The 57,083-nt window shown below is 61.4% G+C and carries 52 protein-coding genes, 3 tRNA genes and 2 pseudogenes (1 of these 57 running past the window's edge); 8 read left to right on the forward strand and 49 right to left on the reverse strand.

From position 1 onward, the window contains the following. Positions 1-133 (forward strand): annotated as a pseudogene (locus ACYAR8_RS03305) (threonine dehydratase); the annotation flags it as partial. Positions 134-319: 186 nt separating this feature from the next. Here the strand turns inward: ACYAR8_RS03305 and ACYAR8_RS03310 are convergent. The 31 genes and pseudogenes from ACYAR8_RS03310 to ACYAR8_RS03460 all read right to left on the reverse strand — a co-directional run bounded on the left by ACYAR8_RS03310 (position 320) and on the right by ACYAR8_RS03460 (position 28,928). Beyond that, the gene (locus ACYAR8_RS03310; RefSeq protein WP_074888077.1) at positions 320-1,207 is read right to left on the reverse strand and encodes a DUF2242 domain-containing protein; all 888 of its coding nucleotides are present in this window, start codon (positions 1,205-1,207) and stop codon (positions 320-322) included. Between the two features lie 261 nt (positions 1,208-1,468). Further along, a complete protein-coding gene (gene aroA, locus ACYAR8_RS03315) occupies positions 1,469-2,734 on the reverse strand; it encodes a 3-phosphoshikimate 1-carboxyvinyltransferase (RefSeq protein WP_463579076.1) in 1,266 nt (421 codons plus the stop codon). 196 nt (positions 2,735-2,930) lie between these two features. Further along, positions 2,931-3,007 (reverse strand) — tRNA-Asp (locus ACYAR8_RS03320). Positions 3,008-3,129: 122 nt separating this feature from the next. Next, positions 3,130-3,206, reverse strand: a tRNA-Asp gene (locus tag ACYAR8_RS03325). An 83-nt stretch (positions 3,207-3,289) separates the two neighbouring features. Next, a tRNA-Val gene (locus ACYAR8_RS03330) sits at positions 3,290-3,365 on the reverse strand. A 161-nt stretch (positions 3,366-3,526) separates the two neighbouring features. After that, positions 3,527-4,738 (reverse strand): O-succinylhomoserine sulfhydrylase, encoded by a 1,212-nt coding sequence (locus ACYAR8_RS03335; protein ID WP_074888083.1) that lies wholly within the window; start codon positions 4,736-4,738, stop codon positions 3,527-3,529. A gap of 21 nt (positions 4,739-4,759) precedes the next feature. Continuing rightward, a complete protein-coding gene (purF, locus tag ACYAR8_RS03340) occupies positions 4,760-6,268 on the reverse strand; it encodes an amidophosphoribosyltransferase (RefSeq protein WP_065986403.1) in 1,509 nt (502 codons plus the stop codon). A 12-nt stretch (positions 6,269-6,280) separates the two neighbouring features. Then, positions 6,281-6,868: a CvpA family protein gene (locus tag ACYAR8_RS03345; protein WP_037011737.1), complete on the reverse strand. Its 588-nt coding sequence runs from the start codon at positions 6,866-6,868 to the stop codon at positions 6,281-6,283. Positions 6,869-7,194: 326 nt separating this feature from the next. Beyond that, positions 7,195-7,893: an SPOR domain-containing protein gene (locus ACYAR8_RS03350; RefSeq protein ID WP_108120298.1), complete on the reverse strand. Its 699-nt coding sequence runs from the start codon at positions 7,891-7,893 to the stop codon at positions 7,195-7,197. Beyond that, positions 7,877-9,183, reverse strand: a pseudogene (gene folC, locus ACYAR8_RS03355) (bifunctional tetrahydrofolate synthase/dihydrofolate synthase). The gene ACYAR8_RS03350 and the pseudogene folC overlap by 17 nt, the downstream one beginning before the upstream one ends. Then, positions 9,180-10,100 carry an acetyl-CoA carboxylase, carboxyltransferase subunit beta gene (gene accD / locus ACYAR8_RS03360; RefSeq protein ID WP_463579159.1) on the reverse strand — a complete coding sequence of 307 codons (921 nt, stop codon included), beginning with the start codon at positions 10,098-10,100 and terminating at the stop codon, positions 9,180-9,182. Before accD ends, folC begins: the two are co-directional and overlap by 4 nt. 326 nt (positions 10,101-10,426) lie before the next feature. Then, positions 10,427-11,047: a phosphoribosylanthranilate isomerase gene (locus tag ACYAR8_RS03365; RefSeq protein WP_463579077.1), complete on the reverse strand. Its 621-nt coding sequence runs from the start codon at positions 11,045-11,047 to the stop codon at positions 10,427-10,429. Between the two features lie 59 nt (positions 11,048-11,106). Next, positions 11,107-11,931 carry a tRNA pseudouridine(38-40) synthase TruA gene (gene truA / locus ACYAR8_RS03370; protein WP_463579160.1) on the reverse strand — a complete coding sequence of 275 codons (825 nt, stop codon included), beginning with the start codon at positions 11,929-11,931 and terminating at the stop codon, positions 11,107-11,109. Positions 11,932-12,143: 212 nt separating this feature from the next. Then, positions 12,144-14,957 (reverse strand): motility hub landmark protein FimV, encoded by a 2,814-nt coding sequence (locus ACYAR8_RS03375; RefSeq protein ID WP_463579078.1) that lies wholly within the window; start codon positions 14,955-14,957, stop codon positions 12,144-12,146. 116 nt (positions 14,958-15,073) lie between these two features. After that, the gene (locus ACYAR8_RS03380) at positions 15,074-16,084 is read right to left on the reverse strand and encodes an aspartate-semialdehyde dehydrogenase (protein ID WP_463579079.1); all 1,011 of its coding nucleotides are present in this window, start codon (positions 16,082-16,084) and stop codon (positions 15,074-15,076) included. 97 nt (positions 16,085-16,181) lie between these two features. Further along, positions 16,182-16,745 (reverse strand): DUF1285 domain-containing protein, encoded by a 564-nt coding sequence (locus ACYAR8_RS03385; protein WP_463579080.1) that lies wholly within the window; start codon positions 16,743-16,745, stop codon positions 16,182-16,184. Positions 16,746-16,755: 10 nt separating this feature from the next. Further along, positions 16,756-17,361 (reverse strand): DUF4823 domain-containing protein, encoded by a 606-nt coding sequence (locus ACYAR8_RS03390; protein ID WP_074888102.1) that lies wholly within the window; start codon positions 17,359-17,361, stop codon positions 16,756-16,758. A 116-nt stretch (positions 17,362-17,477) separates the two neighbouring features. After that, entirely contained in the window at positions 17,478-18,152 is a 675-nt protein-coding gene (locus tag ACYAR8_RS03395) for a TetR/AcrR family transcriptional regulator (protein ID WP_074888105.1), read from the reverse strand. 483 nt (positions 18,153-18,635) lie between these two features. Next, a complete protein-coding gene (locus ACYAR8_RS03400) occupies positions 18,636-19,421 on the reverse strand; it encodes a TatD family hydrolase (RefSeq protein WP_074888107.1) in 786 nt (261 codons plus the stop codon). A gap of 15 nt (positions 19,422-19,436) precedes the next feature. After that, positions 19,437-19,793, reverse strand: coding sequence for a PilZ domain-containing protein (locus ACYAR8_RS03405; RefSeq protein ID WP_037011754.1), 357 nt, complete (start codon positions 19,791-19,793; stop codon positions 19,437-19,439). Between the two features lie 43 nt (positions 19,794-19,836). After that, positions 19,837-20,823: a DNA polymerase III subunit delta' gene (locus ACYAR8_RS03410; RefSeq protein ID WP_463579081.1), complete on the reverse strand. Its 987-nt coding sequence runs from the start codon at positions 20,821-20,823 to the stop codon at positions 19,837-19,839. Continuing rightward, the gene (gene tmk, locus ACYAR8_RS03415) at positions 20,816-21,460 is read right to left on the reverse strand and encodes a dTMP kinase (protein WP_074888113.1); all 645 of its coding nucleotides are present in this window, start codon (positions 21,458-21,460) and stop codon (positions 20,816-20,818) included. The genes ACYAR8_RS03410 and tmk overlap by 8 nt, the downstream gene beginning before the upstream one ends. 43 nt (positions 21,461-21,503) lie before the next feature. Then, positions 21,504-22,769 (reverse strand): endolytic transglycosylase MltG, encoded by a 1,266-nt coding sequence (gene mltG, locus ACYAR8_RS03420; protein WP_463579082.1) that lies wholly within the window; start codon positions 22,767-22,769, stop codon positions 21,504-21,506. A 3-nt stretch (positions 22,770-22,772) separates the two neighbouring features. Beyond that, entirely contained in the window at positions 22,773-23,591 is an 819-nt protein-coding gene (gene pabC / locus ACYAR8_RS03425; protein WP_463579083.1) for an aminodeoxychorismate lyase, read from the reverse strand. Then, positions 23,588-24,832 (reverse strand): beta-ketoacyl-ACP synthase II, encoded by a 1,245-nt coding sequence (gene fabF / locus ACYAR8_RS03430; protein WP_074888124.1) that lies wholly within the window; start codon positions 24,830-24,832, stop codon positions 23,588-23,590. The genes pabC and fabF overlap by 4 nt, the downstream gene beginning before the upstream one ends. Positions 24,833-24,939: 107 nt before the next feature. Further along, complete coding sequence (gene acpP, locus ACYAR8_RS03435; protein WP_016973676.1) at positions 24,940-25,176, reverse strand: acyl carrier protein; 237 nt, start codon at positions 25,174-25,176, stop codon at positions 24,940-24,942. Between the two features lie 186 nt (positions 25,177-25,362). Further along, positions 25,363-26,100 (reverse strand): 3-oxoacyl-ACP reductase FabG, encoded by a 738-nt coding sequence (gene fabG, locus ACYAR8_RS03440; RefSeq protein WP_074888127.1) that lies wholly within the window; start codon positions 26,098-26,100, stop codon positions 25,363-25,365. A gap of 15 nt (positions 26,101-26,115) precedes the next feature. After that, positions 26,116-27,054, reverse strand: coding sequence for an ACP S-malonyltransferase (gene fabD, locus ACYAR8_RS03445; RefSeq protein ID WP_108120320.1), 939 nt, complete (start codon positions 27,052-27,054; stop codon positions 26,116-26,118). A gap of 138 nt (positions 27,055-27,192) precedes the next feature. After that, positions 27,193-28,200: a phosphate acyltransferase PlsX gene (gene plsX / locus ACYAR8_RS03450; RefSeq protein ID WP_074888133.1), complete on the reverse strand. Its 1,008-nt coding sequence runs from the start codon at positions 28,198-28,200 to the stop codon at positions 27,193-27,195. Positions 28,201-28,204: 4 nt separating this feature from the next. Beyond that, a complete protein-coding gene (gene rpmF / locus ACYAR8_RS03455; RefSeq protein WP_003179396.1) occupies positions 28,205-28,387 on the reverse strand; it encodes a 50S ribosomal protein L32 in 183 nt (60 codons plus the stop codon). Between the two features lie 13 nt (positions 28,388-28,400). Beyond that, entirely contained in the window at positions 28,401-28,928 is a 528-nt protein-coding gene (locus ACYAR8_RS03460) for a YceD family protein (protein ID WP_074888135.1), read from the reverse strand. Between the two features lie 106 nt (positions 28,929-29,034). On the opposite strand from ACYAR8_RS03460, the gene ACYAR8_RS03465 reads away from it, so the two are divergent. Further along, positions 29,035-29,613, forward strand: coding sequence for a Maf-like protein (locus ACYAR8_RS03465; RefSeq protein WP_178086316.1), 579 nt, complete (start codon positions 29,035-29,037; stop codon positions 29,611-29,613). Positions 29,614-29,674: 61 nt separating this feature from the next. On the opposite strand, the gene sppA is transcribed toward ACYAR8_RS03465, so the two are convergent. From sppA to rluC, 3 genes are read right to left on the reverse strand one after another with little or no spacing between them, the layout of a single operon-like run. Continuing rightward, positions 29,675-30,667 (reverse strand): signal peptide peptidase SppA, encoded by a 993-nt coding sequence (sppA, locus tag ACYAR8_RS03470; protein WP_463579084.1) that lies wholly within the window; start codon positions 30,665-30,667, stop codon positions 29,675-29,677. A 7-nt stretch (positions 30,668-30,674) separates the two neighbouring features. Next, entirely contained in the window at positions 30,675-31,355 is a 681-nt protein-coding gene (locus ACYAR8_RS03475) for an HAD-IA family hydrolase (protein ID WP_463579085.1), read from the reverse strand. Further along, positions 31,345-32,304 carry a 23S rRNA pseudouridine(955/2504/2580) synthase RluC gene (gene rluC, locus ACYAR8_RS03480; protein WP_463579086.1) on the reverse strand — a complete coding sequence of 320 codons (960 nt, stop codon included), beginning with the start codon at positions 32,302-32,304 and terminating at the stop codon, positions 31,345-31,347. The genes ACYAR8_RS03475 and rluC overlap by 11 nt, the downstream gene beginning before the upstream one ends. 713 nt (positions 32,305-33,017) lie before the next feature. Here rluC and rne point away from each other — a divergent pair. Then, positions 33,018-36,326 (forward strand): ribonuclease E, encoded by a 3,309-nt coding sequence (gene rne, locus ACYAR8_RS03485; RefSeq protein ID WP_463579087.1) that lies wholly within the window; start codon positions 33,018-33,020, stop codon positions 36,324-36,326. A gap of 100 nt (positions 36,327-36,426) precedes the next feature. Here the strand turns inward: rne and ACYAR8_RS03490 are convergent, their stop codons facing one another. The 8 genes from ACYAR8_RS03490 to ACYAR8_RS03525 all read right to left on the reverse strand — a co-directional run bounded on the left by ACYAR8_RS03490 (position 36,427) and on the right by ACYAR8_RS03525 (position 43,518). Continuing rightward, a complete protein-coding gene (locus ACYAR8_RS03490; RefSeq protein WP_463579088.1) occupies positions 36,427-37,023 on the reverse strand; it encodes a nucleotidyltransferase family protein in 597 nt (198 codons plus the stop codon). Positions 37,024-37,089: 66 nt separating this feature from the next. Further along, entirely contained in the window at positions 37,090-38,109 is a 1,020-nt protein-coding gene (gene murB, locus ACYAR8_RS03495) for a UDP-N-acetylmuramate dehydrogenase (protein WP_108120332.1), read from the reverse strand. 46 nt (positions 38,110-38,155) lie between these two features. Next, on the reverse strand, positions 38,156-38,920 hold the full coding sequence (kdsB, locus tag ACYAR8_RS03500; RefSeq protein ID WP_074888161.1) for a 3-deoxy-manno-octulosonate cytidylyltransferase: 765 nt from the start codon (positions 38,918-38,920) through the stop codon (positions 38,156-38,158). After that, positions 38,917-39,102 carry a Trm112 family protein gene (locus tag ACYAR8_RS03505; protein WP_003174668.1) on the reverse strand — a complete coding sequence of 62 codons (186 nt, stop codon included), beginning with the start codon at positions 39,100-39,102 and terminating at the stop codon, positions 38,917-38,919. The genes kdsB and ACYAR8_RS03505 overlap by 4 nt, the downstream gene beginning before the upstream one ends. 17 nt (positions 39,103-39,119) lie before the next feature. Further along, on the reverse strand, positions 39,120-40,115 hold the full coding sequence (gene lpxK, locus ACYAR8_RS03510; RefSeq protein ID WP_463579089.1) for a tetraacyldisaccharide 4'-kinase: 996 nt from the start codon (positions 40,113-40,115) through the stop codon (positions 39,120-39,122). Then, positions 40,115-40,546, reverse strand: coding sequence for an ExbD/TolR family protein (locus ACYAR8_RS03515; protein WP_065993112.1), 432 nt, complete (start codon positions 40,544-40,546; stop codon positions 40,115-40,117). Before ACYAR8_RS03515 ends, lpxK begins: the two co-directional genes overlap by 1 nt. Further along, positions 40,543-41,217, reverse strand: a complete 675-nt coding sequence (locus ACYAR8_RS03520) for a MotA/TolQ/ExbB proton channel family protein (RefSeq protein ID WP_074888166.1) — start codon at positions 41,215-41,217, stop codon at positions 40,543-40,545. Before ACYAR8_RS03520 ends, ACYAR8_RS03515 begins: the two co-directional genes overlap by 4 nt. Before the next feature lie 84 nt (positions 41,218-41,301). Continuing rightward, the gene (locus ACYAR8_RS03525) at positions 41,302-43,518 is read right to left on the reverse strand and encodes a DNA internalization-related competence protein ComEC/Rec2 (protein WP_463579090.1); all 2,217 of its coding nucleotides are present in this window, start codon (positions 43,516-43,518) and stop codon (positions 41,302-41,304) included. 153 nt (positions 43,519-43,671) lie between these two features. Between ACYAR8_RS03525 and ACYAR8_RS03530 the strand changes: the two genes are divergently transcribed. After that, positions 43,672-44,187 carry a DUF2062 domain-containing protein gene (locus ACYAR8_RS03530; protein WP_074888169.1) on the forward strand — a complete coding sequence of 172 codons (516 nt, stop codon included), beginning with the start codon at positions 43,672-43,674 and terminating at the stop codon, positions 44,185-44,187. Positions 44,188-44,321: 134 nt separating this feature from the next. On the opposite strand, the gene ACYAR8_RS03535 is transcribed toward ACYAR8_RS03530, so the two are convergent. The 3 genes from ACYAR8_RS03535 to ACYAR8_RS03545 all read right to left on the reverse strand — a co-directional run bounded on the left by ACYAR8_RS03535 (position 44,322) and on the right by ACYAR8_RS03545 (position 46,872). After that, positions 44,322-45,101, reverse strand: a complete 780-nt coding sequence (locus tag ACYAR8_RS03535; RefSeq protein WP_065993104.1) for an ABC transporter permease — start codon at positions 45,099-45,101, stop codon at positions 44,322-44,324. Further along, positions 45,098-46,030, reverse strand: a complete 933-nt coding sequence (locus ACYAR8_RS03540; protein WP_074888172.1) for an ABC transporter ATP-binding protein — start codon at positions 46,028-46,030, stop codon at positions 45,098-45,100. Before ACYAR8_RS03540 ends, ACYAR8_RS03535 begins: the two co-directional genes overlap by 4 nt. A gap of 218 nt (positions 46,031-46,248) precedes the next feature. Beyond that, complete coding sequence (locus ACYAR8_RS03545) at positions 46,249-46,872, reverse strand: glutathione S-transferase family protein (protein WP_074888320.1); 624 nt, start codon at positions 46,870-46,872, stop codon at positions 46,249-46,251. Positions 46,873-47,085: 213 nt separating this feature from the next. Between ACYAR8_RS03545 and ACYAR8_RS03550 the strand changes: the two genes are divergently transcribed. From ACYAR8_RS03550 to ACYAR8_RS03565, 4 genes are all read left to right on the forward strand, one after another. Further along, positions 47,086-49,530: an acyl-CoA dehydrogenase gene (locus ACYAR8_RS03550; protein ID WP_463579091.1), complete on the forward strand. Its 2,445-nt coding sequence runs from the start codon at positions 47,086-47,088 to the stop codon at positions 49,528-49,530. A gap of 199 nt (positions 49,531-49,729) precedes the next feature. Beyond that, positions 49,730-49,933, forward strand: coding sequence for a helix-turn-helix domain-containing protein (locus ACYAR8_RS03555; protein WP_074888180.1), 204 nt, complete (start codon positions 49,730-49,732; stop codon positions 49,931-49,933). A 64-nt stretch (positions 49,934-49,997) separates the two neighbouring features. Continuing rightward, entirely contained in the window at positions 49,998-50,408 is a 411-nt protein-coding gene (locus tag ACYAR8_RS03560; protein ID WP_463579092.1) for a PA2817 family protein, read from the forward strand. Positions 50,409-51,065: 657 nt separating this feature from the next. Continuing rightward, positions 51,066-52,154, forward strand: a complete 1,089-nt coding sequence (locus ACYAR8_RS03565) for an LLM class flavin-dependent oxidoreductase (RefSeq protein WP_108120340.1) — start codon at positions 51,066-51,068, stop codon at positions 52,152-52,154. 152 nt (positions 52,155-52,306) lie between these two features. On the opposite strand, the gene ACYAR8_RS03570 is transcribed toward ACYAR8_RS03565, so the two are convergent. The 4 genes from ACYAR8_RS03570 to ACYAR8_RS03585 all read right to left on the reverse strand — a co-directional run. Next, a complete protein-coding gene (locus tag ACYAR8_RS03570; RefSeq protein WP_463579093.1) occupies positions 52,307-53,764 on the reverse strand; it encodes a M10 family metallopeptidase C-terminal domain-containing protein in 1,458 nt (485 codons plus the stop codon). Between the two features lie 200 nt (positions 53,765-53,964). Next, positions 53,965-54,939, reverse strand: coding sequence for a 5-oxoprolinase subunit C family protein (locus ACYAR8_RS03575; RefSeq protein WP_463579094.1), 975 nt, complete (start codon positions 54,937-54,939; stop codon positions 53,965-53,967). Continuing rightward, complete coding sequence (locus ACYAR8_RS03580; RefSeq protein ID WP_463579095.1) at positions 54,936-55,808, reverse strand: 5-oxoprolinase subunit B family protein; 873 nt, start codon at positions 55,806-55,808, stop codon at positions 54,936-54,938. Before ACYAR8_RS03580 ends, ACYAR8_RS03575 begins: the two co-directional genes overlap by 4 nt. Continuing rightward, positions 55,805-57,083: the 3' portion of an acetyl-CoA carboxylase biotin carboxylase subunit gene (locus ACYAR8_RS03585; RefSeq protein ID WP_463579096.1), read on the reverse strand. 95 nt of this gene lie beyond the right edge of the window; the window shows 1,279 of its 1,374 coding nt (coding positions 96-1,374); its start codon lies beyond the right edge, outside the window; the stop codon is at positions 55,805-55,807. The genes ACYAR8_RS03580 and ACYAR8_RS03585 overlap by 4 nt, the downstream gene beginning before the upstream one ends.

The raw sequence follows: 57,083 nt of genomic DNA on the forward strand, positions 1-57,083 counted from the left end.
GGATGGCCGAGTGGTGGCGGGGTTGGTGGTGCCGGAAGATGAGCGGCATCTAGTGCCGCAGGCGCTGGCAGAGATTGGTTACCCGTATTGGGACGAGACCAAGAACCCGGCGTACAAGCTGTTTCTGGGGTGAGCTCCGAAGACTGACACTGCTGACTTCAGCGGTTCATGCCCGGGACTGTAGGAGCGAGGCTTGTCCCGCGATCTGCCGGGAACCGGCAGCAATACGGTGCATGCGGTCTCCGGACTGAAGAAGCAAGGTCGCTCATGGGCTGCCGCTTCGCGCCAGATCGCGGGACAACCCACGCTCCTACAGGGTTCACTGCGCTGGCGTTGACTCAGCCGCTGGCGCAGCGCTCGGCTCGGTGGTGGTTGCTGGCGCAGGCGTTGTGGCTGGCGCAGCCTCGGCAGGCGTCGCCGTTTCGGCCTTCAACGGCTCCGGTTCGGCAGGTGCAGGCATCGGTTCGCTGCCTTGCTCGGCGGCGGCCGCAGGCTGAGTCGCAGGGGTCGCCAATGGCGCTGGTGCCACGGGCGTAGCGGCTGCAGGCGTGGCAGGTGCAACTGCAGCAGGTGCAGCGGCCGGCGTTTGCTCCGTCAACGCCACCGGTTTGCCCGGTACCGGCTCGGGCATGCCCAGGTCGGTTTTGGGCTTTTCTTCAATGTGCGCGGCCTTCTTCAGTTCGGGCGGCAGGAAGTTTTCCACCAGCGCGAAGAACCGGTCATAGAACTTGGGCGACGCCACTGTTTCACTGGCGACCTTGACCATCGAGTCGTCGGTCGAACCAATCGGCATCGACAACGAACCCAGCACGCCTACCCCCAGGCTCGCGGAGTTGTTGACCTTCTTCAACGCATAGCGGTCCTGCAGCGCGTTGGCGAACATCGTGGTCCGCTTGTCGGCACTGCCGTCCGGCGCGCACACCACGTTGAAGCTGATCTCCATGTGGGTTTCGCCGGTCTGCTGAAAGCTTTTATGGCCGCTGATCACTTTAGGATCGCTGCTGGTAATGATGTAGCCCTGACTCAGCAGCGCCCGCCGGGCCGCTTCGCAGGTGGCTGCATCCGAGACCGGATAGTTGCGGGAGAACGTCCCGGCATCGTCGAAATTCTCATGCTCATAGACCGTCGGTTTCTTCGACGAGCAGCCCGCGGCAGCCAGCAGGGTGATCACCCAGCATGCGGTACGAAAGCTCAGTAATTTAGGCATCAAACATCCTGGGGCAATTGGTCGACTGAAAGTGGACCGGAGAAAACGCCGGTAAGTCTGCAACAAGCCTGCCATGGGATCAACGCAGAGTTTGCAACCGTGTGGATACATCGAGAGGGTAACGGTGCACGGGGCCTGCTCCATTGGGCCTCTCAGGGAGGCGCAGGTTGCGCTGATCAGACAGCAACAGGATTGGAAAAGTCGGCACGCCGGGCCTGGCGTCGATCAGTCGACGGCTCGCGGCCCGGCATGCCCTGTGCCTCAGACCTCGCCGTGCACCAGTTTTACGCCGAGGAATTCCAGCGCCCGCCAGTAGCCGGGGTAGGTTTTGCCGACGCATTCCGGATCCTGAATCCGCACGCCTGCCACCTTCAGACCCGCCAGCGCGAAACACATGGCGATGCGGTGGTCGGAGTGGGTGTTGATCAGGGCGTGGCTGCTGGTGCCCGCCAGACTCGGATCAGCGGCAACCAGCAGATCATCCCCTTCTACCGAGGCCAGCCCGGCCCGGACCTGATTCAGGCCATCGTGCAACGCCTTAACACGGTCGCACTCCTTGACCCGCAGGTTGGCCAGATCGACGAAGCGCACAGGCGTCTCGTTGAAGGCCGCCAGCACCGCCAGCGTGGGAATCGCGTCCTGCATCTGTGAGCCATTGATGACCGCAGGCATCTTCGGAAACTGCGCAATCACTTCCATGGCCTTGGCGTCTGGCTGCGTGAACGCCTCCCCCGCTACGCCCAGGTCGATCTTGCCCCCGGTCAGCGCCTCGGCGGCCCACAGATAGGTCGCAGCCGAAGCATCGGGCTCGATCTGATAATCGCAAGCGGTGTAACCCGTCGGCGCAACGCGCCACAGCGCGTCATCCAGCACCTCGACCTCGGCACCGAACGCGCGCATACAGGCGATGGTCAGGTCGATGTAGCCGCGCGCGCCGATTTCCTTGCCGGTCAGCGCCACCTCAATCGGCGCATCACCACAGGCCGCCACCATCAACAGCGCAGAGACGTACTGACTCGACAGGCCACCGTCGATTTCGAAGCGTGTGGCGGTGATCGAACCCGTCCCGTGCACCAAGACCGGAGGGCAACCGGTGGCGCTTTCAGCGTTCAGGCCGCCTTTGCGCAATGCCTCCAGCAACGGGCCGATCGGGCGTTTCTGCATGTAGTGATCGCCGTCCAGCGTTACGCTGCCATTCACCGTGCAGACCGCCGCTGTGAGGAACCGCACCGCCGTCCCGGCATTGCCGAGGAACAACGCGTCCTGGAGCGCCTCAAGGTGCCCGCTGCTGGTGACGACGAAGCTGGTGTCGTCTGGCTCGTCGATGGTCACACCCATCTGCCGCAAAGCGTTGGACATGTGCCGGGTGTCGTCGCTTTTAAGCGCGCCACGCAGGTGGCTGGTGCCCTTGGCGAGTGCAGCCAGGAGCAGCACGCGGTTGGTGATGGACTTCGAGCCGGGCGGCGACACATGGCCCGTCAGCGGTACGCCCGGCGGGATGACAGTGATGGTTTGGTTCATGCCCATGGTCCAGCTCTCCAAATTCGAAATCAGGCACCGCACAGCGCCGTGTTAACAGCCGGCGATCATGGCATTTATCGCCGAGCTCTGCAGCATCCAGCGCGACAGGCGACGCTTTCACCAAATCGCAGGCACAAAAAAAGCGATCCTGGGATCGCTTTCTCTGTTGCTTCAAGGAGTTCAAGGGCCTCGAAGCTATGTATGGCGCAGCGGACGGGACTCGAACCCGCGACCCCCGGCGTGACAGGCCGGTATTCTAACCGACTGAACTACCGCTGCTTGTCGCACAGACTTTCATCTGCTTAACGCTGTTGAAACCGACCCTTGGGCCTGCTTCGTGAAACACTGACTGAAAACTCTGGTTTTCAATCTCAAACCGGGAAAACCCGATTCGGAAAATATGGCGCAGCGGACGGGACTCGAACCCGCGACCCCCGGCGTGACAGGCCGGTATTCTAACCGACTGAACTACCGCTGCGCATTGCGTGGACTTTCGTCCTGCTGAATCTCAGTAACATTCAACACGTACAGCGTCTGTTGCAGCTTTGAAGCACTCAACGATGGTGGGTGATGACGGGATCGAACCGCCGACCCTCTGCTTGTAAGGCAGATGCTCTCCCGGCTGAGCTAATCACCCTTGCTTCGCTGAGGCCGCGAAATTTACGCAGGTGACGAACCTAAGTCAATAGCCTGCTTGAAGTTTTTTTCAAAAGCGCCATTTTTTGCAGCAAGCACGAAGCTGCACATCAAAAACAAAAAAGCGAGCCCCAAGGCTCGCTTTCGTGTCAAACACCTTTCCTACAAGGCAGCCAGACCCCGCGCGAGATCCGCCTGCAGGTCAGCGACGTCTTCCAGACCTACCGCCACGCGAATCAGGCTGTCACGAATGCCGGCCGCCTCACGCTCTTGCGGAGACAGCCGACCGTGGGACGTGGTGCTCGGATGGGTAATGGTGGTCTTGGTGTCGCCCAGGTTCGCGGTGATCGAGATCAATCGCGTGGCATCGATGAAGCGCCATGCGCCGTCCTTCCCGCCCTTCACTTCAAAGCTCACCACCGCGCCAAACGCTTTCTGCTGACGCTTGGCCAGTCCATGCTGCGGATGGCTCTCGAGACCGGAGTAATGCACCTTCTCGATGCCCTCCTGCTGCTCAAGCCACTGCGCCAGTTCAAGGGCGCTCTGGCAATGGGCACGCATGCGGATGTTCAGCGTCTCGAGCCCCTTGAGGAACAGCCAGGCGTTGAACGGGCTCAGGCTCGGGCCCGCGGTGCGCAGGAAGCCGACGACTTCTTTCATCAGCTCGCTACGACCGACCACCACGCCACCCATGGCGCGGCCTTGTCCGTCGATGAACTTGGTCGCCGAGTGCACGACTACGTCCGCACCCATGCGCAGCGGTTGCTGCAGCGCCGGTGTGCAGAAGCAGTTGTCGACCACCAGCAGCACGCCCTTGGCGTGGGCGATTTCCGCCAGCCCGCTGATGTCGACCAACTCCGCCAACGGATTGGAAGGCGATTCGACGAACAGCATTTTGGTGTTCGGCTTGATCGCCGCGTCCCAGCCGGACAATTCGGCAAGGGGGACGTAATCGACCTCGACCCCGAAGCGCTTGAAGTACTTTTCAAACAGGCTGATGGTCGAACCGAATACGCTTTTCGACACCAGCACATGGTCGCCGGCGCTGCAGAAGCTCATCACCGTGGCGAGGATGGCGGACATCCCGGTGGACGTCGCGACCGCCTGCTCGCCGCCTTCCAGCGCAGCCATGCGCTCTTCGAACGAAGCGACGGTCGGGTTGGTGTAGCGCGAATAGACGTTGCCGGGGATCTCACCGGCAAAGGTCGCGGCCGCCTCGGCTGCCGTGCGGAACACGTAGCTGGACGTGAAAAACAGTGGATCGCTGTGCTCGCGTTCCGGCGTGCGGTGCTGACCGGCACGAACCGCGAGGGTGTCAAAACCGACGCCCTCGAGATCGCTGTCCAGTCGACCGGCATCCCATTCCTGAGTCATGCCGCCTGCTCCTTGTCTGGATTAGTTGTTGTACAGATCGATGATCGCGCTGACCGCCTGAGTCTTGACCTTGGAGGCGTCATTGCGCGCCTGCTCGATCTTGTTCAGGTAATGCTCGTCGATATCACCGGTCACGTACTTGCCGTCGAAGACCGAACAGTCGAAATTGTCGATCTTGATCTTTTTGCTGCCACTCACCGCCTCGATCAGGTCATTCAAGTCCTGATAGACCAGCCAGTCGGCACCGATGAGGTCGGCCACGTCCTGGGTGGAACGGTTGTGAGCGATCAGCTCGTGGGCACTCGGCATGTCGATGCCGTAGACGTTGGGGAAGCGCACGGCCGGGGCCGCGGAACAGAAATACACGTTCTTGGCGCCGGCTTCGCGGGCCATCTGGATGATCTGCTTGCACGTGGTGCCGCGAACGATGGAGTCGTCCACCAGCATCACGTTCTTGCCACGGAATTCCAGCTCGATCGCATTGAGCTTCTGGCGCACGGATTTTTTCCGCGCAGCCTGACCCGGCATGATGAAGGTGCGACCGATGTAGCGGTTCTTGACGAAGCCTTCGCGGAATTTCACGCCCAGATGGTTCGCCAGTTCCAGCGCCGCCGTACGGCTGGTGTCCGGGATCGGGATGACCACGTCGATGTCATGATCAGGACGCTCGCGCAGGATCTTGTCGGCCAGCTTCTCGCCCATGCGCAGACGCGCCTTGTAGACCGAGATGCCGTCGATGATCGAATCCGGACGCGCCAGATAGACGTGTTCGAAGATGCACGGGGCATATTTCGGGTTGGTGGCGCACTGACGGGTGTGCAGCTTGCCGTCTTCGGTGATGTACACCGCTTCGCCCGGGGCGAGGTCACGAATCAGGGTGAAACCGAGCACGTCCAGGGAAACGCTTTCGGACGCGATCATGTACTCGACGCCTTCGTCGGTATGACGCTGGCCGAAGACGATCGGGCGGATGGCATCCGGGTCGCGGAAGCCGACGATGCCGTAACCGGTGATCATGGCCACGACCGCGTAACCGCCACGGCAGCGCTTATGCACGTCAGTGACGGCAGCGAAGATGTCTTCTTCAGTAGGCTGCAGCTTGCCGCGCACGGCCAGCTCGTGGGCGAACACGTTGAGCAGGACTTCGGAGTCGGAATTGGTGTTGACGTGGCGCAGGTCGGATTCGTAAATCTCCTTGGCCAGCTGCTCGACGTTGGTCAGGTTGCCGTTGTGCGCCAGGGTGATGCCGTAAGGCGAGTTGACGTAGAACGGCTGGGCTTCGGCTGATGTGGAGCTGCCCGCCGTTGGATAACGTACGTGACCAATGCCCATGTGCCCGACCAGACGCTGCATATGGCGTTGGTGGAACACATCACGCACCAGCCCGTTGTCCTTGCGCAGAAACAACCGGCCGTCATGGCTGGTCACGATACCGGCAGCGTCCTGGCCGCGGTGCTGGAGGACGGTGAGCGCGTCATAAAGCGCCTGATTGACGTTCGACTTGCCGACGATACCGACGATGCCACACATGCGACACAACCCCTACTTAGTGGAACTGGATTTACCGAACACTTCCGGCGGCGTTGTAGGCGGCAGGAGGTGATCCTTGAACGGGATGTCAACAGGTACGCTGACTCCGCTGGCTAGCCACTTGCTGGACATCCCGAGAATCAGGTTTTTCGACCAGTCAGCGACCATGACAAATTGCGGGAGCAGCCTTGACTGCTGCCACCATTGATCCTGTTGCACCGGGCCCAGGCTCAACAGCCCGACCGCGACCACAACCAGCAAGGCTCCGCGCGCCGCGCCGAAGACCATACCCAGAAAACGATCGGTCCCGGACAGCCCGGTGACGCGAATCAGTTCTCCAATCAGAAAGTTGACCATGGCGCCGACCAGCAGTGTGGCGACGAAAAGAATGGTGCAGCCCGCAATCACGCGCGCCGAAGGTGCTTCGATGTAGTTGACCAGATACTGGGCCAGCGATCCGCCAAACATCCAGGCGACGGCACCTGCGATGATCCACGTCAGCAAGGACAATGCTTCTTTGACGAAGCCGCGCTTGAGACTGATCAAAGCGGAGATGGCGACAATTGCAATGATCGCCCAGTCAACCGGAGTAAATGACACGTCGCAGCCTACAGACTGATAAGGCGGCGGATTTTAGCAGAGCACTCGCCTGCCGGTAAGCAGCGATTGCGGATGAAGGGCAATTAAGGCGAACTATTGGACTTTGTTTAAGGTCGGGATGGGTTAATCCCGAAATCAAGCGTGTCAGACCAGGCCCCTTCCCTGGCAGGACCGGCTTTAGCCGGCAAGGCGGCAGTTGCCACACCGCGAAATCGAGGGTGGCTGATCCGGCCCCTTCCCGGCTGAAGCCGGTCCCACTAAGACAACGCGTGCATTGCGTGGGACCGGCTTTAGCCGGGAAGACGTCCTGGCAGACGAAAGAGGGCTTACTTACGCTCCGGCTGAAAACGCACGACGATGCCTTTGATCTTCTGCTGCTTTTCCAACGTGTCACGCAGGCGATCGGCTTCGACTCGTTCGATCACCGGGCCGACGAAGACGCGGTTCACGCCATCGGAGGTGCGGATGTAGGCGTTGTAGCCCTGAGTGCGCAGCGTCTTTTGCAGATTGTCGGCATTGGCGCGGTTGGACAGGCTCGCCAGTTGCACCGCCCAGGTGACGGACAGACCATTCGCATCGACCCGGCTGGTGTCAGCCGCAGGTGTGACAGGCGCTGTCGCCTGAGCGGGCGCGGGTGCCGGAGCAGGTTTCGCAGGCGCGGTCTGAACGGGTTTCGTCGCCGCAGCCACAGGTTTGGAAGGCGCAGGCGCAATCGGCATGGCAGGCGGCTGTTGACTGGTGCGCTGTTGGACAGGCTGAGCAGGATGGGCGGACTGAGCAGGCTGCGTCAGCTCGTCATCGGTCGGCACCGGTTCCTGCGGCAATGGCTGCTGCTCAGGCACGCTGACGGGCTCTACCTTGATCTGCGAGGTGGCCGGCGCTTGCGGAGCAGCAGGCGCATCGACCTGCACACGGCGGGCTTCGTCCTGACGCGAGAACAGCATCGGCAGAAAAATCACCGCGATGGCAATCAGCACCAACGCTCCAACCATGCGCTGTTTGTACGCTTTATCCAGCAAAGCCATGTGTCACTTCCTCCGTGACGCGCCAGCAAGCCATTCCAGGGCCTCGGCTACGCAGTAAAAAGACCCGAACAGAACAATCTCGTCGTCGGCTGTCGCGTGGTCGCATTGAGCTTCAAGTGCCAGCGCGATACTCGGGTGAGACGTCACGCGAGCACCAAGGTTCTGCAACGCCTGCTCGATCTCTTGCGCCGGACGGCTTCGGGGTGTCGGCAGCGGTGCCACGGCCCAGCTGCTGAACGTTTCGCTCAACTCCGCCATAACACCCGGCAGGTCCTTGTCACTGAGCAGGCCGAACACCGCCAGACGCTTCCCCGCCACCGGTCGCTGATTCAAGCGCTGGGCGAGAAACGTTGCCGCATGGGGGTTATGGCCGACGTCCAGCAGAAGGCTCAGGGATTTGCCCTGCCAGTCGATGCTGCGACGGTCGAGGCGACCGGTGACGCGCGTATTGACGAGCGCATCGCGCAGGGTCGCCTCATCCCATGGCAAATCCAGCAGCAGGTAGGCCTGCAGCGCCAGGGCGGCATTCTGCATGGGCAGGTCGAGCAACGGCAGGGCGTGCAGTTCGACCTTCCGGCCCTGCGCATCGGTACCCGACCAGTCCCACCCCGTCGCGTCGATCTGCAGATCGAAATCGCGGCCGCGCAACGACAGCGGGCAATTCAGCGCCTGCGCCTTGTCGAGCAGCGGCTGCGGTGGATCAAGATCGCCGCACAGCGCGGGGCGTCCCTCACGGAATATCCCGGCCTTCTCGAAGGCCACGGTCTCGCGGGTATCACCGAGAAACTCCGCGTGATCAACGCCAATGCCGGTGACCAGCGCCATGTCGGCGTCGATCAGATTGACCGTATCAAGCCGCCCGCCCAGGCCCACTTCCAGCACCACTGCGTCCAGCCCGGCCTGCTCGAACAGCCAGAACGCTGCCAGCGTGCCCATTTCGAAATAGGTGAGGGAAATGTCGCCACGGCCGCGCTCAACCACCTCGAACGCCGCGCACAGCGCGGCGTCGGTGGCTTCAACGCCCTGCACCTGCACACGCTCGTTGTAGCGCAGCAGGTGCGGCGAGCTATAAACGCCGACCTTCAGGCCCTGGGCCTGCAACAAAGAAGCAACAAACGCGCAGGTCGAGCCTTTGCCGTTGGTGCCGGTGACCGTGATAACTCTCGGCGCCGGCCGGGCCAGGCCCATCTGCGTCGCTACCTGCCGAGAACGTTCCAGCCCCATGTCGATGGCCGACGGGTGCAGGTGTTCCAGGTAGCTGAGCCAGTCGCTCAAAGAGCGTGCGGTCATATGTTCGCCGGAGCAGGCGGGACAACGATCGGCTCAAGTGTCGGCGCCACGAATTTCGGCGTCGGCAGCCCCATCATCTGGGCCAGTACGTTACCCAGACGCTGACGCAGTTCCTGACGGTGGATGATCATGTCGATGGCGCCGTGGTCGAGCAGGAATTCACTGCGCTGGAAGCCTTCCGGCAGCTTCTCGCGCACGGTCTGCTCGATCACGCGCGGGCCGGCGAAGCCGATCAGTGCCTTGGGCTCGGCGACAATGATATCGCCCAGCATCGCGAGACTGGCGGAAACACCGCCGTAGACCGGGTCGGTCAGCACGGAGATGAACGGCAGGCCTTCTTCACGAAGACGCGCCAGGACGGCCGAGGTCTTGGCCATTTGCATCAGCGAGATCAGCGCTTCCTGCATGCGCGCACCGCCGGATGCAGCAAAGCAGATCATCGGGCAGCGGTTTTCCAGCGCGTAGTTGGCCGCTTGCACGAAGCGCTCACCCACGACCGCACCCATCGAGCCACCCATGAAGGAAAACTCGAATGCGCTGCACACCACCGGCATGCCCAGCAGGGTGCCGCTCATGGAAATCAGCGCATCCTTTTCACCGGTCTGCTTCTGCGCAGCGACCAGGCGATCCTTGTACTTCTTGCCGTCGCGGAATTTCAGACGGTCCACCGGCTCCAGATCAACGCCGATCTCCTGACGGCCTTCGGCGTCCAGGAAGATATTCAGACGGGCGCGAGCGCCGATGCGCATGTGGTGGTTGCACTTCGGGCAGACGTCCAGGGTCTTTTCCAGCTCCGGGCGATACAGCACCGCTTCGCAGGACGGGCACTTGTGCCACAGACCTTCGGGCACCGAGCTCTTCTTGACCTCGGAACGCATGATCGAAGGGATCAGTTTGTCTACCAACCAGTTGCTCATGCTTTCTTTCTCCAGTACCGATGGCTCGAACGCGATGGCAATCGGTGCCATGCGCATGCCCTTAAACCAATGTCATGTAAGGCGCCGTGAATGTCGTACAACGATCGGCGCGAGGCCTGACCTGCCGAGACAATACTCACGAACACCACTCTCAACTTCCATCACGAGACGCAAGACGTCTTCGCTCAATCAATTCGGCCACCCGCATCAGCGGATGGCAGGCTAGTGGACGGCGACCGTCGGTCCCCCGTCACATCCCGGCCACGTGCTGACCACATCCGGCCACGTCGAGGCGATCCCAACGACAACCTCGCCGGACCAACGCCCTAAGCGCCGTGTACGGCACTCATGAACGCACGGATCTTGTCGTGATCCTTCAAGCCTTTGGATTTCTCCACCCCGCCGCTCACGTCAACCGCGTAGGGCTGCACCTGCGCGATGGCCTGTGAAACGTTTGCCGAGGTCAGGCCGCCGGCGAGAATCACCGGCTGGCTCAAGTGTTTTGGAATCAGCGCCCAATCGAAGGTTTCACCCGTTCCGCCCGGAATACCGGCGACATAGGTGTCGAGCAGGATGCCGCAAGCATTGGCGTAGGCATCGCAGCTGGCCGCGATGTCGTCGCCGACCTGGACGCGCAGCGCCTTGATGTAAGGGCGGCTATAGCCTTCGCACTGCTCCGGGGATTCATCGCCGTGAAACTGGATGAGGTCGAGGGGAACGATGTCCAGCAGCGCTTTCAAGTCAGCGCGATCCGCATTGACGAACAGGCCGACGGTGCTGACGAAGGGCGGCAGCGCAGCAACGATTGCCTGGGCCTGCTCAACGGTCACAAAGCGCGGGCTCTTGGGATAAAACACCAGACCGATGGCGTCGGCCCCCGCATCGACGGCGGCCAGCGCATCTTCTATGCAGGTAATCCCGCAGATCTTGCTGCGAACGGCTGACATGTAGTGGAGACCTCAAGCCTTGCGAAAGTCACGGATGGTAGCAAATGCAGTCACCCGCGTCAGCCGTCCAGTTCCGTGAAGCCGGTGAGAAAATGCGGGCCGATGTAGCGATCCGGTAACGGGAACTCGTCGCGGTATTCCACCTGAACCAGATACAGGCCGAAAGGATGAGCCGTCACCCCGCCCGTGCGTCGTACCCGACTCTCCAGCACCTCGCGCGCCCACTCGATCGGCCGCTCCCCTGCCCCGATGGTCATCAGCACACCGGCAATGTTGCGAACCATATGATGAAGAAAGGCATTGGCGCGAACATCGATGACAATCATCTTGCCGTGGCGGGTGACGCGCAGGTGGTGAAGCTGCTTGATCGGCGATTTCGCCTGGCACTGCCCGGCACGGAATGCGCTGAAGTCGTGGGTGCCGACCAGCGCCTCGGCGGCCAGCGCCATTCGCTCGGCATCCAGCGGGCGGTGGTTCCAGGTGATTTCCTGGCCCAGGTGCGCCGGACGGATCTGATCGTTGTAGATCACATAGCGATAGCGCCGGGCGATGGCCTTGAAACGCGCGTGAAAGTGCGCAGGCATGACCTTGGCCCAGGTCACGCTGATGTCGTGGGGCAGATTGATATTGGCGCCCATGGTCCAGGCTTTCATGCTGCGCTCGGCCCGGGTGTCGAAATGCACCACCTGACCGCACGCGTGAACACCGGCATCCGTGCGCCCGGCGCACATCAGCGACACGGGCGAATCCGCGACCTTCGACAGGGCATTTTCCAGTGTTTCCTGGACGGTCAGGACGCCGGTCAACTGGCGCTGCCAGCCGCTGTAGCGCGAGCCTTTGTATTCCACGCCCAGGGCGATTCTGGAAAAACCCTCGGCGGCCAGTTCGGCTGCCGCTGTTTCTGCCTCGGTGTCTGTAGTTGCCAAGAGCTTAAAGCCTGTCGATATGCGCAAGGGCGGCCATTATACGGATCGAAAAAAAAGACGCCATCTGCAGTGGCCAACGGTTAACCCGGTGCGAAGGAGAATCCGAAAGGCCCGACGCGGAAACGCAAACGACCGCCTAAGCGGTCGTTTTTTTGCGGCGATGAATAACGTCAGACGAGGCGCGACAGCATGTCCCGCGCTTCGGTCTTCTGGCCATCGTCACCTTCGGCCACCACCTCATCAAGGATATCGCGAGCGCCATCGGCGTCACCCATCTCGATGTAGGCGCGGGCCAGGTCCAGTTTGGTGGCCGCTTCGTCAGTACCCGAGAGGAAGTCGAATTCCGGCTCGTCGTCCGCCAGCAGTGCGTCGTCTTCAGTGAAACGCGGCGACGCGTCCACCGGCTTGTCCAGCGCCGTGTCGAACGGCTTGGCAATCGGCGGCTGTTCCAGGCTCTGGGAGAGACGGTCCAGCTCGGCATTCACGTCGTCGATCTCGGACGCGAACGCTTCGGACGCTTGCTCGGTTTCCATCTCGTCAGCCAGGGAGAGATCGAAATCGGCAGGCAACTCGATATCATCCTCCAGCCCAGGCTTGTCGGCGCCCAACGATGCAGGCTGTTCGAACGGAGGCAGATCACGCAGATCGTCCTCCATCCCCAGCAAGTAATCGTCTTCTGCTTTCAACGCCGGCTGATCTTCCGCCAGGTTGAGGTCGAAATCGTCCAGGTCTGCTGGTTCGGCGGGACCGGATGTCGCCTGCTGCTCGCGCAGAATCGCGTCGAAGTCCAGGTCATCAGATGCCGAGCCGGCGAACGGTGCGTCCAGGTCCAGATCATCGAGGGCAGCGTTGTCCTGTGCCGCAGCGCGGTTGGGCGCAACAGCCGGGGACTCACTGTCCAGATCATCCAGGCTCAGGTCAAAGGCGTTATCGAACTCTTCGTCCAGCGGCACCTCGGTCACCGTTTCTGCAACCGGAGCAGGTTGCGCGGGGACTTCAGGCTCGTCGTGGAGCAGTTCTTCAACGTACTTTGCGTCCATTTCCGCCGCCAAAGCCGATGCTGCTGCTACCCCGGCTACCGCCGCAGCCGCTGCTGCCATGGACGGATAGCGGGATTTCAGTTCTTCGACTTCAGCGTGGTTCTTTCCCGTGGCCACCAGTTGCCGCTCCTGCGCGACAAACCCGGATTTGTTGTCCTGCTCGGCATAGACCTCCATGAGCTTGAGGCGCAGGTCGCTGCGCTGTGGCTCATGCTTGATCGCGTCTTCGAGAACGGCAGCAGCCTGATTCGTGCGGCCGTACGCAATGTGGATTTCAGCCTGCACGAGCGCGTCAGCCGGGTGTTCGCGGGCCGGCTCGGCGACGGTCGGCGACGGCGTCTTTGCGAGGGGCGCTGGCGTCTCCAGGCCTTCGAAGCTGCTGGCAGGCATGTCCATGTCGGACGCGAAGTCCGACTCTTCGGACAACGCGCGCGCCATCTGGCGGTGCCGTTCGGCTTCGATCAGCGCATTGCGTCGACGGGCCAGCAGCAACAGAAGCAGCAGCAATACCAACAGCGCGCCGCCACCGATCAGGCCCATGAGCATCGGGCTGGCGAGGATCTTGTCGAGGGCGCTGCGGTTGTCTTCATCGACCACCGGCTCCGTCGGAACGATCAGCGCTTGATCAGGCGTCGCACTGGTGACCGCCGCCCCATCAACCGGCAATGCGTCTTCAGGGGCGATTTCGTCGGGTGCCTTGCCGGCAACATCAGGCGCCGCGGCGCTTGGCACCACTTGGGCCTGCATCGCCGGGTTGGCGGCGTTGTTGGGATTGGTCACGCTGTTGGGGCTGACCGCGGGATTGGCAGGATTGGCGGCATCAATGGGCGGCGGAACCGCTGCCCCAGAGGCCTGCATTTTCGCCAGTTGGTCATTTTTCAGTTGAATCAAGCGCTGCAGCTTGTCGACCTGGCTTTGCAAGTCGGTCATGCGGCTTTTCAGCTCGGCATTGTCCCGACGCGTGGTGTCCAGGTTTTCCTGAGTAGTCGCCAACTGATTACTGATGTCGGCGTTGTCGCCCGCTTTGCCTTTCGCACCCGCCTTGTTGGCAGAGACGAGGCTGAGATTGTCCTTGGCGTCGATCTGCGACGGCGCGGCGCCCGCACGGTCACGACGGGTCGCATCGACCTGACGTGCGCCGCTCGGCAGGCGTCGGCCTTCGCGCCACGCGCGGTTCTGCTCGGCCACTTCGGCCACTGCGCGAGGCTGGGCCAGCGCTGTTGATTCCTGCGGCGACGGCAGACGCAACACCTGACCTTTCTTCAAGCGGTTGATGTTGCCGGCAATGAAAGCATCAGGGTTCAGCGCCTGGATCGCCAGCATGGTCTGCTGCACGGTCCCGCCATTCTTCACGCGCGCGGCAATTTCCCAGAGCGTGTCGTTATTGGCAGTGGTGTATTGGGTGAACTTGGGTTCCTGAACCGGCGCTGGAGCGGGCGTCGAAGGCGCAGCGGCCGGTGTCTCGGCGGCAGGAGCCGGTGCAGGGGCGGCGCTCGGTGCCGTCGAAGGCAGTTGCGCGGCGGCCGCAGCGGCTTGCGGCGAGAACTTCGGCGGATCCAGCAACAGGCTGTACTCGCGCAGCGCACGGCCATTGGGCCAGAGCACTTGAACGAGGAACTTCACGTAGGGATCGCGGATAGGCTTGGTGGAGGTGATGCGCAACACGCTCTTGCCGCCCGGGTTGACGACCGGGGTAAAGGTCAGGTCATCCAGGATCGCCACCCGGCCAACGCCGGCCTGTGCGAACTCCGCCGAGGTCGCCAGACTTGGCACCACCTGGGAGGCATTGAGGTCCTGCACTTCTGTCAGCTCGATTTCGGCCAACAGTGGCTGATTCAGGGTCGACTTCACGGTCAGACCGCCGAGGCCGAGCGCTTGGGCCATTCCCGATGACAGCGCCGAAGCCGCAGCGATTGCTAAAACGAGTTTACGAACCTGAACCATAGCCCATCCCTTGTTTGAAATTTCCCCGGCAATCGCGAAGATAATGCCTGCTCGGGTGTAGGGCGTATCGACACGCCGCAGCTAGAATGATTCTTCGAATTGTGGGCAAGTATCTTTTACACAACGTCTTTTATCAACAACTCAGCCACCTGCACAGCGTTCAACGCTGCGCCCTTGCGCACATTATCCAGCGTGACCCAGAAATTCAGCTCACAACTGTCGTCAACGCCTCCGCGCAAACGTCCTACATAGACAGCATCCTGTCCTACGGCGTCGCCCACCGGCGTCGGGTAATCGCCAGCCTCAACCAGCTCGATGCCCTCGGCGGTTTCAAGCGCGGCATTGACCGACTTGATGTCGACCGGCTCGCGGGTCTGCACCGACACGCTCAGGCTGTCGCCGAAGAACACCGGCACCTGGATGCAACTCACACCGACCTTGATTAAAGGCAGCGAGAGCAACTCGCGCAACTCGCTGACCAAACGTTTTTCCAGTGGCACATGCCCCCCGGCGTCAGGCTTGCCCACTTGGGCCAGCACGTTGAACGCCATCTGCCTGTCAAACACCTTCGGCTCCAGCGGACGAACGTTGAGCAGCTCGGCCGTTTGCCGCGCCAGTTCGGTGACACCCTCTCGGCCCATGCTCGATACCGCCAGGCACGCCGTCACGGTGATCCGCTCGATGTTGATCAGTGCGCGCAACGGCGCCAGCACCAGCGCGAGGGCGGCGGCGCTTGAACTCGGGCAGGCAACCTGCTGCGGTCCGGCCAGATCAGCCAGGCGGGCGCCGTTGACCTCGGGCACCACATTCGGCGCCTGCTCGACGGACAAGCCGGCGGACAGGTCGATCACCACACAACCAGCGGCTGTGGCGCGTTCGGCATAGCTGCGTGTCACGGCGGCGCCTGCTGCGAAGAAGGCAATCCTGGCCTTGCTGAAATCAAAGGCGTCGACTTCACGCACACGGACGTTCTTGCCACGGTACGGCACCGAACTGCCGGCCGATTCGACGCTGGCGAGCAGGTGCAAATCGCCGACCGGGAAGTCGCGTTCTTCGAGAATCTGCACGATGGTTTCGCCGACAGTACCGGTGGCGCCGATCACGGCGATATCAAAGGACTGACTCATGGAAAAACCTCAGGAAAAATCGGGGGGCGGCACTTTAACTGCCCGGTGCCAGTCAGGCAATTGGCCGCAAGTGAGTAGCCACATTGAAAGGGATCGATCAGGGCTCAAGACCGAGGGGGAAGAATTGGCCACCGCTCCACACCCCCAGCCAGCGCTGGTCGTCGATTTCACGCACCACAGCAAGGTCGACCAACTGATAGAACACATTGCGGTGGATCAGCGCTTCGAGGTTGTTGCGCACATGAACATAGGGCGCCGGCTCCTGGGTTTGCGGATCGAGGTCGATACGCAACGGGTGATCAGCCCCCGCCGCCACCACGTCCTCGACGTTGGTGGTGAATCGCAGCAACTGCGACTCTCCGCTGCCTTCAACGTCCAGCAGCACCGCCACAAATGGAGCGTCGTCGACCTTGATGCCGACCTTCTCGACCGGAGTGATCAGAAAGTAGTCGTCGCCGTCACGGCGAATGATGGTGGAAAACAGCCGCACCATCGGCTTGCGACCAATGGGCGTGCCCAGATAAAACCAGGTGCCATCGCGAGCGATGCGCATGTCGATGTCACCGCAGAAATCCGGGTTCCACAGGTGCACCGGCGGCAAGCCCTTGCCGCTCTTGGCAATCTGGGCCAACAGATCGTTGGCTTTGTCCTGCCCACTCATACGCCACTCCTCAGCGGGCTTCGACGCCCAGCAAACCCCGAGCGTAAGCTTCCATCGGGGGGCCTAGCAAATCCTCGGGCTTGGTGTCGTACAAAGTCAGCAGACCACCACGCAGGTGAATGCGTGCCGAATCGATGAGATAGCGGGTGTTGGTTTCGATCAGCATCAACTGGATAACGCCGTTGTCGATGCCGAGACGGTCAACCGCTTCCTGGTCCGACCACTCGTCAAACGTACCGATGCGGTCGTCGGCCTTGGCGAAACGGGTGTACAGCAGATAGTGCGCGCCAGCGGCCCGGGCCTCATTCATCGCGTCATCCAGACCTTCCGGGGCGCGAGCGCGGCGGACCATCGGGAAGTATTCGATAAACCCGTTGAAGGCTTCTTCGGCCACGACGTTGGACCGCGGGTAGGCACCGCCACGCGGAGCAAAGGCCCCTTGGGCGATATAGATGAACGAGTCGGGCTGCACGCGGAAGTTGTTCAACCGACGGGTCGAACTGTGATCCAGCAGCCCGGCGTCACTGAGCTCATCGTGAGCGCCTTGTGCCAGATCGCTGACGTGCATGCAGCCACTCAACGCCAGTAGAGCCAGCAGTAAAACCAGGCTACGCATGTTTATCTCCAAAGTCCGGCGACGGAAAACCGGCGAATGGCCGGTTAATGCAGCTTTTGCGCCATGTCGGAGGTGGAGACTGTCTGGCTTGCCGAATCGGTTTTACATACCGCGCTTTACTCAGCCGCCGGATCGGGCCGGGCGTCGGGTTTGGCCTCGTGCGTATGATCGATATCACGCTTGCGCTTGTTGCCCATGCGCACGCCGATGTCCATCAGGAACTGGAAGAAACCTTCCTGATCCTCGAGGACATTGCTCCAGAACGGCGAGTGGTACAACGCCACCGCGCCATGCACCAACGCCCAGGCGGCGCAGTAATGGAAATACGGCGGGACGTCTTCCAGCTTGCCTTCGGAGATCCGGCCTTTTATGAGCAAGGTCAGGTGTTCGAAGTTCGAGGCGCGGATCTTGTGCAGCTCCTCGACCAGCTCCGGGACCTGATTGCCCTTGACGACTTTCTCTTCGAGCCGGTCGAACAGGCGATAGCGCTGTGGGTCGCGCATGCGGAACTCAAAGTAGGCGCGGGACAGTGCTTCCTTGTCCTTGTCGACATCCGCCGAATGCAACAGCTCGTTCAGATCACGCTCGTAGTCGAGCATCAAGCGAAGGTAGATCTCAGCCTTGGATTTGAAATGCTTGTAGATGGTGCCTTTGCCGATACCCACGGCGTCCGCGATCATCTCGACGGTAACGCTGTCTTCGCCCTGTTCGAGGAACAGCTTGAGCGCGGTGTCGAGAATCTCCTGCTCACGGCGGCGAAACTCACGGACTTTACGAGGTTCTTTCTGCATAGGAGGGGACTGTGGATTCGGAAATCGGAAGCGGCATTATGCCTATCCCGCAGAAGAATGCACGGATCATCCGACCTGTATCCGTTTTCTGACGCATTTAGCCGTCAGCACGCAAAAAGGAAACGCACGAGGCCTTGCCAGTCTTGTTTTTTGGCGGGATGGGGTGGGCGGTCAAAAATTCGGAGCATCCGTGGAATTGCGGTATCAGCAGCGCGTCAGGTATTCCAAAACTGTTTAAAAATCGTACAGCACGCGGCTGGACGCCTGCGAATTATAGCCAATACTTATATTCGCCAACGCAGTATCTCCCCCAAGTGCCAGCGTTGGTAAGGACACCTATGGATAGCGCGTCCTTGTTTACTCCTAATGGTCTTAACCCGGATTCACCCCCCAGAACCCGGGTTTTTTTTGCCCGCGATTTGCGGAGCGTCAGGGCGTGGCAAGCATCAAAGATTGAAAGGCAGCGCCACGCTTCCGGGCGAATCAGCCCTTGACGCGTGCCAGCGGGAACAGCCGCTTGAAGTTCTCGCTGGTCTGCTCGGCAAAACGCTCGTAAGTCTCGCCACGGAGCATCGCCAGAAACTCGGCCACTTCACGCACGTACTGCGGCAGGTTGGGCTTGCCCCGATACGGGATCGGCGCCAGGTAAGGCGAGTCGGTCTCGACCAGCAGCCGGTCGGCAGGCACTTTGCTGGCGACGTCCCGCAGCGCGTCGGCGTTGCGGAAGGTGACGATGCCGGACAGCGAGATATAGAACCCCAGATCCAGCGCGGCCTTGGCCATGTCCCAGTCTTCGGTGAAGCAATGCAGCACGCCGGCCTGAGGCAGAGCGGCCTCACGCAGCAGCTCCAGTGTGTCGGCCCGGGCACCACGGGTATGGACGATTACCGGCTTGCCGGTCACGTTGGCCGCTTGCAGATGAAGCCGGAACGAGGCCTGTTGCACCTCGGCAGCCTCAGGTTCGTAGTGATAATCCAGACCGGTTTCGCCGATGGCCACTACGCGCGGATGATTCAGCTCGCCGAGCAGCCACTCCAGCGCAGGCGCCTCGCCGGGCTTGAGGTCCAGCGGGTGAATGCCGACCGAGCAGTCGACGTCGTCGTAGCGGTCGGCCAGCGCTTTTACGGCACCGGCATTTTCAGCGCTGACGCCGATGCACAGAAAATGCCCGACGCCCCGCTCTCTCGCCGCTTGCAGGGCGTTATCGAGGGAGCCGTCGTGGGCGCTGAGGTCGAGGCGGTCAAGGTGGCAATGGGAATCTACAAGCATGGCGGCGGGGGCAACTTACATCGTATGGGTAGGACGGTCGGATTTCAGAGCTCCGGCCAGGTAGTTTTCAATCATGTTGCGGGCGGTGTTGTCGCCATCGTTGAACTGCACGCCAACGCCAGCGGCGCGGTTCCCCTGAGCGCCCTTCGGCGTGATCCAGGTGACCTTGCCGGCAACCGGAATCTTTTCAGGCTCGTCCATCAGGTTGAGCAACATGAACACTTCATCGCCCAGCTTGTAGCTTTTGCTGGTGGGAATGAACAGGCCGCCGTTTTTGATGAACGGCATGTACGCGGCGTACAGGACGGACTTGTCCTTGATGGTCAGGGACAGAATGCCGTTACGTGGACCTGGACTCAGTGGCACGCTCATCTCGTTTCCTCAGGCAATGCATGATGTCATGCAGCTGGCCAGTCTAACCCTGTCCGGTCAGGCCTGCCCACTGCACCAATAATGCTTCGAGCAACAAAACCCGGTTCAGGTTCGCTTTTGACATGACCTTCTGGCGCTGCAGCAACACCCAGTCCTGAATCGCCAGCACATTGCGCTGGGACGATTTCTGCGCCAGGTACTGCACGACCTTGCGCATGTCGGTCAGGCCGAGGCCCTCTTCGTCCTGGGTCAGTTGATAGCGCAGGATCAGGCTCGACCAGTCGCAGAACCAGTCGAACAGTAACAACAACGGAATGTCTTTCCAGCCTTCGGCCAGCTGGGTTGGCGATTGCTGGCCCTTGAGCAGCTTTTTAACGCCCTCCACCACCAGCGCCCGCTGCTCATGAACGCCCTGGGCGTGCAGCTTGGCCGCGACCAATGGCGAACCGGCCGCGAGGGTCAGCAGATCGGCGCGCTCCTGCTCTGTGCAGTCGGGCAGTGCGTCGGCCAGCCAGGCGATGCTCATGGCATCGCTGGGCAGCGGACACGCCTGTTGCACGCAACGGCTCTTCACCGTAGGCAACAGCCGACTTGGCTGATGGCTGACCAGCAAGAGAATGGTGTTCCCCGAGGGCTCTTCCAGACTTTTCAGCAAGGCGTTGGCCGCGTTGATGTTCATCGCCTCGACCGGCTCGATCAGCACCACCTTGCGCCCGCCCATCTGCGCGGTCTGCACCACGAAACTGACCAAGTCGCGCACCTGATCGACCTTGATCGCCTTGTCGGCTTCTTCAGGCTCCAGCACGTAATGATCAGGGTGACTGCCGGCCGCCAGCAGCGAGCAGGATTTGCACTGACCGCAGGCTTCAAGGCCTGCCGGGCGTTGGCACAACAGCAAGTACATCAAACGCTCGGCCAGCGCCCGCTTGCCGATGCCAGCAGGGCCGTGCAGCAAATAGGCGTGCGCATGCTGCTTGCGGCCTGCCAGTTGCTGCCACAGGCCGTGCTGCCAGGGGTAAGCCTCAGCCATGCCGGCGAGCCGCCAGCAGCGCGATCAAATCGGGAACCAGTACATCAAGGGACGCTTGCACTTCAGTCAGCGGCAGCGCCGCGTCCACCAGACGATAACGCTCGGGCGCCGCGGCCGCGCGGGAAAGGTAGGTGCTGCGGACCGCATCGAAGAACGCCCGGCCCTCTTGCTCGAAGCGGTCGAGCTGACCACGGGCCGATGCGCGGGCCAGGCCGATCTCGATGGGCAGATCGAACACCAGGGTCAGATCCGGACGCAGCGCGCCCTGAACGAAATCTTCCAGCACGGCGATGCGCTCGATGGGCAGGCCTCGACCGCCTCCCTGATACGCGTACGTGGCATCGGTGAATCTATCGCAAAGCACCACAGCGCCCCGCGCCAGCGCCGGACGGATCAGAGCCGCGAGGTGTTGCGCGCGGGCGGCGAACATCAGCAGCAGCTCGGTATCGACGAACATCTGCTCGTCACCGGGCGTCAACAGCAGCTCGCGGATACGCTCGGCCAACGGCGTACCGCCAGGTTCGCGGGTCAGGACGACATCAATGCCCTCACTGCGCAGGCGTTCGGCCAGATAGTCGCGGTTGGTGCTTTTGCCCGCGCCTTCGGGGCCTTCCAGGGTAATAAACAAGCCGGTCACGGGCAGTCCTTGATCAGATTCATGGCGAGTGTGCTCGCGGTTGTCATTCGCCGGGGTCACTGGCTGGGGGCGACGGAGCTGCAGCGTCTGTCTGGGGTTTCGGCGACGGTTCGCTCGCGTCCGGCGCTGCGCCCTTACGCTCTTCAGACTTGGCCTCTTCAGGCTTGGATTCTTCAGGCTTGGACTGTGTCGCCTGCGGATCGATACGTTGCGGATCTGGCGGCTGCTCGGACGCAGGCTTGCCGACGGATTCCGCTGGCAACGCCGGTGCAGCGACAGGCGCCGGACTGGAACGGTAGTCCGCGCGACGCTTGAGCTGGAATTCCTTCACCGCCGCGTTATGCGCATCCAGATCGGCGGAGAATACGTGACTGCCGTCCCCTCTTGCCACGAAGTACAGGCTGTTGCCGGCCACCGGGTGCATCGCCGCATGGATCGCTTCACGCCCGACCATGGAGATCGGCGTTGGCGGCAATCCGGAGATGACATAGGTGTTGTACGGCGTAGGCTCTTTCAGCAACGCCCGGGTGATCTTGCCGTTGTACCGATCGCCGAGGCCGTAAATGACGGTCGGATCGGTCTGCAGCAACATGCCCTGTTGCAAGCGACGCACGAACACGCCGGCAATCTGGCCGCGTTCCTGGGGCACGCCGGTTTCCTTCTCCACCAGCGACGCCATGATCAGCGCCTGATAAGGATCGCTGTACGGCACCTCGGCGGCGCGCTTCTCCCATTCCTCCTGAAGCACTTCATCCAGACGGTTGTAAGCTTGCTTGAGCAGCTCGACGTCGGTCATGCCGCGCACATAGCGATAGGTGTCGGGGAAAAACCGGCCTTCGGGGAACACGTCCGGATGCCCCAGCTTCGCCATCAACTCGGTGTCGCTGAGGTCGCTCGCCGTTTGCTCAAGCTTGACCTGCTTGCCCAACGCCGCGCGCACCTGACGGAATGTCCAGCCCTCCACCAGGGTGACGCTGTACTGAACCACTTCACCTTTTTGCCAGAGGTCGAGCAGAGACTCGGCGTTCATGCCGGGCGCCATGCGGTATTCGCCGCTGTGCAGCGACTGACTCTGCAGATTGAAGCGCCAGTACAGCCGCAGCCAGAACGCATCCTTGATGACGCCGTCGGCTTGCAGCCGATTCAGCACGCCGGTCGGCGACGAGCCCGACGGCACATCCAGAAGTTGTTCCTGGGTCAGATTGAGGGTCTGGTGCAGCGCGCTGTTCTGCTGCCAATAAGCCACACCCAGCAACAGCCCCGCCAGAACCACACCTGTTTCCAGCAAGACGAGTAATTTTCGGATCACGAATCAGATATCCAGAAGCCCGCGAACAAGGTGTTGGAGTTTACGGGTCAGCGGCCCAACCGGCCAGTTCAGATGCTCGACGCCACGCACGGGCCAGATGCCGTATACGCTGTTGCAGACAAATACCTCATCGGCTTTTTGCAGGTCGGACATCTGCAGCTCCAGCTCGCGGGCTGGCATGTTCTCCCGCTCCGCCAGCGCCAAAATCTCGGCCCGCATCACACCGGCTACGCCACAGCGCCGCAGGTCCGGCGTCAGCAACACCCCGCCCTTGACCATAAACAGATTGCTGTAGACAGCTTCGACGATGCGCCCCGACACGTCCCGCATCAACCCTTCGGCGTAGTCGGCACTTTGCCATTCCCCACGGGCCATCACTTGCTCAAGACGATTAAGGTGCTTGAGCCCTGCCAACAGCGGCTGCTCGGCGAGACGGGTCTGACAGGCGAACAGTTTGATGCCCTGCTCTGCATGACTTTCAGGGTAAGCCGGCAGCGGACCTGCCTGGAGGATGCGTCGCGGCAGCGCGTCAGAAACGGGCGCATAGCCACGCACGCCGTCGCCCCGGGTGACGATGAGCTTCATCACGCCTTCACCCAATTGAGCGGCGAAGCGCCAGCACTCCTCCTCGACCAGCGCCAGATCGAGATTCAACGCAAGGCGCTGCGCACCCAGTGCCAGACGCTGCAAATGACGCTGGAAGAGCAATGGCTGTCCGGCCTTGACGAGGACGGTCTCGAAGAGACCATCGCCGTACGCCAACCCCCGATCCTTGACGGCTAGGGAGTCAGCTGAAAGGCCATCGATCCAGCTCACGGTCATTCGGCGTACCGGCGGAAGACCAGCGAGCCGTTGGTGCCACCGAAACCGAAGGAGTTGGAGATCACCACGTCGATCGGCATTTTGCGCGGCTCATGGGGAACGAAGTCCAGGTCGCAGCCTTCGTCCGGCTCGTCCAGGTTGATCGTCGGTGGCGCTACCTGATCCTTGATCGCCAGCACACTGAAAATCGCCTCGATTGCACCGGCGGCGCCCAGCAGATGGCCCGTCATCGACTTGGTCGAACTGACGGCCAGCTTGTAGGCGTGCTCGCCGAACACCTTCTTGATGGCGCTGACTTCAGCCAGATCGCCCGCAGGCGTCGAGGTGCCGTGGGCGTTGATGTATTGCACGTCTTCGGGACGGATCTTGGCATCGCGCAGGGCATTGGTGATACAGCGCGCAGCACCGGCGCCGTCATCGGGCGGCGAGGTCATGTGGAACGCGTCGCCGCTCATGCCGAAGCCGATCAGCTCGGCATAAATGGTCGCGCCACGCGCTTTGGCGTGCTCGAGTTCTTCGAGGACCATGGCGCCAGCACCGTTGGACAACACGAACCCGTCGCGGCCCTTGTCCCACGGACGGCTGGCGCGCTCAGGCTCATCGTTGCGGGTAGACAGCGCGCGCGAGGCGCCAAAGCCGCCCATGCCCAGACCGCAGGCCGCCATTTCAGCGCCGCCGGCAATCATCACGTCGGCTTCGTCGTAGGCGATGTTGCGCGCGGCCATGCCGATGCAGTGCGTGCTCGTCGTGCACGCGGTGGCGATCGCGTAGTTGGGGCCCTGTGCGCCGAGATGGATCGACAGGAACCCGGAAATCATGTTGATGATCGACCCCGGCACGAAGAACGGGGAGATCTTGCCTGGGCCCTGCTCATGCATCAGCCGGCTGGTGTTCTCGATATTGGTGAGGCCCCCGATGCCCGATCCCATCGCTACGCCAACGCGCTCGCGATTGGTGTCGTCGATCTTGATACCGGAATTGCGCACGGCCTGAAAGCTGGCAGCCAGCCCGTACTGGATGAACAGGTCGAGTCTGCGGGCCTCTTTGGCCGACAGGTATTCCTCGACGTTGAATCCCTTCACCGAGCCGCCAAAGCGGGTGGTGTATTGGGACAGGTCCGTGTGTTCGATAGGCCCAATGCCACTCTGGCCAGCCAGAATGCCTTGCCAGGTGCTCGGCACATCCGTGCCCAAAGGCGTCAGCATACCCATACCGGTGACCACGACGCGTCTACGCGACACAGGACTCTCCTTTCTTCTATTGATGAAACGCTGCCCTATTCAAAGAAAAAACCGCACGCCAGGGGCAGTGCGGTTTCTCCAGGACAGCAAGCTACGATTACAAAATCTTACGCCTGGTGGGCAGTAACGTAATCGATAGCCGCTTGAACAGTGGTGATCTTCTCGGCTTCTTCGTCAGGGATTTCGGTCTCGAATTCCTCTTCCAGAGCCATTACCAGCTCAACGGTATCAAGGGAGTCGGCACCCAGGTCTTCAACGAAAGAAGCACTGTTGGTGACTTCCTCTTCCTTGACGCCAAGTTGTTCGGCAACGATTTTCTTGACGCGCTCTTCGATGGTGCTCATACCGTGTTTTAACTCCTAGTGGACAAATTCAGGCAGCTGGCCGATGGGTAAGTGTATAGAAGAGGTTTTGCGCATTTCAAGCTAAACGCAATTCCCGCTACGCCCAACAGCTCTCTGCCCCTTAAAAGATTTCAGCTTTATAACGGATTTTAGACAGCCCGTATGACATTTTTTCGATACGACCGGTCACATGTACATGCCGCCGTTAACGGGGATTGTAGCCCCGGTAACGTAGCCTGCACCTTCTGAGGCAAGAAAAGCGACAACATGCGCGATCTCTTCTGCCTGCCCCAGTCGGCCCAGAGGAATCTGTGCCGTCAGGGAATCACGCTGTGCTTCCGGCAGCTCGCGCGTCATGTCGGTGTCGATGAAACCCGGCGTTACCGAGTTGACCGTCACTGCGCGCGACCCGACTTCACGTGCCAGGGCACGGCTGAAGCCTTCCAGACCCGCCTTGGCGGCTGCGTAGTTTACTTGACCTGCGTTGCCCATGGCACCCACCACCGAACCAATGCTGATGATCCGGCCCCAACGCGCCTTGGTCATCCCGCGCAGAACGCCCTTGGACAGGCGAAACAGGCTGTTCAGGTTGGTGTTGATGACATCATGCCACTCGTCATCCTTCATCCGCATGATCAGGTTGTCACGCGTGATCCCGGCGTTGTTGACCAGGATCAACGGCGCTCCGACGCGCTCGGTGATCTGCGCCAGAACACTGGTAACGGACTCGTTATTGCCTACGTCCAGCGCCAGGCCGAAACCTTCGATGCCGTTTTCCTTGAAATAAGCGGTGATCTTCTCGGCGCCGGCCTCGGACGTCGCCGTGCCTACGACAATGGCGCCGTTACGACCCAGTTCAAGGGCGATCGCCCGGCCAATGCCACGGCTCGCGCCGGTGACAAGTGCAACTTTACCCTGACTCATGCAGGCGTCTCCTAATCAGGCCAGCGCCGCACGAGCGGCGGCGAAGGCGTCTGGGGTATTGAGGTTGTGGGTGGCCACGCCATCGGCGCAACGCTTGTTCAATCCAGCGAGGACCTTGCCCGGGCCGCACTCGACCAGTTGCAGGGCGCCCTGGGCGGCCAGCGTCTGGATCGATTCGACCCAACGTACCGGCTTGTAGAGCTGCTGCAGCAGATCGGCTTTCAGCGTCTCGAGGTCGGAGACGACACTGGCGGTGACGTTCTGCACCAGCGGGATCTGCGGGACCTGCCAGTCAATGGCTGCGATCGCCTCAGCGAAGCGTTCCGCCGCCGGGCGCATCAGCTCGCAATGGGAAGGCACGCTGACCGGCAGCGGCAAGGCACGCTTGGCGCCTTTGGCCTTGCACACTTCGATGGCACGCTCCACGGCGGCCTTGGCACCGGCTATCACGACTTGTCCGGGCGAATTGAAATTCACCGCGCTGACCACATCGCCCTGAGCGGCTTCGGCACAGGCATCAATAACCACCGCATCGTCCAGACCCAGAATGGCCGCCATGCCGCCCTGCCCCGCAGGCACGGCGTCCTGCATCAACTGACCACGGCGCTCGACCAGCTTCACCGCGTCTGTGAGGGTCAGGCTGCCGGCCGCAACCAGCGCGCTGTACTCACCCAGACTGTGACCGGCGACATACGCCGGGCGCACGCCGCCTTCCGCCAGCCACAGACGCCACAAGGCGATCGATGCGGTGAGGATGGCAGGTTGGGTTTTATCGGTCTGGTTGAGGCTCTCTTCAGGGCCCTGCTGGGTCAACGCCCAGAGGTCGTAGCCCAGAGCGGCGGAAGCCTCTTTGAACGTCTCCAGCACCAGCGGATGCTGCGCGCCCAGCTCGGCCAGCATGCCGAGGGACTGCGAGCCCTGGCCCGGAAAGACAAATGCGACGGAAGCAGACATTAACAAGCCCCTGATTATTCTCGTCAAAATGAGCGTCCGGCGGGCCGAACGCGAGGTAATTCAATGTGTTGCGATGGACAGTTGGATGACCATGCGGTCACAGGCGTCACATTCTAGCCCAAGACGCCCGTCGAAGCCTTAAAGCAGATCGTCCAGACGACCGCGCAAGCGCTGCGGCAGGTTTTCCTGAATCTCGATCAGCGCCCGCTGTATCGCGCTCTGGAACCCCTGCGCATCGGCGGAGCCGTGGCTCTTTACCACGATGCCCTGCAGACCGAGAAAGCTGGCGCCGTTGTGCCGCGCCGGGGCCAGATCGGCCTTGAGCCTGCCGAGTACAGGCCTTGCCATCAAACCCACCAGCCGCGACAGCACGTTGCGGCGAAACAGCCGCTCGATGCGCTCGCCAATCATCATTGCCAGGCCTTCGCTGGACTTCAGCAGCACATTGCCGACGAAGCCATCGCAGACCACGACATCTGCCTCACCCCGATACAACCCATCGCCTTCGACGAAGCCGATGTAATTCAGCCCAGGTGCAGCCTGTAGCAGACTGGCCGCCAGCTTGACCTGCTGATTGCCCTTGATGTCTTCGGTACCGACGTTCAGCAGTGCGACTCTGGGTCGCACCACACCCAGCGCCTCCGCCGCTACCGAACCCATCACGGCGAACTGATAAAGATGCTCGGCGGTGCAATCCACGTTCGCGCCCAGATCCAGCAACTGGCAATAACCGCCCTGCGTCGGAATCGCAGCCACCATGGCTGGGCGGTCGATGCCCGGCAGGGTTTTCAGCACGAATCGGGACAGCGCCATCAAGGCACCGGTATTACCTGCGCTGACGCAGGCATGGACCTTGCCCTCAGCGAGAAGCCCCAACGCAACACGCATCGACGAATCAGGCTTGCCACGCAAGGCCTGGGACGGACGCTCATCCATGGTGATGATTTCACTGGCGTGCACGACGTGCAGGCGCGAGCGATCGACACCAGAGTGGCGTGCGATGAGTTCTTCAAGAAGGGAGGATTGACCGACGAGGGTCAGGTGTAACGAGGGAGTAGCAAGCAGGCAGGCAATGCTGGCCTGAACAATGTTGCGGGGACCGAAGTCCCCGCCCATTGCGTCGATCGCGATGACCGGAGCAGACAAGAAATTACTCGTCAGCGCCCTTGTCGATCACTTTACGGCCACGGTATACGCCTTCTGGCGATACGTGGTGACGCAGGTGAACTTCACCGGTGGTTTTTTCTACAGACAGAGTGCTAGCCTCGAGAGCGTCGTGGGAACGACGCATGTCACGGGCAGAGCGGGATTTTTTGTTCTGCTGAACAGCCATAATTGATTAACTCCTAAACGTTTGGGTCACGCTTTAACTGCGCCAATACACTGAACGGGTTGGACCGCGTTACCTCGTCCTCGCTCGGCTCGGACTCATTAAGGTCCGCCGGCGGCTGGCATTCTTTCGGATCATGAGTTGGAACAATGGGCAAGGCGAGCAGAAGCTCATCCTCGATCAAAGCCAGCAGATCCATGGGATCTTCGCCGAGTTCCAGCACGTCATAGCCTTTCGGCAACGACTGGGTGTTTGCACCCTCCTTCACCACCGCATAACTGCATTCGCTGTGGATCGGAAAGGTGACCAGCTCAAGACAACGCTGGCAAACCATTTTGACTTCGACGTCAATTTCACTGTGGATAACCACAGCTCGCTGCTCGTCTCGCTCAAAAACGAATTTCGCCTGCACCGTACCGAGATTGTCAGCAAGCGGGTCGCAGAGTCTCTCCAAATCAGCCAGCAGCATCTCTCCCTGAAGAGTAGTGCCACGATCAGCTAATTTGCGCGGGTCAACGTGAGGTGGAATCGGGTCATTCAACATAGGCGCAGCATTCTAGGGACGACCCTTGCGACTGTCAAAGGAAATTCAGGCCTGTTCGCCACCGGAGCCGCTGATTACACTCGACTTTCATGTTACGGAGCCACCCATGCTGCCTCTTCTCCTTGCTTCCAGCTCTCCCTATCGCCGCGAATTGCTCGACCGCCTGCGATTGCCATTCGTCTGCGCGTCGCCCGACATCGATGAAAGCCGTCGGCCAAACGAGCCGGCAATCGACCTTGTCACCCGCCTGGCGCGCGAGAAAGCCATGGCACTGGCCGAACAATTCCCCGACCACCTGATTATCGGCTCGGACCAGGTGGCAGTGCTCGGCGAGCAGATCCTCGGCAAACCGCATACGTTCGAGCGTGCGCTGGAGCAGTTGAAGGCGAGCAGCAGCAACAGTGTCACCTTCCTCACCGGCCTTGCGCTCTTCAACAGCCACACAGGTCAGTGCCAAGTCGATTGCGTGCCCTTCACCGTGCACATGCGCCAACTGGACGACACTCGCATCAGCCGCTACCTCCGCGCCGAGCAACCCTACGACTGCGCAGGCAGTTTCAAGGCCGAGGGACTGGGCGTCAGCCTGTTCCGCAGCACTGAAGGCCCGGATGCGACCAGTCTGATCGGCCTTCCTTTAATACGCCTGGTAGACATGCTGATGAACGAAGGCATCGAGTTACCGTAATGCAGATGCGAAAAGCCCGACCAATGGCCGGGCTTCTCATCACACATCAAGACTGTAACGATCAGCGCAGGGACGGCCCGTTGAAGCCTGCCCACATCGCGATCTGCTCGGCGACGCTGGCGCCCATCTTTTTAGAGAAACGATCGAACGGCGACTCTTTAACCGTGTAATCGACCATCTCCTTCTCGCCGATGATATCTCGCGCCACGTAGCTGGCGCTGCCTAGCCCATCGACCAGACCCAGGCCCACTGCCTGCTCACCCGTCCAGACCAGACCCGAGAACAACTCCGGATGGTCCTTATCTTTCAGGCGGTCACCGCGACCCGCCTTCACGCTGGCGATGAACTGCTTGTGGGTGGTGTCCAGAACACCCTGCCAGAACGCAGTCTCGTCAGGCTTTGGCGGCTGGAACGGGTCAAGGAATGCCTTGTGCTCGCCCGAGGTATAGGTACGACGGTCAACACCGAGCTTTTCCATCGTGCCGACGAAACCGAAACCGGCCGCGGTGACACCGATCGAACCCACCAGACTGGCTTTGTCCGCGTAGATCTGGTCGGCGGCGCTGGCGATGTAATACGCACCGGACGCTCCGAGATCAGTGATCACTGCATACACCTTGATGTCCGGCTTCTGCGCACGCAGACGGCGGATTTCATCGTAGATATAGCCGGACTGCACCGGACTGCCGCCCGGGCTGTTGATGCGCAGAATCACGCCCTTGGTTTTTTCGTCTTCGAACGCTGCCCGCAGACTGCCAACGATGTTGTCGGCACTCGCGGCCTCGGTGTCAGCGATCATGCCCTTCACTTCGATCAGCGCGGTGTGGCTGGTGCTGCGTGAACCGCCCTTGCCGAAATCCATCAGCGGCGAGAACAACGCCAGCGCGCCGAACAGATAAAGAAAGGTCAGGGATTTGAAGAAGATCCCCCAGCGCCGCGACCGGCGCTGCTCCTGCACGCTGGCGAGCAGGGTCTTTTCCAGCAGTTTCCAGCTTTTTGCATCCCCTGCGTCATCGCGCTCTGGCGAAGACGGAGACTTCCATTCGTCCGACATAGATCATTTACCCCAACAACGAAGTTTCAGCAGTCCGCGCACCCAACCAGGTGCGCAATTCGGAAAAGTGCTCGATCGCCAGACGCGGCTGGTACTGAAGCAGAGAGCCTAGCGTTTGCGCGCCGTACCCGACAGCCACTGAATCCATTCCGGCGTTACGTGCCATCAACAGATCGAATGAAGCATCGCCAACCATCAGGGCCCTTTCAGGCCTGACGCCGCAATGTTGCAGGATTTCATTGAGCATCAGCGGATCAGGCTTGCTGGCCGTTTCGTCCGCTGCGCGCGTGGCGTCGAAGAAGTCGCCCCAGCCATGGGCCTTGAGGACACGATCCAGACCCCGCCGGGCCTTGCCGGTGGCGACCGCCAGACGATAACCCTCGGCACGGAACGCCTCCAGCGACTCACGGACACTTTCGAAAAGCTTCGACGGCTCGACGTCCATCGCCATGTAATGGTCGGCGTAGTGTTGCCGGAAATCGATCAGGTCGCTGTCAGTGATGTCCGGGTACAACGTGCGAATCGCCTCCGGCAAGCCCAGACCAATGATGCCCTTGATTGCTTCATCATCACGGACCGGGCGAAAGGCAAGCTGCGCGGCGGCCTGCATCGCATCGACGATACGACCGACGGAATCGGACAGCGTGCCGTCCCAGTCGAAGATCAGCAGTTCGTAATCAGGGCGCAAGCAGCAGTCGCTCCACGGTCTTGGCCCACATCTCGTCGACGGGCGCTTCGAGTTTCAACTCGCCGCCATCCGGCAGCGGCACGGTCAGGGCATACGCATGGAGGAACAGGCGCTTGCCGCCGAGGTCACGGATCTCGCGACTGAAATCCTCATCACCGTACTTGGGGTCACCGGCAATGCAGTGACCGGCATGCAAGGCATGCACGCGAATCTGGTGGGTGCGGCCGGTGATGGGCCGGGCTTCGACCATGGTGGCGAAGTCTCCGAAGCGGCGCAGGACCTTGAACAGGGTAAGCGCCTCCTTGCCCTCTTCGTTGACCTCGACCATGCGCTCGCCGGAGCGAAGGTTGCTTTTGAGCAACGGCGCACGGACCTGCTTCTGCGCGGTCGGCCAGTTGCCACGGACCAGCGCCATGTAGCGCTTGTCGACGCCGTCGCCGCGCAACTGCTCATGCAGGTGACGCAACATGCTGCGTTTCTTGGCGATCATCAACAGCCCGGAGGTGTCACGGTCCAGGCGGTGGACCAGCTCCAGCTCCTTGGCGTCGGGACGCAGCTGACGAAAGGCTTCGATGACGCCAAAGCTCAATCCGCTGCCGCCGTGAACCGCGATGCCAGCGGGCTTGTTGAGGACGATCAGGCCTTTGTCTTCGTGGACAATGGCGGCTTCAAGACGCTGCAGCAAACCCTGGGCAACCGGCACAGGCTCGTCGCGCTCAGGCACGCGAACGGGCGGCACGCGCACGACATCGCCCGACTGAAGCTTGTACTCGGGCTTGATCCGGCCCTTGTTCACACGCACTTCGCCCTTGCGCAAAATGCGGTAAATCAAGGTCTTGGGAACGCCCTTGAGGTACGTGATCAGAAAGTTATCGATGCGTTGACCGGCAAATTCCGGCGCAACCTCTACCAGCCGGACGCCGGGGGTTGGGGGGGTGATATTTGTCATGGCGCAAATCATAACAATTTTTTATGGATTTGAAGCACTTAATGATTGCTGCTATAGTCGCGAACGCCGCCAAAAGCGGCCTGGACAGCGGACAAACGGTATGACAACCGGCCCTGCCCAACGCAATTCACGAGGGCGCGAGGCCGTCCTACGGGGCTTTCGGTGACAACGGAAGATATGCAAGCGTAACGAGCGCAGGTGACATGAGGCCTGAAACAAGCCCGATCGCAGAGTGAGTCACTCGCCATCGAGGCCCACGTTCAAGGCCAGTTCACAAAGTGCAGTCGCTGGCAGTCGCTCCGGGCGAATGCTTCGGAAACCACGCCTTATTTGAGCCATGACGCGCGAACTTCCCATGGAAGATTGCGATAAATGCAACCCGCTGCGGATTCAGCGCGCGGCAGCACCCGAATTATCAGGGATACGTGTGGGGTGGAGACGCACAACCGTCGGACTGTGTAGCACAAGGCTTTATTCAAGACGCTTCATATCGTCCGCTACCGATGGTTGATTCCTCCTCCTGACAAAGCTTTTGCTGACAGGGTGTCATTTGTCACCACAGCAAGCAGGAACGTCGTCGCGACTCGGCCCCGCTGGCCGAACCTCGTTAGACACTGGAGTGTTCAAGCACTCCTGACGTGCCCTGACACCGACCGTGAGAAGTCGTGTGTGCCGAACGCCGTTTCCGGCAGCCCGGAAACCGACGGTACTACATGAAAAGAATGCTGATTAACGCAACTCAACCCGAAGAGTTGCGTGTTGCGCTGGTAGACGGCCAGCGCCTCTACGACCTGGACATCGAATCCGGGGCCCGCGAACAGAAGAAGGCCAACATCTATAAAGGCCGGATCACGCGTATCGAACCCAGCCTTGAAGCCGCGTTTGTCGACTTCGGCTCCGAGCGTCACGGCTTTCTGCCGCTGAAAGAAATCTCCCGCGAATACTTCAAGAAGTCGCCTGAAGGCCGCGTCAACATCAAGGACGTCCTGAGCGAAGGCCAGGAAGTCATCGTTCAGGTCGAGAAAGAAGAGCGTGGCAACAAGGGCGCGGCCCTGACCACGTTCATCAGCCTCGCAGGCCGTTACCTGGTCCTGATGCCGAACAACCCGCGCGCCGGCGGCATCTCGCGTCGTATCGAAGGCGAAGAGCGCAATGAACTGCGTGAAGCGCTGAACGGCCTCATCGCCCCTGCCGACATGGGGCTGATCGTTCGTACTGCCGGTCTTGGCCGCAGCAGCGAAGAAATGCAGTGGGACCTCGATTACCTGCTGCAGCTGTGGACCGCGATCAAAGAGGCCTCCCTCGACCGCTCCGCGCCGTTCCTGATCTATCAGGAAAGCAACGTCATCATTCGCGCCATCCGCGACTATCTGCGCCAGGACATCGGCGAAGTGCTGATCGACAGCGTCGAAGCCCAGGAAGAAGCGCTGACGTTCATTCGTCAGGTGATGCCGCAGTACGCCAGCAAGATCAAACTCTACGAAGACAGCGTTCCGCTGTTCAACCGTTTCCAGATCGAAAGCCAGATCGAAACCGCCTTCCAGCGCGTCGTCGAACTGCCTTCCGGTGGCTCCATCGTCATCGATCCGACCGAAGCCCTGGTGTCCATCGACATCAACTCGGCGCGCGCCACCAAAGGCAGCGACATCGAAGAGACCGCCCTGCAGACCAACCTTGAAGCGGCTGAGGAAATCGCCCGTCAACTGCGTCTGCGCGACATCGGCGGCCTGATCGTCATCGACTTCATCGACATGACCCCGGCCAAGAACCAGCGCGCCGTGGAAGAAAAGGTCCGTGAAAGCCTCGAGGCCGACCGCGCCCGCGTTCAGGTCGGTCGCATCTCGCGCTTCGGCCTGCTGGAAATGTCCCGTCAGCGTCTGCGTCCCTCCCTGGGCGAGAGCAGCGGCATTGTCTGCCCGCGTTGCAACGGCACCGGCATCATCCGTGACGTTGAATCGCTGTCGCTGGCCATCCTGCGCCTGATCGAAGAAGAAGCGCTGAAAGACCGCACTGCCGAAGTGCGTGCTCAAGTGCCGATCCCGGTCGCTGCGTTCCTGCTCAACGAAAAACGCAACTCGATCACCAAGATCGAACTGCGCACCCGCGCGCGCATCATCATCCTGCCGAACGACCATCTCGAGACGCCGCACTTCGAAGTGCAGCGTCTGCGTGATGACAGTCCGGAAGCTCACAGCCTGCAGACCAGCTATGAAATCGCTGCCGCTGCTGCTGAAGTGGAAGAAGTGGCACCGCCTGCCGCCGCTACCCGCACCCTGGTTCGCCAGGAAGCGGCAGTCAAGACCGCCCCGGCCCGCGCCAATGCACCGGTTCCGGTTGAAGCCGCTGCGCCGGTTGCCGCTGCCCCCGCACCGGTCGCCCACGAGCCAAGCCTGTTCAAAGGTCTGGTGAAATCGCTGGTCAGCCTGTTCGCTTCCAAGGAAGAGCCTGCTCCCGCGCCTGCCGCCGTGGTCGAAAAACCGGCTGCCGAGCGTCCTGCGCGCAACGACGAGCGCCGTAATGGCCGTCAGCAGAGCCGCAGCCGTAACGGTCGCCGTGACGAGGAACGCAAGCCGCGTGAAGAACGTGCGCCGCGTGCCGATCGCGAAGAACGCGCACCTCGTGAAGAACGTGCCCCACGTGAGGAGCGCGCGCCTCGTGAAGAGCGTGCAGCGCGCGAGCCGCGTGAAACCCGTGACGAAACCACTGCACCACGCGAAGAGCGTCCGGCCCGTGCGCCACGCGAAGAGCGTCAACCACGTACCTCGCGCGAAGACCGCAAGCCTCGTGAAGAGCGTGTGCGTGAACTGCGTGAGCCGATCGATGCCGCTCCGGCTGTCAATCTGCCCCGCGAAGAACGCCCTGAGCGCGCCCCGCGTGAAGAGCGTCAGCCACGTGCGCCGCGTGAAGAGCGCCAACCACGCGCTGAACAGGCTCCTGTTGCTGTCGAAGACGAAACCCTGCTGACCACCGAAGAGCAACAGGATGACAACCAGGAGCACGCCGAAGGCGATCGCCCTCGTCGTCGTTCACGCGGTCAGCGTCGTCGCAGCAACCGTCGCGAGCGTCAGCGTGATGCCAACGGCAATGAAATCGAAGGCAGCGAAGGCGTTGAGGGTTCAGAAGGTTCTGAAGCCATTAACGGCGAAGGCAACGAGCACGGTCATGAGTCCCATGACGAAGTGCACGCGAACGCCGACCGCGGCAATGTCGCCGCCAGTGCAAGCGTTGCTGCCGTAGCGGAGCGCGTTATCAGCGCCACTGCCGAAGCCGATGCCCACCGCCAGGCTGAACGCGCCACCGCATCGGTTGACGCAAGCGCGACTGACGCTGCACCGGCCGCTCAGGCTTTCGAAGCAGCGCCAGAAGCACCGGTCGTCGAGGCCCCTGCGCCTGAAGCCAAGCGTTCGGTGATGCCGGAAGTTGAAGTGGCCACATTCGACGCCTCGCTGAGCCCGTTCGAACGTCAGGTGAAAGCAGCTGCTGAAGCCGAATCGAACGACGCGCCAGCCAGTGCCGAGATCCCGGTCGCTGTTGACGTGCCCGCGTTCATGGAAGCTCCGGCTTCTGCACCGGTCCACGAGGTCGTTGAAGTGGCCGTCGCTGAGCCGGTTCACGTCGTGGAGCCTGTTGAGGCGGCAGAGCCTGTCAAAGCACCTGAGCTCGTTCAGATTACTGAACCTGCACAAGCTGCAGAGCCCGTGCAGGCCAAGGCCTCGGAAATCGATGCGCCGACAGTGGTTGAACCGGCTGCCCAACAGCCTGTAGCGGCTGAACCGGTCATCGCGCCAGCCGTCGAAGCGCCAGCTCAGACCGCAGCACCGGAAATCGTCGCCGCACCAGTGGCGGTCGAAACTCCTCAGGCGCCGGTTGCAGAACCTGTGACTGAAGAGACGCCAGCGCTTCCGGTTGCCAGCAATGGCCGTGCACCGAACGATCCTCGTGAAGTTCGCCGCCGTCGTCTGGAAGCCGAGCGTCAGCAGAAAGAGGCGCAAGCCTCGGATGAGCCTAAGCCGCTCGTTTAATCGCCGGTAAATGAAAAGCCCCACCTGTGTGAGCAGGTGGGGCTTTTTTATGCCTGGCGTTTAGGAGTGTGGAAGTTAGCGCGGTTGGGCTTGACTGAGATCAGCGCGGTTTAAAGGTCAACGCAGCAGGCACGTCTACATCCCACAACACACCCGGGTCGTCGACCTCGACCTCCTTGATCCGCGCGCCCTGGAAAAGCCGCTTGGCGCCCTTCTCCCCAGCCAGTGCCATGAGCGCTGGCCCGAACGCACGACCAAAAGCGACAGGATGCCCATACCGTCCGCCATGGACCGGCACGCTGATGGCGTCGTCCTCCACCGAACGCGTTAAGCGCTCGAGTGTGTCCACATGAATGAAGGGCATGTCGCCCAAGGCAATCAACCAGCCGCGATGGGCGGGCTCGGCCGAGACGGCAGCGGCGATGCTGTCGCCCATGCCGGGGGAATCCAGCACCACCACTTCATAGCCATGGCGCAGGCCCAACTCGGCAACGCTGCAGTAGGCGGATCGGGTCAGCAGGACGGTTTTGTCGGCGAAGGGTTTTACGTTGGCGAGCACCTGTTCCAGCACCGATCGCTCCATGCCATCACGCCCGACGCATTGCGCGAGCAGTTTGTTGCGGTGGTGCCCGGCAACCGCTCGGTAACGGCTGCCGAGGCCCGCCGCCAGCACGATGGCACACAGGGTGTCACTCATGTTGAACCCTCATGGGATACACGCTGACTGAAGCTCAGCCGGGGAAAGGCGATCCCCGGTTCTTGCTCAATACAGATTGGGTTCCATTTCCAGCGCAACGCCAAAGCGTTCGAGAATGTCCGCCTGGATCCGCTGCGCAAGGCCGAGCAATTGCCCGCCGGACGCCTCGCCATAGTTGACCAGCACCAACGACTGCAGCGCGTGAACGCCAGCGTCGCCGTCACGAAAGCCCTTCCAGCCCGCCTGCTCGATCAACCAGCCGGCCGCCAGCTTTACCTGACCATCGGCCTGAGGGTAGCCGACCACGCCAGGATGGGTGAGCTTGATGGCAGCAACACGCTCGGCGGACACCAGCGGGTTCTTGAAGAAGCTCCCGGCATTGCCCAGCGTCGCGGGGTCCGGCAGTTTTTCGCTGCGAATGGCGCAGATCGCCCGGCTTACGTGCATCGGCGAAGGCTGTTTGATGCCTTGCTCTTCCAGGCGCTGACGCACCGGACCGTAATCGAGATGAAGGTTGGCCGAATAGCTGAGCTTGAAGCGAACCCGCAGGATCAGCCAGCGATTTGGCTGATGCTTGAACAGGCTGTCCCGATAACCGAACTCGCAGTCGGCCAGGGCAAATTCCCGCAACTCGCCGCTGTGTCGGTCGATCGCCGTGAGACTGTGGAAAACATCCTTGAGCTCAACGCCGTAAGCGCCGATGTTTTGCATCGGTGCAGCGCCGACGGTACCGGGGATCAGGCTGAGGTTTTCCAGCCCGGCCAACCCCTGGGCGAGCGTGTCCAGCACGAAAGGATGCCAGGGCTCGCCCGCCTCCGCTTCGACAATGGCGCCGTCGCAATCCTCTTGAACGATGCGGATGCCACGGTTGGCCATGCGCAACACGAGGGCATCGACATCACGGGTCAGCAGCAAGTTACTGCCGCCGCCGATGACCATCAACGGCACGTCGTGGCTGGCCGAATACGCGAGGGCCTCGCGAACGTCGTCGTCGTTGAATGCCTCGGCAAAACGCCGGGCATGCACATTCACGCCGAACGTGTTGTAGGCTTTGAGAGACACCTCGTGTTGCACATTCAGCGTCATGGGTGCATCCGCGAAAACAGTGGAAGAATGACCAGAGCCATGCTCATCAAACCTCCAGCAGACGACGAACGCGTTCCAGGTCTTCAGCGGTGTCTACGCCGGCCGGGGGCGCCTCAAGGGCGTCGGCCACATGAATGCGCACGCCGTGCCAGAGTGCACGCAACTGCTCGAGGTTTTCGGTGTTTTCCAGCCAGCATGGGCCCCAGCTGACGAAGTCGTGGAGGAACCCGGCGCGGTAAGCATAAATGCCGATATGGCGGCGATACGGCACGCCTTGCGGCAGCTCGTCGCGGGTCTTCGCGAGCGCATCGCGAGCCCAGGGCAGCGGCGCGCGGCTGAAGGTCAGCGCCAGGCCATTGAGGTCCGAGCAGACCTTGACCACATTGGGGTTGAACAGCGATGCCACGTCCTCGATCGGCTCGGCGAGGGTCGACATGCGCGCTTCAGGGTGCGCGGCGAGATTATCGGCGACCTGATCGATCACGGCGGGCGGGATCATCGGTTCGTCACCCTGGACGTTGACCACGATGGCGTCGTCGGCCAAACCCAGCTTGGCGGCGACTTCCGCCAGGCGGTCGGTGCCGGAGTTGTGATCGTCGCGGGTCATCAGCACTTCGGCGCCGAAGGCCTGGCAAGCCTCAACGATGCGCTGATCATCGGTGGCAACCACCACACGCTCTGCGCTGCTCTTTCGCGCCTGTTCCCAGACGTGCTGGATCATCGGCTTGCCGGCGATGGTTTTCAGCGGCTTGCCCGGAAAGCGACTCGAACCGTAGCGCGCCGGAATGACAACGGTAAACGCTGCGGTCATTTGTCCAGACGCTCGTCGGTGGTGAGGGTCCGCGCTTCGCTTTCCAGCATTACCGGGATGCCGTCGCGAATCGGATAGGCAAGACCGGCGCCTTTGCTGATCAGCTCGGTTTTGTCGGCGCTGAGCTTGAGCGGACCCTTGCAGATCGGGCAGGCAAGAATGTCGAGCAATTTGGTGTCCATAAGAAATCCTGAGCGAGTCATGGCAAAAGACGGGTTAACTGCGAATCGAACCAACTGACGAACGCCGGCGAAGGCACGGCTTCCACGGCCAGGTACCACCAGTCCGGTGCGGCGAAGGATGCGCATTTGACGGCGTCCTTCTCGGTCATGACCACGGGCAATGCCGGGGTGAACGACAGTGCCTGGGCACTGAACACGGCGTGGTCGGCGAACGCATGTGGAACAGGCCGCCAGTGTAGTCCTTCGAGGGTGTTGAAGAAACGTTGCGGATTACCGATCCCGGCCACCGCATGGACCTGCTGCCCGGGCGGGAAATGATCGACCGGCCGGCGTTCACCGGTCACCAGGTTGACCAGCGCGGAGGGCTTGAGCTGAAACGCAAAGCCGTCGTCGCGATCCGCGGCCGCGCCGTTGTACAGTAGCGCATCCACGCTGTGCAGCCGCTCCACCGGTTCGCGCAACGGGCCCGCCGGCAGGCAGCGGCGATTGCCGAGGCCGCGGACGGCATCGATAAGGACCAGTTCGAGGTCGCGGTACAGGCGATAGTGCTGCAGGCCGTCGTCGGAAAGGATGAGATCGAGGGACTCTTCAGCCAGCAAGGTGCGCACGGCTTGCGAGCGGTCCGGGTCGATCATCAGCGGCACGCCGGTGCGGTTGACGATCAGTAGCGGCTCATCGCCCGCGTGCTCCGGGGGCTGTTGCGGCAGTACCCGCCAGGGCAGGCTCGGCGGCTTGGCGCCGTAACCCCGGCTGACCACACCGACGCGCAGCCCGCGCGCCCGGCAATGGTCGATCATCCAGAGAATCAGCGGCGTCTTGCCGGTGCCGCCAATGGTGATATTGCCGACGACCACGACCGGGACGGGCGCTTTATAGCTGTTGCCCTGCCCTGCAAGAAAACGCGCGCGCTTGCGGTTCACCACGCGCCGGTACAGGCATTCGAGCGGGCGCAGCAGCGCCAGCGCCGGATGGCCTTTGTACCAGGCGTCGAGCAGTCGGTCCGTGAATGCCATCAGTTAGCCGATGCGGCCTCGACGGTGGTCATGCGCAAATGAGCGAAACCGAGCTTGCCGGCGGCGTCCATGGCGGTAATCACCGCCTGATGGGGCGTCTTGCCATCGGCGCTGATCGACAGCGGCAGACTGGTGTCGCCCTCGGATTCCTTCTGCAGGGCATCGATGAGGGTTTCCAGTTTGCTGTCGCCCAGCAGGGTGTTGTTCACCGAATAAACGCCGTCGGCATTGATGGTGATGTCGAGGTGTTTTTTGTCGACGTCATCGGCCGAAGCGCCGGTCACCGCTTGGGGCAGGTCGACGCGCAGCTGGGTTTCCCGGGTGAACGTCGTGGTCACGACGAAGAACAGCAGGAGGATGAACACCACGTCGATCAGCGACACCAGATTGATGTCGATGGTCTCCCTGGGCTTGCGACGGCGGAATTTCACTTCTTCTTGCCCTCGCCACGCGCGGCAGCCTTGATGTCGGGCTTGGCGTCGGTGAGGTCGACGTCACGATCGCCCTGCACGACTTCCACCAGTTTGATGGCTTCCTGTTCCATGCCGACCACCAGCTCGTCGACCCGGCTTTGCAGATAGCGATGGAAGAAGATCGCGGGGATGGCAACGGTCAGGCCCGAGGCGGTGCAGATCAGCGCTTTGCCGATACCGCCGGCGAGCATGCCGGCGTTGCCGGTCATGCCGCTGCTGGTGAATGAGCTGAAGATATCGATCATGCCGAGGACGGTTCCCAGCAGACCCAGCAATGGCGCCATGGCAGCGATGGTGCCGAGTGTTGCCAGGTAGCGCTCGAGCTCGTGAATGACCCGGGCCGCGGCTTCCTCGATGCACTCTTTCATGATCTCGCGACCATGACGGGAATTGGCCAGACCGGCGGCGAGGATTTCACCCAGCGGCGAGTCGGCGCGCAGCTCCTTGAGCTTCTCGGCGCTCAGCTGGTTGTCCTGAATCCAGCGCCACACCTGGCCGAGCAAATGCGGCGGTGTAATGCGACTGGCGCGCAGGGTCCAGAGGCGTTCAATGATGATTCCGGCGGCGGCAATGGAACTCAAAATGATCGGCAGCATCATCCAGCCACCTGATTTGACCAGCTCCCACACAGCGTCCACCCCCTGAAAAAAAGTGGCGCCACTCTAACATAGCGTCGGCGCCTCGCCGAACGTGTCGATGAATAACCCTCCCTTTCAATCACGCCAGAAGCGTCGCGTCCTGCGTTCTGCCCAAGCTTCTTCGTAGGCGCCCAACTGCAGAGTGATAGCGCCCAGTTCTGCGCTGTCGTGAATCTCCATCCCGGACCACGCGTACCGCGACATCACCAGAGGATGGGGATGACCGAACGCATTATTGCGGCCGCGGGAAATCAGCACGTCGCGCGCCCCGACCGCGCGCAGGAACGCCCGGGACGAGGAGCTGCGACTGCCGTGGTGAGGAGATTGCAGCCATTGGGCGCGGACGTCGAACCCGTCGTCGAGCATCGCGCGTTCCGCCTCTGCATCGATATCACCGGTGAGCAACAGCCGCTCGCCGTTGGCATCGACGCTGAGCACGCAAGAGGCTTGATTGCCCTCGGCGGCTTGCTCCCAGATCCAGGTGGAGAAAGTGACCTCATCCCACGTCCATGTTTCTCCGTTACGGCAGGACTCGGCTGACAACTCGGCAGGCATGCGCCCTACGTCACCCGCCAGCACTCTTGCAACCGGTAGGCCTTTTCGAACGGCGGCGGCGCCACCAGCGTGGTCGGAATCGGCATGACTGAGCAGCAGCGTATCCAGCTGTCTGATTCCGGCGCGGCGAATGGCCGGCAACACCACGCGCTCGCCGATATCGAAATCACCGAAACGCGGCCCCGCGTCATACAACAGTGTGTGGTCGCGGGTGCGCAGCAGAATGGCGAGCCCCTGCCCCACGTCCAGTTGCAACACTTCGACTTGCCCGGCGGGAACGGTTTTCTGCGGCGGGAAGACGCACAGCAACAGCATCGGCCAGCCCAACGGCCGCATCGGCAGGCCTTTGGGCAGCAACAACAGCACGGCGCCGAGCAGGCTGAGCGGCCAGACCCACACCGGCACGTGCGGGCCGGTCCAGGCAGGGGCGAGATCGGCCATGAACGTCAGCCAGCGAAACAGCCCGTCCATCGCGCCGCCTGCCAGCCACAGGAGGCTTTCGCCGATGAGCGGGATCGCCAGCAGCAGCGTTCCGAGCAACGCCAGAGGCAAAATCAACAGGCTCACCCACGGCACGGCGAGCAGATTGACGGCCGGGCCGCTCACGCTCACCGGCAGGTTCAGCGCCAGCAGCACCGGCAGCAGCCCCACCGCGATCAGCCATTGCGCGCGGGTCCAGCTCTGCAGCCAGCTCCACCGCCCGAGTCGCCCGCTGAAAATCAGCATCAGGATGGCGACGGCCAGAAACGACAGCCAGAACCCCGGCCGCAACGTGATCAGCGGCTCGGCGATCAGCACCAGATTCAGCGCCAGCAACAGCGGCCACGTAGTGCCCAGATGGCGGAAACGCAGACGCCAGACCAGCACCAGACCCAGCATGATGACAGCCCGCTGCACCGGCACTTCAAAGCCCGCCAGCACGCCGTAGGCCAACGCGCCCACGAACGCCGCGATGCACGCCGAGGGCAGCCAGGGCAGAAACGGCGGCCACGCGCCCCATCGGGCCAACCCCGCGACGAGGCCGTAGAGCAAGCCGGCGAGCAGGCCGATGTGCGTTCCGGAAATGACCAGCAAGTGAACCGTTCCGGTGTCCTGCAGGACTTGCCAATCGGCGGCGCTCAGTCCGGAATCGTCACCGAGCACCAAGGCGGCCAGCCCGCCCTGTCGCCCCTGAGCATCCACACTGAGCAGGCGCTGGCGAATCCCGTCCCGCCAGTTGCCCGGGGCCGGTTCAAGCAACTGGCCGTCCGCCACGGTGCCAGTGGCACCAATGCGCTGGGCCAGCAGCCACGCCTGGTAATCGAAGGCGCCGGGATTGACCAGCCCACCGGGTCGCTTGAGCTTGACCGCCAGACGCCAGCGCTCGCCGCTGCTGATCGGCGGACCGCCATACCAGCCAATGCGGATCTGTTCGGGCAACTGCGCGCGTCGTGATACGGGATCATCCAGCTGAAACCGCACCACGCCGTCGATTGTCTGCGGCAGCCCGACGACGCGTCCCTCCAGCCAGAGCGTCTGCCCGTCGAGGCGCTCGGCCAGTCGGTCCTCCAGCGCCGACGACGCCGAGACGCAGGCCCAGGTCAGGCCGAGCAGGTAAAACGCCAAGGGGTAGGTGCGAAACGGCAGCAGCATCAGCGCCATCACGGGCATCGCCAGCAGCAACCAGACCGGCGGTAATGCGGGCAAAAATCGTAGCGTCAGCAATCCGAGTGCGAGGGCGAGCATCCCTGTGCGCATGAGGCTTTCCTTGTCTGCGGGTGAAATCGACCTCCATGGCTTAGTCGATGCCCCGGCACGCGCGCTTATTAATTGTCACAAAGTCTGAATTTGCGTTTGCGACTATCCGTGCATACTTCCCCGAATTTCCCGCCCACATCCCCGGATTCCCGTATGCCACGTCACCTGATCAAGCGGTACATGCCCGATCCGAACAGCATCCGGGAACACAAATCCTTACGCTTTCTTGGCTCTCTTCTGCACGATCCCAACCTCTGGCACCTCAATCGACACTCCGTAGCGCGCGCGATGGGGATCGGGCTGTTCGCCGCTTTGATGCCGATGCCGTTGCAGATGCTGCTGGCCGCCGTGCTGGCAATCTGGGTGCGGGCCAATATGCCGATCGCTGTCAGTCTGTGCTGGCTGACCAATCCGCTGACGATGCCGCCGGTGTTCTATTGCACCTACAAAATCGGCGCACTGCTGATGGGTTTGCCGCCGCGGCATTTCCCGGACGAACTGAGCTGGGACTGGATCAGCGGACAGCTGTCGACCTTGTGGCAGCCGTTTTTGCTGGGATCGGTGGTGGCGGGGATTGTGCTGGGGGTGGCGGGGTATTTCGGGACGATGGCGTATTGGCGCTGGTGGGTCGGACGGCAGTGGAAGGCGCGCAAGGCTAAACGCCAATAGCAAGGACACAGGAAATGATCGTTCCCACGCTCCGCGTGGTAATGCCTCTTATGACGCTCCGCGTCACTGGCAACGCAGAGCGTTTGGGGGCGGCATTACCACGCGGAGCGTGGGAACGATCGTTCTGAAATCCGTTACTGACGCATCCCGCGCCCGCTCACCAGGAGCCGCGCGCAGCCGAGGTACAGCACGATGGTCGCAACGACCATGAACGCCAGGGCGATGCTGATCTTGATGTCCGACACGCCGAGGATGCCGAAGCGAAACGCGTTGACCATGTGCAGCACCGGGTTGGCCAGCGACACGGTTTGCCAGAATGGCGGCAGCAGATTGATCGAATAGAACACCCCGCCCAGGTAGGTCAACGGCGTCAGCACAAAAGTCGGGATGATCGAAATATCATCGAAGTTGCGCGCAAACACGGCGTTGATAAAGCCCAGCAGCGAGAAAATCGTCGCGGTCAGCAGCACCACGATGATGGTGATGCCCAGGTGATGCACCTGCAGGTCGGTGAAGAACATCGACAGCATCGTGACGATCACCCCCACCGCCAGCCCGCGCAGCACGCCGCCAATGGTGTAGCCGATCAAAATGGTGTGCGGCGACACCGGCGAAACCATCAACTCTTCAACCGAACGCTGGAACTTGGCACCGAAGAAGCTCGAGACCACGTTGCCGTAGGAGTTGGTGATCACCGACATCATGATCAGGCCGGGCACGATGTACTGCATGTAGGTGAAGCCACCCATGTCGCCGATCTGCCGGCCGATCAGGTTGCCGAAGATGACGAAGTACAGAACCATGGTGATCGCCGGCGGCAGCAGGGTCTGCGGCCAGATCCGCATAAAACGCCGGACCTCACGGTAAACAATGGTGTTCAGGGCAATCAGGTTGGGGCGCAGCTCCGAGCTCATATCGCCACCTTCGCCAGATTCTTCTCGACCAGACCCACGAACAACTCCTCAAGGCGATTGGTTTTATTGCGCAGGCTCAACACCTGGATGTTCTGCAGGGACAACTGACTGAACAGCGAGGTGATGCCGATGGTTTTGTCGACCTGCACCTCCAGCGTCTGGTTGTCCACCAGTTTCACCGGATAGCCGTTGAGCTGAGGCGCCGCTTGCAGCGGATCGCGCAGGTCCAGCAGGAAGGTCTCGACGGTCAGTTTGTTGAGCAGCGTCTTCATGCCGGTGTTTTCGATGATCGTGCCGTGATCGATGATGCCGATGTTGCGGCACAGCTGCTCAGCCTCCTCCAGGTAATGGGTGGTGAGGATGATGGTGATGCCTTTCTCGTTCAGCTCGGTGAGAAAGGTCCACATCGAACGGCGCAGTTCGATATCAACGCCGGCGGTAGGCTCGTCGAGGATCAACAGACGCGGCTCGTGAATCAGTGCGCGGGCGATCATCAAACGGCGCTTCATGCCGCCGGACAACGAACGGGAAGGCACATCGCGCTTGTCCCACAGCCCCAATTGGGTCAGGTACTGCTCGGCACGCTCTTTGGCGATCTTCGGCGGAATGCCGTAATAACCCGCCTGGGTCACGACGATGTCGAAGGTCTTCTCGAACTGATTGAAATTGAATTCCTGCGGTACCACGCCGATCGAGCGCTTGAGCTGCGCCGGATTGCGATCAAGGTCGTGGCCGAAAATGTTCACCGTGCCGCTGGTCTTGTTGACCAGGGTCGAGATAATCCCGATGGTGGTGGATTTGCCGGCGCCGTTGGGGCCGAGCAATGCGAAGAAATCACCCTCGGCGACGTCCAGATCAATGCCCTTGAGGGCCTGGAAACCGTTGCCGTAGGTCTTGGTTAGCTGCCGGATGGACAGAGCTGAACTCATGACTGAACACACACCAATAGAAATGAAAAGGGAAGATAAACGAATACGAACGTGCAGTTGCCGGGCTCAGCGGCGCGCTGACATTTACCGTGCCGCGCAGCTGGAATATCAGGCGCGACACAAGGCTACAACTGCAGCGGCCGCAATGTTGCGGGCCGATGCCGCCCAAGTACAGCGACATCGGTTGATAGTCAGTATTAACTCGACACGGGCTTAACTCAGGTGAGCGCGGTCATCACGGCCTTCTGATACGCCGGACGCTGCTGCAAACGTTCGTACCAGGCTTTGAGGTGGGGCAGCTCAAGGCGTTCAATCGGCATTTCGAACCAGGGATAAGCGAAGCAGCCCAGAGGAATGTCACCCACGCCGAATTCGTCGCCCGAGAGGTACGGCTGATGCGCCAGTGCTGCGTCAACGATGACCAGCAGGCGCTCGACCTCGGCTTTCGCCGCGTTGATCTGCGTCCAGTCCTGTTTGTCGGCTGGCGTGCGTAATACGCCCCAGAACACAGGGCGGAAGGGGCCAGCGAGCGTCGAGGTGGTCCAGTCCATCCACTTTTCAGCCTGGGCACGCGCTTTGGGGCTGGCCGGATAGAGAGCAGAGTCCGGCGCGTATTGCGCGGCCAGGTAGCGAACGATGGTGTTGGACTCCCACAGCACGAAGTCGCCGTCTTCGATCATCGGCACCACACCGTTGGGGTTCTTCGCCAGGTACTCGGGCTGATCGTTGATGCCAAAGGCGCCGCCGGCATTCAGCGACTCGTAGTCGAGCCCCAGTTCCTCGGCGATCCACAATGCCTTGCGCACATTGGACGAGTTCTTGCGGCCCCAGATCTTCAACATGTTGTCATTCTCCGTGTGGTCAACGAGCGGTGAGTGGCGTTCGCGGCGGGCCACAGTCTACTCCGGGATGCGGGTGTTCAAGCCACAACTTCCTGCGCATCGGCCAGCCCCCGAACTCCCTTGGTAGCACGGGGTCACTATCGATGCGCGGACCAGAGCGGTCGACTGCGCAGCCGGTCGCGCTTATCGCGCCGTCATCATGGAGGGCTGTTTATGTTGTTGCTGTGGATCGTAGTGTTGGTGGTTGGCGTGGCCTGGCTGGCCCATCGCAGAATTGCGCCCTTCCCCGCCCTGGGCATCGTCGCCGTGTACCTGCTGGCAATGGGCGCGTTCAGCCATACCCACGGCTGGATGGTCATCCCATGGGTGTTGTGGCTGGGCGTCGCGTTGCTGCTGGCGCTGCCGGACCTGCGCCGCAAACACTTCAGTGCGCCAATGTTCTCGTGGTTTCAGAAAGTGCTGCCGCCGATGTCCGCTACCGAACGCGACGCCATTGACGCCGGCACGGTGTGGTGGGATGGCGAGCTGTTCAGCGGCCGACCGGACTGGAACACCCTGCTCAGCTATCCGAAGAGCACGCTGACCGACGAAGAGCAGGCCTTCCTTGATGGCCCGACCGAAGAACTCTGCGCCATGGTCAGTGACTGGGAAATCGGTCAGGCCATGGACCTGCCGCCAGAAGCGTGGGCCCATATAAAAGAGCACGGCTTCTTTGCTTTGATCATTCCCAAGGAATATGGCGGCAAGGGGTTCTCTGCGTACGCCCACTCGCAAGTGGCGATGAAGCTGGCGACCCGCAGCGGCGATCTGGCCTCCACCGTGATGGTGCCCAACTCGCTGGGCCCGGCAGAGCTACTGCTGCACTACGGCACCGATGAGCAGCGCAATCACTACTTGCCACGCCTGGCCCGTGGCGACGAGATCCCGTGCTTCGCATTGACCGGCCCGCTGGCTGGCTCCGACGCAGGGGCGATGCCGGACACCGGCATCATCTGCAAGGGCCATTGGGAAGGTGAGGAAGTCATCGGCCTGCGCCTGAATTGGGAAAAGCGCTACATCACCCTTGGCCCGGTGGCTACCCTCCTCGGCCTCGCCTTCAAGGCCTACGACCCTGAGCATCTGCTGGGCGAAGAAGTAGACCTGGGCATTACCCTGGCGCTGATTCCGACCGACACCGCTGGTGTCGAGATCGGTCGTCGTCATGTGCCACTGGGCGCGGCGTTCATGAACGGGCCGAACTCCGGGAAGGACGTGTTCATTCCGCTGGAATACCTGATCGGCGGCCAGGACATGCTTGGCAAAGGCTGGATGATGCTGATGAATTGTCTGTCGGTCGGGCGTTCGATTTCCCTGCCTGCAGTCGGTACCGGCGCCGCGAAGTTCACCAGCCTGGTCACCGGCCAGTACACCCAGGTTCGCGAGCAGTTCAATGTACCCCTGGCAGCGTTCGAAGGGATTCAGGAATCCCTCGCGCGAATCGGCGGCAACGCCTGGCTGATGGACAGCGCACGCATCCTGACTGCCAACGCGGTCGACCTGGGCGAGAAGCCTTCGGTGCTGTCGGCAATTTTGAAATACCACCTGACCGAGCGCGGCCGCGAGTGCATCACCCACGCGATGGACGTGCACGGCGGCAAGGGCATCATCATGGGCCCGAACAACTATCTGGGCCGCTCGTGGCAGGGCGCGCCGATCTTTATCACCGTGGAAGGCGCGAACATTCTCTCGCGCAACTTGATGATCTTTGGTCAGGGCGCCATTCGTTGCCATCCGTTCGTGCTGAAGGAAATGGCCCTCGCCGGTCGTCAGGATCATGACCGGGCGGTGGTGGAATTCGACGGCCTGCTGATGCAGCACATTGGTTTCGCCGTGCGTAACGCGGCCAGTACGCTGGTGTTGAACCTGGGCCTTGGGCATTTCGAAAGCGTGCCGGGCGATCGCCTGAGTCAGGGTTATTTCCGCGCGCTGAACCGTCAGGCGGCCGCTTTCGCAATGCTGGCTGATCTGAGCATGATGCTGCTGGGCGGCGAACTGAAACGTCGCGAGCGTCTCTCGGCGCGCCTGGGCGATGTGCTCAGCCACATGTACCTGGCGTCCGCCGCGCTCAAGCGTTACCACGATCTTGATTATCCCGAAGCACTGGCGCCGCTGTTCTGCTGGTCCATGGAAGAAGCGCTGGGTGAGTCGGAGCGTGCGCTGGACGAGTTGCTGAGCAATTTCCCGAACCGGATTCTCGGCGGGCTGCTGCGGGTCATCGTGTTCCCGTTCGGCCGTCGCCACAAAGGGCCATCGGACCGGCTTGATGCCCAGGTCGCGGAGATCCTTGGTCGCGCCAAAGGCGACCCGGCGCTGGAATCGGTGCTTGCCGGTTGCTATCGCCCGACCGACTCAGAGGATCCGGTCGGTGCGTTGCAGCACGCGAGCGACTTGCTCAGCAGCGCCAAGGCTATTCGCGGCAAACTTCATCACGCGGTGAAAAGCGGTCAGGTCAAGCCTGAGGGAGGCGAGCATCTGATCGACGCCGCGCTCAACGCGGGCGTTTTGCAGGCAGCGGAAGCGGAAACCTTGCGCGCTGCAGAGGCGGCGCGGCGCAAGGTGATTGATGTGGATGATTTCGACAAGGAGGAGCTGGTCGCCACCGAAGGCAAAACCCGCTAACGACGGCATACCCCGTAGGCGTGAGCTTGCTCGCGATGGCTTAGGCACAGGCGCTGATGACAGGTCAGACCTACCGAAACCTTCGCAGGCAAGCGAACGCTCCTACAATCGCAGCCCAAGACTTACGTCTACATACACCGCTCTGGCGAATTGTCCTACACTCCTTGGTAACAACAAGAAAACACCAAGGGGACGCATCATGATCGACCAACGCCTGACCCATCGCTGCCTGCTCTCCGAAATTGCCTCCGGGGAGGATCTTTCCAGCGGCAAGCCAACACAAACGCTGCAAACCCTTCTGATGATGGGCTTCGTCACCCGTCTGCCCAGTCCCGACCGGACCTTTGCGCACCTCGCCCTCACTGAAGCAGGCCACCGGTATCTGGCCGGGTTGTGGCATTGAGATAGCCGCAGGCGGCGGGGCCCTCTATACTCCCGCGCCTGTTTTTGTCTCTGAGGGCTTCATCATGGCCGACGCCAATCTCGACCACATCATGAATCTGCTGTTGCATTTGCGCGGCATCCTGGTCGCGCTGGGAGAGGCCGAGCAGGTCCCCGAAGAAAGTCATGCGCTGTTTCTGGAGCGGTACGATGAGTTGCTGACGCTGTTGCCGGCTGATCCGATCGAGAGTCAGTATCTGGGGCAGGATTTGTTGTGTCAGGTGATTCAGCGTTATCCGCAGATTGCGCATTTGGTGCCGCGGGATTTGTTGTGGTTTTTTGCGGGCGATTGTCTGCATTTCATGCCGGACGATGAGATTGATTTGTATACGGCGCTGGAGGAGCGTCGCTTTGAGGCGATGGAGAACGATGAGCCGTTTGACTGGAATCAGGAGAAGCAGTTGTTGGCGACGTCGCAGTCTGAGTCCAAGCATTGATCTGAAGCTATCCGGATCAACATCAAGAGCGTCCGCCTGGGGGCGTACTGTTTCGCCTTCGGCGAGTTACTTGGAAAAGCACCCCAAGTAACCAAGGGTGCTTGCTCCTGGCTAGGTCCCTCCTCCGTCGGGATACCCTCACTCCGACGACGCTCCGTGGGCCCGCGCCGAACGGACATCCATGTCCTGACGGCGCTCTCGCCGCATCCATGCGGCTCGACCCACTGCGCATCGTCTGCGTTCGGCCTGCGCCCAAGTCGCGTTCTGCGGTGTCTGGACCTTATGCGTATGAAGATCAAGATCAAGATCAAGATCAAGATCAATGGCAGATCAAAGGCTTCCCGTCTGAACCCGGTCCTACTGACTGCACGGGCTGCTCTTCGTGGGACCGGCTTTAGCCGGGAAGCTTTTGATGCAGATCGTTCCCGCGCTCTGCGTGGGAATGCATCCTGTGACGCTCCGCGTCATGCTTGAGCTTTACCGTAAACATCCAGCCAACAAAACATTTCCTGATCTTACCGCCTAGCTAAATGCATATTTTTTATAATTAGCTTAGCGCCAAATCGAATTTCACAGACCCTTCGCTTGCCCCTATGTTGCTGACTTGCCCACGCGTGTCCTCTCGCGTCGGTTGGCCCATCAGTACAAGGAGTTGTCATGAGCGTCGAGTTCATCGGTTATATCGCTACCCAGCCTGGGTCGGAAATTCATCCTCGCAGCGGGACGGCCGTTCAGCCTGAGTATGTCGAGAAAGTCGCCCGAGCCCATGAAGAGGCCGGCTTTGATCGTGCACTGGTCGCTTATCACTCAAACAGCCCGGACAGCGCGTTCGTGGCGTCGTACGCGGCCAGCGTCACGACAACATTGAAGTTTCTCGTCGCACACCGGCCGGGGTTTATCTCACCCACCGTCGCCGCTCGGCAATTCGCTACGCTGGATGTATTCACTGGCGGGCGTATCGCTGTGCACATCATCACCGGTGGGGACGATCAGGAGCTGCGCGCTGACGGCAGTTTCATCGGTAAGGATGAGCGCTACGCCCGCACGGACGAGTACCTCGGCGTGGTGCGCCAGGAATGGACGGCCGACAAGCCGTTCGATCATCAGGGAGATTACTACCGGTTCGAGGGCGCTCATTCGCTGGTCAAGTCAGCGCAGCAGCCTCACATTCCGCTGTATTTCGGGGGTGCTTCGCAGGCGGCGCTGGAAGTTGCAGGCAAACACGCTGATGTCTATGCGCTGTGGGGCGAGACCTACGAGCAAGTCAGGGACATCGTCAAACAGGTGCGGGCCGAAGCCGCCAGGCATGGGCGGACGGTGCGTTTCAGTTTGTCGTTGCGGCCCATTCTGGCGGAGACGGAAGAAAAGGCCTGGGCGCGTGCAGACAGTATTCTGGAGCGGGCGAAGGCCTTGGCCCAGGCGTCAGGGATCGAGCGTCGCGAGCCGCCGAATGAAGGTTCGCGGCGTTTGCTGGAAGCCGCGGCCAAAGGCACGCGCCTGGACAAACGCTTGTGGACCGGCATTGCCGGGTTGCTCGGCGCGAAAGGCAATTCCACGGCGCTGGTGGGTACCGCAGAGCAAGTCGCCGACGCGCTGCTGGACTATTACGATCTGGGGATCACGACGTTCCTGATTCGCGGTTTTGATCCACTGGAAGATGCGGTCGATTACGGCAAAAAGCTGATCCCGCTGACGCGCAAACTGATCGCGCGACGCGAGCAGGAGAAGAACGAAAAGGTGGCGTGAACAAAGGCTGTGGCTCACGGTTCCTGCTAACGGCGCTTTCATTCGCGAATCAGCGCATTCCAGTGCGGTGTCATGACAGGCCCTGCGCTGCTTTTGAGCACCCGGGCCTGCTCTTCCACTTTGTTCACCGCCTCTTCAGGCGTTAAGACCGTTTACACAGGCGCAGGCTCGGCTGGATTGATGCCGACAATAGAAATCAGCGGTTCATCCAGATAAAGGCCGTCATAAAGGACCGGAACGCTTGTGTGGTTGCCGCTCAGTGCAATCTGGAAGAAACGCCCGTCTGCATCGGCTTCAAAGGAGCGCAGGTAGGTCCGGTCCTGGTCTTCGTTGTAGTCGAGCTTCAAGGTGCCATTTCGTCCATCGCCCGTGCGGTCGAACCCCAGATCGAGAATGAACAGACGGTCTCCGCTTTCAAAGTCGGTGATAAGGTCCGAATGACTGGCGTCCGCCGTGCGATAGCTGTCGGTCATGCGGTAATAGACGAAGTCGTCAAGGCCGCTGCCACCGGTGAGTGTGTCCTTGCCCATGCCACCGGCCATGACGTCGTTACCAGCGCCACCGTTTATGATGTCGTTGCCCTGAAAACTCACCATCTGATCATCGCCCACGCCGCCGGCCAGGATGTCATTGCCGCCGGTGCCCAGCACATCCATGTTATCGCGGGTCATCGTATTGACGATCTTGGGCCCGGTGGTGTTACCGAAATCCACCGTGTCGCGATTCAGGTCGGCCTTGAGATTACCGCTGAACAGAATTTCAAACTGATTGCCGTCAGCATCGGCTTCCAGCGATTTCAAGGCTGTCTGCGTACCTGCGCCGTTGACCACGACCTTCAGAGTGCCATTGAAGCCATTGCCCAAGCCGCTGAACCCCAGGCTGGACAGATCCACGAGATCGCCTTCAGCTGCATTGAAATCAGTGATCAGATCCCGACCGGCAGTGTGCGCAGAACCTGTCGAAGTGCGGATGCTGTCGGACACGGAACTGAATACGAACTCGTCGGCGCCGGTGCCGCCAGTCAGGGTATCGCCGCCCAGGCCGCCTACCAGACGATCATCGCCGGCCAGGCCAGACAAGGTATCGCGCCCCTCGTAGCCCATCAGGGTTTCTGCGCCCGCCGAGGTGCCGACAACGCTGTCGCCCGCATCGCTGCCTGCAATCAGGCGCTGGAAGTTGGCATTGGTCAGGGTGTAATCGCCACTCAGGAGCAGCTCGAACCGGTTGCCGTTTTCATCGACATCGTAGCTTCTGAGAATCGTCCGGTAATAGCCGTCATCTGTATTGCTGACGATCTGAACGGTTCCGTGTGTGCCGTCACCAATGCCGGAAATGCCCAGCGCGGTCAGGTCAAGGCGATCAGCCTTATCGAAATAATCGATATAGTCGACTTGCGAGCCGCTACTGTCGCTGATGGACGCATAGCGCAGTACGGCGTTGCCATAGGCATAGAAACTGTCCGAACCGGCCCCGCCGATCAGTACGCTGTCACCTCGGCCCTCAATGTAATCGTCGCCAGCACCGCCGTAGATAACATTGAGATCGAAGGTACTGAAAAACTCATCCTTACCCGCAGTGCCGTACCAAAAAACCTTTTGTTTATCTGCCATTGAAACGCTCCCTGAGCTGCCGCCAGAGTGGGCGGCGATAGCTGTGATAGGCAAAACGGCAGTTGGTTCGCGGGCCGGCAGTGGCCAGTATCGACTTTCCGTGAGTAAAGGCTGTGCTGGCCTCATCTGAAACCAGCCCGGTCACCTCTTTCACAGCATCCTGCCGGAGCGCGCTGGCCCGCGCCAGACGGCCGGCAGAATCAGGAAGGGAACAGCTTGCTCAGGCAGCTGAGTTTTTTCTTGTAGGACCGTCGCGCTTCCAGCGCCTCTTCGAGGGTTACCGCCACAAAGCGGGCTTTCTGGTTGGGTTGCATCTGGCCAATCAAATCGAGATCGGCGCTGATCACCGTGCCAATCATTGCGTAGCCGCCACCGGACACTGCGTCACGGTGCAGCACGATGGGTTCGAGCCCGGCGGGCACCTGAATCGAGCCGATCGGGTAGCAACTGTCGACAATGTTCGACGGATCAGAACCGGCGCCGAACGGCTGCTCCCGGGGCTGAAAACTCAGCGCGCTGCCGCCCTTGAAGCGATAGCCGATGCGATCGGCTTCCGAACCGACCGTCCAGGGCTCGGCGAAAAAGCTCTTCGCCGCCGACTCGGTCAAGCGGTGGTAGTACAAACCGGGCACCACCCGCAAGGTGATTTCGCCACCTAACGATTGCCGTAACGCCATGGGCAAACTGGCCCCTGCGCGGCTCTTGCCACTGGCGATGCCCACCGGCAATTGGTCACCTGCAATCAGGCGTCTTCCCTGAAAACCACCGAGCGCGCCCAGCGCATAGGTGGAGCGACTGCCGAGCACCACCGGCACATCAATGCCACCGGCCACCGCCAGATAAGCGCGGGCCCCCGCCCTGGGGAAGTCAAAACTCAGCACCTGCCCGGCCTTCAAGGTGAACGCGGTGTCCAGGTGCATTTCCACGCCATCGACCCGAGGCGTCATGTGCGCGCCGCTGACCGCCACCAAAGCATCCTGCTGAAACTCCAGCTCAGGCCCGAGTAGCGTGCATTCCAGCGCCGCCAAACCTGCCGGGTTGCCTACCAATTGATTGGCCGCGCTCAAGGCGTATTGATCAAGCGCGCCGGATGGCGGAATGCCCAGGTGGTAATACCCTTCGCGGCCCAAGTCTTGTACCGAAGTGGCGAGGCCGGGTTTGAGAACCTTGATCATGCCAACACCTCCTGCAACGACTTGGGATAGCCGACGGGATCGGCGAGGAACGCGTCCAGCGAAAACTCCACCGGCCGAATCCGCAGATCAAAGCGACCGGCTTCCACTTCGGCCACCGCGTGGTCGTACGCTTCACGGTCTATCGATTTGAACTGCACGATGTCGCCTGGACGGAAAAACACCATGTGTTCCTTCAGATACGCTAGGTTCTGTTGCGGGTCGTAGATCGGCGCGGGGGTAACACCAAACATCTGATAACCCCCGGCGCCGCGCACCGAGTAAATGCATCCAAAGCAACCGCCGTGACCAAGGGTCAATTTCGGTGTGTCGGTGCGCGGGCGCAGGTACTTGGGCACCTGCAACTGACGCTCGCGCTCGACCATCTGGAACATGAATGGCAGGCCGGCAACGAAGCCGACCATCGAGACAAACCACGGCGCGCCACTGTGGGCCGCGATGAATGCTTCGACGTCGGCCAGACCGTTTATGCGTGCGGCGTATTCCAGGTCCGTTGCACTCGGGTCTTGATGGCGGTCGCGAAAACGCATCAGGGTTTCGTGGGTCCAGGGGTCGTTGTAGAGCACTGGAATCTCGATAATCCGCGTCTGCAGCGTGCGCTCGGCAACAGCGCCGGCCTCGGCGATTTTGACCGCTTCGAGCAAGGTGTGAGGGGCGATGCGATCCGGGTCGAAACGGATCTGGAATGACGCGTTGGCGAGGCAGATATCAAGTACGCCATCCAGCGCCAGCCCTTCCACGGCGCGGGTGACGGCGAGGCCTTTGAAGAATGCGTCCAGGGACATGCTGTCGCTGACTTCGGCAAACAAGTGCTCATCGGCGCCAAAGCTGTAGCGGATGGGGGTACTCATGCTTCACCTCCGCTGCGGCGCTCGGCCAGCCAGGTTTCCAGGGTGCCGGTGTTAAAGTCGGCACTGTGCAGCCACGGTTGTTCCAACAATTCACCGTGCAACGCCAGGGTGTTGGCCATGCCGGTGAGGGTGGTGTGCGCCACGGCCATTCGCGCTCGCGCCAAGGCTTCGGCGCGATCCGCACCGTGAATAATCAGTTTGGCCAGCAGCGAGTCATAGTAAGGCGGCACACGGTAGCCTTGATACAGATGCGTATCGACGCGAATGCCTTCGCCGTTCGGCCAGATCAGCTCCTCGACCAGGCCTGGGCTCGGGAAGAAATTCCGCGCAGGGTCTTCAGCGTTCAGGCGCATTTGCAGGGCGGCGCCGTTGAGTCGGATGTCACTTTGCTTGAAGCCCAGCGGTTCGCCGCCAGCGATGCGCAACATGGCCTGGACCAGGTCGATGCCGGTGATCAGTTCGCTGACCGGGTGCTCCACCTGAATCCGCGTATTCATCTCGATAAAGAAGAACTCGCCAGTGACGTCGTCATACAGATATTCCAGGGTGCCGGCGCCCTTGTAGCCCAAGGACTCGGTCAGGCGCACCGCGCTTTCGCAGAGGATTTCCCGTTGCTGTTTGCTGAGGACCGGCGACGGCGCTTCTTCGAAGATCTTCTGCCGGCGCCGTTGCAGCGAACACTCGCGCTCAAACAAATGCACCGCGTGCTGACTGTCGCCCAACACCTGCACTTCAATATGCCGCGCACGGCTGATAAACCGCTCCAGATACACCGCGCCATTGCCAAACGCCGCTTGGGCTTCGCGCTGGGAACGGGGAAATTCTTCGCGCAGCTGCTCGGCGTTTTCCGCCAACCGGATACCGCGCCCGCCACCACCGGCCGATGCTTTAATCAGCAACGGGAAGCCAACGGATTCAGCAGCCTTGAGCGCCGACCCGACGTCGAACAGTTCACCCGGCGAACCCGGCACCACCGGCACGCCAGCGGCTTGTGCAGTACGCCGTGCCTCGGCTTTATCGCCCATGCGGCGGATCGTCTCCGCGCCTGGCCCGACGAAAATGGCACCGGCAGAGACCACCGCTTCGGCGAAATCGGCGTTCTCCGACAGAAAGCCGTAACCGGGATGCACCGCGTTGGCGCCAGTAGCTTTCAAGGCGCCGAGCAAGGCATCGACGTTCAGATAGCTTTTGTCGGCCCGGGCCGGACCAAGAATGTGAACCTCATCGGCCATCCGCGCGGCCTGGGAATCGACGTCCGCCTCGCTGCACGCAGCA

It is taken from the genome of Pseudomonas sp. HP_01 (genome assembly GCF_055284355.1).

Excerpts from the sequence above, each read along its gene's own strand:
- ACYAR8_RS03310 (WP_074888077.1), bottom strand. The coding sequence starts at position 1,207 with ATGCCTAAATTACTGAGCTTTCGTACCGCATGCTGGGTGATCACCCTG.
- aroA (WP_463579076.1), bottom strand. The coding sequence starts at position 2,734 with ATGGGCATGAACCAAACCATCACTGTCATCCCGCCGGGCGTACCGCTG.
- ACYAR8_RS03335 (WP_074888083.1), bottom strand. The coding sequence starts at position 4,738 with ATGACTCAGGAATGGGATGCCGGTCGACTGGACAGCGATCTCGAGGGC.
- purF (WP_065986403.1), bottom strand. The coding sequence starts at position 6,268 with ATGTGTGGCATCGTCGGTATCGTCGGCAAGTCGAACGTCAATCAGGCG.
- ACYAR8_RS03350 (WP_108120298.1), bottom strand. The coding sequence starts at position 7,893 with ATGGCTTTGCTGGATAAAGCGTACAAACAGCGCATGGTTGGAGCGTTG.
- accD (WP_463579159.1), bottom strand. The coding sequence starts at position 10,100 with ATGAGCAACTGGTTGGTAGACAAACTGATCCCTTCGATCATGCGTTCC.
- ACYAR8_RS03365 (WP_463579077.1), bottom strand. The coding sequence starts at position 11,047 with ATGTCAGCCGTTCGCAGCAAGATCTGCGGGATTACCTGCATAGAAGAT.
- ACYAR8_RS03375 (WP_463579078.1), bottom strand. The coding sequence starts at position 14,957 with ATGGTTCAGGTTCGTAAACTCGTTTTAGCAATCGCTGCGGCTTCGGCG.
- ACYAR8_RS03380 (WP_463579079.1), bottom strand. The coding sequence starts at position 16,084 with ATGAGTCAGTCCTTTGATATCGCCGTGATCGGCGCCACCGGTACTGTC.
- ACYAR8_RS03385 (WP_463579080.1), bottom strand. The coding sequence starts at position 16,745 with ATGAGTGGGCAGGACAAAGCCAACGATCTGTTGGCCCAGATTGCCAAG.
- ACYAR8_RS03390 (WP_074888102.1), bottom strand. The coding sequence starts at position 17,361 with ATGCGTAGCCTGGTTTTACTGCTGGCTCTACTGGCGTTGAGTGGCTGC.
- ACYAR8_RS03395 (WP_074888105.1), bottom strand. The coding sequence starts at position 18,152 with ATGCAGAAAGAACCTCGTAAAGTCCGTGAGTTTCGCCGCCGTGAGCAG.
- ACYAR8_RS03400 (WP_074888107.1), bottom strand. The coding sequence starts at position 19,421 with ATGCTTGTAGATTCCCATTGCCACCTTGACCGCCTCGACCTCAGCGCC.
- ACYAR8_RS03405 (WP_037011754.1), bottom strand. The coding sequence starts at position 19,793 with ATGAGCGTGCCACTGAGTCCAGGTCCACGTAACGGCATTCTGTCCCTG.
- ACYAR8_RS03410 (WP_463579081.1), bottom strand. The coding sequence starts at position 20,823 with ATGGCTGAGGCTTACCCCTGGCAGCACGGCCTGTGGCAGCAACTGGCA.
- pabC (WP_463579083.1), bottom strand. The coding sequence starts at position 23,591 with ATGACCGTGAGCTGGATCGATGGCCTTTCAGCTGACTCCCTAGCCGTC.
- acpP (WP_016973676.1), bottom strand. The coding sequence starts at position 25,176 with ATGAGCACCATCGAAGAGCGCGTCAAGAAAATCGTTGCCGAACAACTT.
- fabG (WP_074888127.1), bottom strand. The coding sequence starts at position 26,100 with ATGAGTCAGGGTAAAGTTGCACTTGTCACCGGCGCGAGCCGTGGCATT.
- fabD (WP_108120320.1), bottom strand. The coding sequence starts at position 27,054 with ATGTCTGCTTCCGTCGCATTTGTCTTTCCGGGCCAGGGCTCGCAGTCC.
- rpmF (WP_003179396.1), bottom strand. The coding sequence starts at position 28,387 with ATGGCTGTTCAGCAGAACAAAAAATCCCGCTCTGCCCGTGACATGCGT.
- ACYAR8_RS03460 (WP_074888135.1), bottom strand. The coding sequence starts at position 28,928 with ATGTTGAATGACCCGATTCCACCTCACGTTGACCCGCGCAAATTAGCT.
- ACYAR8_RS03465 (WP_178086316.1), top strand. The coding sequence starts at position 29,035 with ATGCTGCCTCTTCTCCTTGCTTCCAGCTCTCCCTATCGCCGCGAATTG.
- sppA (WP_463579084.1), bottom strand. The coding sequence starts at position 30,667 with ATGTCGGACGAATGGAAGTCTCCGTCTTCGCCAGAGCGCGATGACGCA.
- rluC (WP_463579086.1), bottom strand. The coding sequence starts at position 32,304 with ATGACAAATATCACCCCCCCAACCCCCGGCGTCCGGCTGGTAGAGGTT.
- rne (WP_463579087.1), top strand. The coding sequence starts at position 33,018 with ATGAAAAGAATGCTGATTAACGCAACTCAACCCGAAGAGTTGCGTGTT.
- ACYAR8_RS03490 (WP_463579088.1), bottom strand. The coding sequence starts at position 37,023 with ATGAGTGACACCCTGTGTGCCATCGTGCTGGCGGCGGGCCTCGGCAGC.
- murB (WP_108120332.1), bottom strand. The coding sequence starts at position 38,109 with ATGACGCTGAATGTGCAACACGAGGTGTCTCTCAAAGCCTACAACACG.
- kdsB (WP_074888161.1), bottom strand. The coding sequence starts at position 38,920 with ATGACCGCAGCGTTTACCGTTGTCATTCCGGCGCGCTACGGTTCGAGT.
- ACYAR8_RS03505 (WP_003174668.1), bottom strand. The coding sequence starts at position 39,102 with ATGGACACCAAATTGCTCGACATTCTTGCCTGCCCGATCTGCAAGGGT.
- lpxK (WP_463579089.1), bottom strand. The coding sequence starts at position 40,115 with ATGGCATTCACGGACCGACTGCTCGACGCCTGGTACAAAGGCCATCCG.
- ACYAR8_RS03525 (WP_463579090.1), bottom strand. The coding sequence starts at position 43,518 with ATGCGCACAGGGATGCTCGCCCTCGCACTCGGATTGCTGACGCTACGA.
- ACYAR8_RS03530 (WP_074888169.1), top strand. The coding sequence starts at position 43,672 with ATGCCACGTCACCTGATCAAGCGGTACATGCCCGATCCGAACAGCATC.
- ACYAR8_RS03535 (WP_065993104.1), bottom strand. The coding sequence starts at position 45,101 with ATGAGCTCGGAGCTGCGCCCCAACCTGATTGCCCTGAACACCATTGTT.
- ACYAR8_RS03540 (WP_074888172.1), bottom strand. The coding sequence starts at position 46,030 with ATGAGTTCAGCTCTGTCCATCCGGCAGCTAACCAAGACCTACGGCAAC.
- ACYAR8_RS03545 (WP_074888320.1), bottom strand. The coding sequence starts at position 46,872 with ATGTTGAAGATCTGGGGCCGCAAGAACTCGTCCAATGTGCGCAAGGCA.
- ACYAR8_RS03550 (WP_463579091.1), top strand. The coding sequence starts at position 47,086 with ATGTTGTTGCTGTGGATCGTAGTGTTGGTGGTTGGCGTGGCCTGGCTG.
- ACYAR8_RS03555 (WP_074888180.1), top strand. The coding sequence starts at position 49,730 with ATGATCGACCAACGCCTGACCCATCGCTGCCTGCTCTCCGAAATTGCC.
- ACYAR8_RS03560 (WP_463579092.1), top strand. The coding sequence starts at position 49,998 with ATGGCCGACGCCAATCTCGACCACATCATGAATCTGCTGTTGCATTTG.
- ACYAR8_RS03565 (WP_108120340.1), top strand. The coding sequence starts at position 51,066 with ATGAGCGTCGAGTTCATCGGTTATATCGCTACCCAGCCTGGGTCGGAA.
- ACYAR8_RS03570 (WP_463579093.1), bottom strand. The coding sequence starts at position 53,764 with ATGGCAGATAAACAAAAGGTTTTTTGGTACGGCACTGCGGGTAAGGAT.
- ACYAR8_RS03575 (WP_463579094.1), bottom strand. The coding sequence starts at position 54,939 with ATGATCAAGGTTCTCAAACCCGGCCTCGCCACTTCGGTACAAGACTTG.
- ACYAR8_RS03580 (WP_463579095.1), bottom strand. The coding sequence starts at position 55,808 with ATGAGTACCCCCATCCGCTACAGCTTTGGCGCCGATGAGCACTTGTTT.